This is a genomic window from Streptomyces sp. NPDC002265 (assembly GCF_040296125.1).
Taxonomy (GTDB): domain Bacteria; phylum Actinomycetota; class Actinomycetes; order Streptomycetales; family Streptomycetaceae; genus Streptomyces.
Map to the genome: position 1 here is coordinate 1 of NZ_JBEOWS010000012.1, position 57,671 is coordinate 57,671.

The window sequence follows — 57,671 nt, forward strand, 5'->3', positions numbered from 1 at the left end:
CGGATATGCCGGGGTCGTCGGCCGCAACCCGGTGCGCCAGTGCGCTCAGCCGCGGGGTGCGGCCGCCGGGACTGCCGGGCCGCAGCTCGTACGAGGCCTTGTCGCCGACGAGTTGCCGCCGCCCCGCGTTGTACGGCGCGGACAGCAGGTCGTCGAGCGGCACCTCGGCCGCGTCCCCGTACCAGGCCTCGCGGTCGGCCATGGCGAGCTTGCAGCCCTCGACCAGCAGATGGACGTACTCCTCGGAGCCGTACGGGGGCAGCTCGGGCGGGAGCAGGGCGAGCTGCTGGAGGAGGGCCGGGCCCTGGCTCCAGGGGCCGGCCTTGCACAGGGTCCAGCCGTTCCAGTCGTAGGTCACCGGTGTCTCGTAGGACGCGGACCAGCCCGCCAGGTCGGCGGCCGCGAGGGTGCCGGTGTGGTGCTCGCCGCTGGTGTCCAGGGTGGGCCGCCGCGCCTGCCGTACCAGCGCCTCGGCGACGAAACCGGTGCGCCACACCTCGCGCGCCGCCTCGATCTGCGCCTCCCGGCCGCCCGCCCCCGCGACCTCCGTGAGCAGCCGTTCCCAGGTGGCGGCGAGGGCGGGGTTGCGGAAGAGCTCACCGGGCCGCGGGGCCCGCCCGCCCGGGAGATAGACGTCCGCCGACGAGGTCCACTCGGTCTCGAACAGGTCCCGGACGGTCTCGACGGTCGCGCCGACCTTGTCCACGGGCGCGTGCCCGTCGCGGGCGTAGCCGATGGCGTACTTCAGGACGTCCGCCAGATGCCTGGTGCCGTGGTCGCGCAGCAACAGCATCCAGGCGTCGAACGCGCCGGGGACGGCGGCGGCCAGCGGCCCGGTTCCGGGGACGAGATCCAGGCCGAGTCCCCGGTAGTGCGCGACGGTGGCCGCGGCCGGTGCGACGCCCTGCCCGCACAGCACCCGCACCTCGCCGTCCGCGGGGGCGAGCAGGATCGGCACCTCGCCCGCGGGCCCGTTCAGGTGCGGCTCGACGACGTGCAGCACGAAGGCGCCGGCCACGGCGGCGTCGTAGGCGTTGCCGCCGTCCTCCAGCACGGCCATCGCGGACTGCGAGGCGAGCCAGTGGGTGGACGACACCATGCCGAAGGTGCCCTGAAGGGTGGGTCGGGTGGTGAACATGGGCCCCTCGTCTCGATGTCCGCGCGCGACGGCCGAGGCGGTCCGCACCGTGGGCCCGTACCCGGAGGACTCCGGGGAGCTCGGGCCGCGGCCGCCCCGTCCACTCCCCCGCGAGTCTATCGACGCGCCGCGCCGCCACCGGAGGTGCCGTCCGCCGCGTCCCCGGTGCCCGGCGGCCACCTGACCCGACCCGATCCGGCCACCCGTCCCGGCCTCGCCGACCCCCTTGGTCCCGCCGTCCGATCCGGGCCCGCCGCCGGCCCCGGTCCCGCCGTCCGATCCGGTCCGGTCCGGGCGCCCGCCCGGATCCCGTCGTCCCGGTGCTCGCCCCCCGGACCGTGTCGGCCTGTTCGGCACCTTCAACACCCTTGTCTGACAAGCCCGTTCGGGGAGCGGTCCGGCCGAGGGGTTCGGCGGCGCCGCCGTCCCGCGCCGCAGCCGGGGGACAAATCGCCGCACACGTCTCAGGAGTTACCGGTTGCTGTGACCGTTCGTGTACGCAGCGAGTTCACACTTCCACCCCACAGACAGACGTGTGACACTGGCGTCCCGTTCGCAGTGTGGACCCCCCTCCGCACCCACCCCCACGAGAAGTGCGCCTTGCGTTCACTGCCCCTGCCGCTCGCCCTCACCGCGCGTCTGTCGCCGGTCGTCGTGCTCGCCGCCGCCGGCTGGTCGCTGACGTCCGGACCGTTCGCGCCGACGCCGACGGCCGGGCAGGAGTCGGCCTCGACGACGCCCGGCTCGTCCGCCTCCGGCTCCTCCTCGACGGACGGATCCGGGTCGGGGTCCGGATCGGGTTCGGGGTCCGGTTCGGGTGCTGCCGTGAAGGCGTACGCCGCCGCCCCCACGCCGTGCACGAGCGTGGCCGTGAAGACGATCGAGTCGCTGGTGCCGGGGGCCAAGACGGACGGCAAGGAGATCCCCTCGACGGACACGAAGGCCCGCCGCACCTGCTCCTGGAACGCGCTGAAGGGGTTCGACTACCGGTGGCTCGACGTCTCCTTCGAGATCCTGGACTCGGAGCAGGCGGCGGAGAAGACGTACAAGGAGCGGATGACGGAGAAGAGCGGCGGCGGGGCCGTGCCCGGTCTCGGTGACGCCGCGTACTCGATCGTGAACCTCACCACCGAGGACAAGCAGCAGACACGCGAGGGCGAGGTGATCGTCCGCTCGTCGAACGCGCTGGTGGTCGTCACCTACAACGGCAGCGACTTCGAGACGAAGAAGGCGCCGGGCACGGACGAGATCAACAAGGGCGCGATCAAGGCGGCCAAGGACGCGATGACGACGCTGGCGGGCAGCGCGAAGAGCTGAGTCCCGGCCGCCCGCCCGCCGTGTGTCAGACCGTGTCCCGCTGCCGTCCGCTCAGCAGCATCAGGGCCACGTAGAGCACCATCGAGGTGCCGAGGCCGACCGCCCAGCCGTAGTCCGCGAGGGGTTCCAGCGCCGGGACGGGCCGCCCGTCGATCAGGGGCTTGAAGCTCGCGCCGCCGATCGCCAGGACACCGCCGACCGCGAAGGCGACGACGGCCCGCCAGTTCCAGCCGCCGTCGTACCAGTAGCGGCCGCCCGTGGTGTACAGGTCGGTGAGATCGAGCCGGCCGCGGCGCAGGATCCAGTAGTCGGCGATGAGGATGCCGGCGACCGTGCCGAGCAGCCCGCCGACCAGGCCGAGCCAGGTGAAGATGTAGCCCTGCGGGTCGGAGTACAGCTTCCAGGGGAAGATCAGCACGCCGAGCACGCAGGTGGCCAGGGCACCGGTGCGGAAGCTGATCCGGCGGGGCGCGATGTTGGAGAAGTCGAAGGCCGGGGAGACCAGGTTGGCCGCGATGTTCACGGACAGGGTCGCCACCAGTACCGTGACCAGCGCGTAGAGCAGGCCCACGACGTTGTCGGTCTTGGCGGCCAGCTGTACCGGGTCCCAGACCGCCTCGCCGTAGACGGCCTGCGAGCCGGAGGTGACCAGCACCGACAGGAACGCGAACAGGGTCATGGTCGTGGGCAGGCCGAGCGCCTGGCCCCAGGTCTGCGCCTTCTGGCTTCTGCCGTAGCGGGTGAAGTCGGGGATGTTCAGCGACAGCGTGGACCAGAAGCCGATCATGCCCATGAGCGAGGGGGCGAACAGCTTCCAGAAGTCGGCGCCCCAGCCCAGCTTCGACGGCTGGTCGAAGAGCGGGCCGAGGCCGCCCGCCTTGCTGCTCATCCACCACAGCATCACGAACGCGCCGACGAGCACGAAGGGCGCCGCCCAGTTCTCGAAGCGGCGGATCGTCTCCATGCCCCGGTAGATGACGGCGACCTGGATCGCCCAGAAGATCGCGAACGACAGCCACATGGTCCAGGGATGGCCGCCGAACTGCGAGGCGTCGGCCCAGCTGTCGCCGACGAGCTTCCCGGCGAGGAAGAAGATCGCCTCGCCGCCGATCCAGGTCTGGATGCCGAACCAGCCGCAGGCCACCAACGCTCGTACGACGGCGGGGAGGTTGGCGCCGCGCACCCCGAAGGAGGCGCGGGCGAAGACCGGGAAGGGGATGCCGTACTTCGGTCCCGCGTGCCCGGTCAGCAGCATCGGCACCAGCACGATCAGATTCGCCAGGGCGATGGTGAGCACCGCCTGCTTCCAGTCCATGCCGACCGCGATGAGACCGGAGGCGAGCGTCCAGGAGGCCGTGTTGTGGGCCATGCCGACCCACAGCGCGGAGAAGTTGTACGTGGTCCAGGTGCGCTTCTCGACGGGGACCGGCAGCAGGTCCTCGTTGGCGTACGGGCCACTGGGCGGCGGCGAGCCGGGGGCGAGTTCCACCCGGCCGTCGGGGAGGGTGACTTGGGAGGTCGGCGGTATGTCCGCGGAGGCGATGTCGGTCATGGGCAGGCCAATCGGGGAGACGGGACGGGAGAGGCCGTGCGGGTGATGCCGAGGGGGGTGCGCCCCGAAGACGAGCTCGCTCGGAGTGCCCTGGGCCCCCTTCCCGGAACGGCGGGAAGGGGGAGTTCACAAGAAGGGTCAGCCGTTGAGGGCCGGGATCACCCTCGATCCGTAGGCGTCGATCACGGCTTCCTGCGCGTCGTGCATGTCGTAGACGGCGAACTGGTCGACGCCCAGGGCGCGCAGCGCGTCCAGCTTCTCGATGTGCTTCTCGACCGGGCCGATCAGGCAGAACCGGTCGACGATCTCGTCGGGCACGAACTGGGTGTCGGGGTTGCCGGCGCGCCCGTGGTGCGCGTAGTCGTAGCCCTCGCGTGCCTTGATGTAGTCGGTGAGTTCGTCGGGGACGGCCGCCGAGTGCTCGCCGTACTTGGCGACCAGGTCGGCGACGTGGTTGCCGACCATCCCGCCGAACCAGCGGCACTCGTCGCGCGCGTGGGCGAGTGCCTCGGGCGAGTCGTCCTCGGTGACGTAGGCGGGGGCGGCGACGCAGATCTTCACCTCGGACGGGTCGCGCCCGGCGGCGACGGCCGCGTCCCGCACCGCCTTGACCATGTACTCGGTGAGGTAGAGGTCGGCGAGCTGGAGGATGAACCCGTCGGCCTCCTCACCGGTCATCTTCAGCGCCCTGGGGCCGTACGCGGCCATCCAGACCGGGAGTTCGGCGCCCGGCCTGATCCACGGGAACTTCACGACCGTACCGCCGAGGTCGGCCTCCTCGCCGCGGCCCAGCGCGCGGATGACCTTCATCGCCTCGCTTATACGGGCGAGGGTGTTGGGCTTGCGGCCCGCGACCCGCATCGCGGAGTCGCCGCGGCCGATGCCGCACACCGTGCGGTTGCCGAACATGTCGTTGAGGGTGGCGAAGGTGGAGGCGGTGACCTCCCAGGTGCGGGTGCCGGGGTTGGTGACCATCGGGCCGACCGTCAGCTTCGACGTGGCGGCGAGGATCTGGCTGTAGATGACGAACGGCTCCTGCCACAGCACGGCGGAGTCGAAGGTCCAGCCGTACGTGAAGCCGTTGCGCTCGGCACGCTTCATCAGGCTGATGACCCGCGAGGCGGGCGGGTCCGTCTGCAGGACGAGTCCGAAGTCCATGGGCGCCACTCCTAGTTGAGGTACTGACAGGTGGAGCGGGGCGTATAGACCCCGTGGCCGGCGTGCCCGGTGTACTCCCGCTCGTCGATGACGACCCGGCCGCGCGAGAGGACCGTCTCGACCCGGCCGGTCAGGCGCCTGCCCTCGTAGGCCGAGTAGTCGACGTTCATGTGGTGCGTCGCGGCGGAGACGACCTGCTCGGCGTGCGGGTCGTAGACGACCACGTCGGCGTCGGCGCCCGGGGCGATGGTGCCCTTCTTCGGGTACATGCCGAACATCCGGGCCGGGGTGGCGCAGGCGATCTCGATCCAGCGGCGGCGGGAGATGTGCCCGTCGACGACGGCCTGGTGGAGCAGGTCCATCCGGTTCTCCACGCCCGGCAGACCGTTGGGGATCTTGGAGAAGTCGCCTCGGCCGAGCTCCTTCTGGCCCTCGAAGCAGAACGGGCAGTGGTCGGTGGAGACCACCTGGAGGTCGTTGGTGCGCAGGCCCCTCCAGAGCGCCGCCTGGTGCTCCTTGGGGCGCAGGGGCGTGCTGCACACGTACTTGGCGCCCTCGAAGTCGGGCTCCGCGAGGTTGTCGGTGGACAGGAACAGGTACTGCGGGCAGGTCTCGCCGAAGACGTTCAGGCCCTCGTCACGGGCCCGGGCCAGCTCGGCGACGGCCTCCGTGGCCGAGACGTGCACGACGTACAGCGGGGCGCCCGCGACCTGCGCGAGCCGGATGGCGCGATGGGTGGCCTCGGCCTCCAGGAGCGCCTTGCGGACCTCGCCGTGGTAACGGGGGTCGGTCTCCCCGCGCGCCAGGGCCTGTTCGACCAGGACGTCGATGGCGATGCCGTTCTCGGCGTGCATCATGATCAGTCCGCCGTTCTCGGCGGAGCGCTGCATGGCGCGCAGGATCTGGCCGTCGTCGCTGTAGAAGACGCCGGGGTAGGCCATGAACTGCTTGAAGGAGGTGACGCCCTCCTCGACCAGCAGGTCCATCTCCTTGAGCGTCTCCGGGTTCACATCGGAGACGATCATGTGGAAGCCGTAGTCGATGGCGCAGTTGCCCTCGGCCTTGGCGTGCCAGGCGTCCAGGCCCTCGCGCAGGGAGTGCCCGACGCTCTGCACGGCGAAGTCGACGATCGTCGTGGTGCCGCCCCAGGCGGCGGCCCGGGTGCCGGTCTCGAAGGTGTCGGAGGCGAAGGTGCCGCCGAACGGCAGCTCCATGTGGGTGTGGGCGTCGACCCCGCCCGGGATCACGTACTTCCCGGTGGCGTCGATCACCCGCTCGGCCGTCCAGGCCTGGGCGGCCGGGGTGCCGGAGGCGGCGAGGGCGGCGATCCGGCCGTCCTCGATCAGTACGTCGGCGTGGATCTCGTCGGACGCGGTGATGACGAGGCCACCACGGATGACGGTACGGCTGCTCATGCTCCCTCTCCTGCCGTGTTCAACTCAGCTGTCGTACGGGTCGGTCGGTGCCGCCGGTCCGCTCCGCACCGGCCCGGCGGCACCGCTGCTTTCCTGCGGCTCGATCCGCCGGACAGGCCTTAGGGAGCGGTCAGCGGCTCGTACGCGTCGGGGCGACGGTCGCGGTAGAACTGCCAGCGGTCGCGCACCTCGCGCAGCGTCGCCAGGTCGAGGTCGCGGACGACGAGTTCGGTCTCCTTGTCGCCGGCCGGCTCGCCCACGAACCGGGCCTCGGGGTCGACGAAGTAGGACGTGCCGTAGAAGTCGTTGTCGCCGAGTTCCTCGACGCCGACCCGGTTGATGGCGCCGACGAAGTACTCGTTGGCGACGGCCGCGGCCGGCTGTTCCAGCTGCCACAGGTACCCGGACAGGCCGCGCGAGGTGGCCGACGGGTTGAAGACGATCTCGGCACCCGCGAGGCCCAGGGCGCGCCAGCCCTCCGGGAAGTGCCGGTCGTAGCAGATGTAGACGCCGATCCGGCCCACGGCGGTGTCGAAGACCGGCCAGCCGCTGTTGCCGGGCCGGAAGTAGAACTTCTCCCAGAAGCCGGGCACTTGCGGGATGTGGTGCTTGCGGTACTTGCCGAGGTACGTGCCGTCCGCGTCGATCACGGCGGCGGTGTTGTAGAGGACGCCGGGCTGCTCCTCCTCGTACATCGGCAGGATCAGGACGATGCCGAGTTCGCGGGCGAGTGCCTGGAAGCGCTGCACGATGGGGCCGTCGGGGATCCGCTCGGCGTACTCGTAGAACGCCTTGTCCTGGACCTGGCAGAAGTACGGTCCGTAGAACAGCTCCTGGAAGCAGAGGATCTGTGCTCCCTGCGCGGCCGCGTCCCGGGCCGCCTGTTCGTGCACCCGGATCATCGACTCCTTGTCGCCGGTCCAGGCGGTCTGGAAGAGGGCGGCGCGGATCACTCTGCTCATCGGGACCTCCGGTCGCTCGGGGTGCTGGGGCGGACGCCGGGGGTGCCGTCGTCCGCCCTTGGAGCGTAGGAAGTCCCTGCGACGGCTTTGAGTTGCACCGTGTCACGTCTGCGGGCGCGTGGCGTGCCACCGTGTCACACCTTCGTCGACCCATGTTTCACCGCCGTTTTCCCAGGTGGTCGCCTGTTTCAGCGCTGTTGCGCGTCGTGCGCCAGCAGCGCGATGTGCACCGAGGCCGCCTGCTCGAAGTCGTCGAGGTCCACGCCGAGCCGCGCCCGTATCGCCTCCAGCCGGCGGTACAGCGCGGGTCGGGAGACATGGTGGAGCTGGGCGGTGCGGGACTTGTTGCGGCCGGTGGCGAGATAGGTCCGCAGCACCGACAGCAGGTCCTCGTCGGCCTCGCGCAGCAGCCCGTCCAACTCCCGCTCCGCGAAGGACTGCACCTGGGGGTCGTCGCGCAACAGGCGGATCAGGCCGCGCAGGTGGACGTCGCGCAGCCGGACCACGGCAGGCAGGTCGAGGACGGAGGCCGAGTCGGCGACCGCCTCGGCCACGTGCCGGGCCTCGCGCAGTCCGGCGGGTACGTCGTCCCAGGCGGTGCGGCCGTCGGCCGCGGCGACGACCGTGCGGGCGGCGGACTCCGTACGCAGCCGGGCCGCGAAGTGCGCCGCGAGCACCTCGGCGTCCTGGTCGCGGGCCAGGCTCAGCAGGACGGCGGTGGATCTGCCGGTCAGCTCGGCGACCAGGCCCGGCATCCCCAGCAGGCGCAGGATCCGGTCGAGCCGGCCGGGGTCGCCGTCGCGCACGACCAGCGGGACGAAGGTGCGCCGGTTGACCGGCAGCCCGGCCGCCCGCGCCCGCGGCAGCAGCTGTCTGGCCGGTACGACCTCGCTGATCAGGTCGGTCAGCAGGCTCTGCGCGGACTGCTCCTCCCAGCTGTGGGCGGAACCGCCGCCGAGCATGCGGTGCAGCACGAGGGCCTCGGCGGCCCGGTCGGCGAGCAGCCGCCCGGTGGCGGCGTCACCGCGGTAGCCGCACAGCACGATGCCGCCCCACCGTTCCCCGCGCCCGCCGAGTTCGGCGCGGACCCAGCCGTCTCCCTCGCCGCGGCCGGCCTGGCGCGAGATGCGCTCCCAGTCGCGCAGCACGTCGTCCACGGCCGGCCGCTCGCCCGCGGTGGCCAGCACCCGGTGGGCGAGGTTGGTGACGACGACGGGACAGCCGCTGTGCTGGGCGATCTCGTCGAGCAAGGCTTGCAGTGGGGCGCCCGCAGTGATGAGGCCGGTCAGGGCGGTGCGGACGGCTTCGGAGAGGCTGACGGCGGCGAACTTGCGCCGCACCAGGCGGGACTGGACCTCCTCCGTCAGCTCGGCGAAGGGGAAGGGCCGGTGGAGCACCACCATGGGCAGTCCGCAGCGTTCGGCGGCGCGGCGCATGACGTCCGGCGGGGCCGGGAAGGCGCGGCCGAGTCCGAGGACGACGGCCGCGGCCTCGGCGCGGTGCAGGGAACGGATGTACTCCGCCTGGAGGTCCTCGTCGCCGGCCAGCAGCACCCCGGTGGTCAGGACCATCTCGCCGCCGCTGAGCATCACGCCGACGTCGGCGGCCTCGGCGACGTGCACCCAGCGCACGGGCCGGTCGAGCTGGCCCGCGCCGGCCACCACCTCGGGCTCCCCGGCGAGCACCCGCTCCAGGGTGAGGACCTGACGGACCGACAGGACGGGTTCCAGGACGGTGGTCATGGTGGTGTTCCCTTGCTGTGGTGTTACCGAATGCCGGTCACCGGCGAGCCGGTCACCCCCTGCCCGTGACCGGCTCGCGGCGACCGGACGTGCGTCACCGGGTGTCCGTCACGCGATGCCGCGCAGAGCGCTCTCCAGGATCGCGGCGCCCTCCTCGGCCTCCGCGACGGTCAGGGACATCGGCGGCGCGATCCGCAGGGCGCTGGTGTTGTGGCCGCCGCCCTTGCCGACGAGCAGTCCGCCCTCCCGGGCCGCTTCGAGCACGGCCGAGGCGGCCTGCGGATCGGCCTCGTCCGTACCGGGTCTGACCAGTTCGATGCCGATCATCAGGCCCCGGCCGCGCACCTCCCGCACCCACGGAAGCTGCGCGCCGACGGCCCGCAGCCGTTCGATGAGCAGTCCGCCGACCCGCCGGGCGTTGCCCTGGAGGTCGTGTTCGAGGAGGTAGCCGAGGTTGGCGAGGCCGGCCGCCATGGTGAGCTGGGTACCGCCGAACGTCGAGATGCTGTTGGCGTCCAGGCAGTTCATGATGTCGGCGCCGGCGATGACACCGCCGATGGAGGTGCCGTTGCCGATGCCCTTGGCGAAGGTGACGATGTCCGGCGGGCCGCTGCGGGCGTGCGCCTGCCAGCCCCAGAAGTTCTCGCCCGTACGGCCCCAGCCGGTCTGCACCTCGTCGGCGATCCACAGGACGCCCCGCTGCTTGAGCACCTCTCGGAAGGCCGCGTACAGGCCGTCGGGCGGCGAGGTGAAGCCGCCGACGCCCTGGATGGGCTCGGCGATCAGGGCGGCGGGCGGGCGGATGTGGCCCAGCAGGTCCGTGAGGTCGTCCACGCAGGCGGCGACGAAGGCGTCGTCGTCGAGATGCGCGAACGGTCCCCGGGTGCGCACCCCGCCGTGGACGTACAGCGTCTGGAGCGGGGACAGGGAGGTCGGGGACCAGCCGCGGTTGCCGGTGACGCCGACCGTGCTGAAGGACCGGCCGTGGTAGCTGTTGCGCATCGCCAGGACGGTGTTGCTGCGCCGGTAGGTGGTGGCGAGCAGCAGGGCTGTGTCGTTGGCCTCGGTGCCGGAGGTGGTGAAGAACACCCGGGCATTCGGGATCGCGCTCAACTTGGCGATCCGTTCGGCCAGTTCCACCATCGGCCGGTTGAGGTAGAGCGTGGAGGAGTGGATGATCCGGCCGGCCTGCTCACTGACCGCCTTGGTGACCTCGGGCAGCGCGTGCGCGGTCATCGTGGTCAGGATGCCGCCGAAGAAGTCCAGGTAGCGGTTGCCGTCGGCGTCCCAGACGTGCCGTCCCTCGCCGTGGGTGATCTCCAGCGGCTCCTCGTAGTAGAGCGCGAGCCAGTCCGGCAGGACGTTGCGGTGGCGTGCGTAGAGGTCGTTCACGGCTGGACCAGTCCCTCGTAGGCGTCGGGCCTGCGGTCCCGGTAGAAGGCCCACTGCTGCCGGACCTCCTCGATCAGGTCGAAGTCGAGGTCGCGGACGACCAGTTCCTCCTTGGTGTCGCTGGCGACATCGCCGACGAACTGGCCGCGCGGGCTGACGAAGTAACTCGTGCCGTAGAAGTCGTTGTCGCCGTACTCCTCCTGGCCGACGCGGTTGATCGCGGCGACGAAGTACTCGTTGGCGACGGCGGCCGCGGGCTGTTCCAGCTGCCAGAGGTAGGCGGACAGGCCGCGTGAGGTGGCCGACGGGTTGTAGACCAGCTGGGCGCCGTTCAGGCCGAGTTGGCGCCACCCCTCCGGGAAGTGGCGGTCGTAGCAGATGTAGACGCCGATCCTGCCGACCGCCGTGTCGAAGACCGGCCAGCCCGCGTTGCCGGGTTTGAAGTAGTACTTCTCCCAGAAGCCCTTGACCTGCGGGATGTGGTGCTTGCGGTACTTGCCCAGGAAGGTGCCGTCGGCGTCGATCACGGCCGCGGTGTTGTAGTAGAAGCCGGACTGCTCGATCTCGAAGACCGGTACGACGATCACCATGCCGGTCTCGCGGGCGAGTTCCTGCATACGACGCACGGTCGGCCCGTCCGGGACCGGTTCGGCCCAGCGGTAGTGCTCCGGTTCCTGCACCTGACAGAAGTAGGGGGCGTTGAAGACTTCCTGGAACCCGATGACCTGGGCACCCTGCCGGGCCGCCTCGCGCGCGTGTTCCTCGTGTTTCGCCACCATGGACTCGGTGTCGCCGGTCCAGGTGGCCTGAACCAGCGCGGCTCGAACGACGTTGGCCATGAGCTGCTCCTTCGACGGGACGTCAGAGCCTCTACGCCCGTAGACGCAGGCCGTAGAGGGACGAACGTAAGCCTCCAGGACGGGCTTGCCAAGACCATCGTCGTTAACCCGCTGAGTCGATCGCGTTTCACACTCCGGTGGGTGAGCCGCTGGGCCGTCCGGGTGGCCCGGACGGCGGATCCCGCCTCGGCCGGATGGCGGATCCCGCCTCGCGCGGGCGGTCGATCCTGTCGCCCCTGGACCGTTCGTCCCGCAGGCCTCAGACGGTGAACCCGGCCACCCGCAGCGCGTGCACCACGTCCCAGTGGCGTTCGTCCGAGACGCCCAGGGCCGCCTCCAGCAGCAGCGGTACGAGCCTCTGCGGGTCCGGCCCGACGCACCGGGCCGCCTCCTCGGGGGTACGGACGCGTACATACGCGTCCAGCAGCGCGCGCACCTCACGGCGGGCGCCCGCCCCGGCCAGCGCGAGCACGGCCTCGCCTATCTCGGCGGCCGGGCGGGCGACGCCCGGGCGCAGGATCTGCTCGCCGTCGCCGGTGCGGCCCGCCCCGGTCAGGGCGTCGGCGGCGGCGACCACCCGGCCGGCCGGCAGCGAGGCGGCCTCCCACAGCAGCGTCGCCCAGTCGGCGCCGAGCGCGGCCCGCTGGAGCTCGTCCGCGAGCAGCGGGAAGCGGTTGGCGGGCCAGTGCGCGATCTCCACCAGCAGGGCGTGCGCCTCGCCGCTGCGCCCCTCGGCCCGCAGCCGTACCAGCCGCCCCACCGTCTCGGCGGCCTCCCGCCCGGCCGCCGCGTCCGGCGACCCCGCGGCCGGCTTCGGCTCCGTCCGCCGCACCGCCTCGGTGACCCGCGCGAAACGCGCACCGCGCGGGGTACGGCCGGAGGCCTCCGGCCGGGGCGGTGCCACGTCCGGCGGTACGACCGCGGGGGCGGTCTCCTCCTCGACCATCCCGGCGAACCGGGCACTGCCGCGGCGCCGCTTGCGCTGCTTGGCGGGGACGGGGTCGGGGGCGGGGGCAGGCACCGGAACGGCGGGAGCGGGCTCCCGGGCGCCGGGCACGGGGGTGCCGGTCACGGGGGTGCCGTCCGCGGGGGCGTGGGCGCGGGTGCTGGTGTGATCCGTGGCCGTCGCGGACCCGGGCGCGGGTACGTGGGTGTGGCCCGCGGCCGCCGCGGACCGGAACGCGGGGGTGCCGTCCGCGGACACGGCCCCGGGAGCGGAGGGACCGCCCCCGGCCGCCGCGGACCCGGACCCGGAGGAGTCGTACGCGCCCGCCAGCGGCCCGGACCCGGACGAGTCGTACGCAGCCGCCGCGGACCCGGACAAGGAAGAGTCGTACGCAGCCGCCGCGGACCCGGACAAGGAAGAGTCGTACGCAGCCCCCGACCCGGACCCGGACGAGTCGTACGCAGCCGCCGCCGACCCGGACCCCGGCCCGGACGAGTCGTACGCGCCCGCCGCCGACCCGGACCCGGACCCGGACGCGTCGTACCGGGGGCGGCCGGCGGCGAAGCCGTCGTAGGTGCCGCCGGCGCTGCGTCCCGGGCCCATGGAGCCGCGGCCGCCGGGCTCACGGGGCTCACGGGGCTCCGGGCGGCCGGGCCGGCCGTCCGGTCCCCGCCGGTCCGACTGCGCCATGCGGGCGCGGAGTTCGGCGCACCGCGCGGAGACGCGCTCGTGGTCGTCGCGGGCCCAGGCGAGGTCGAGGCGGACCGTGTCGGCCTCCTCCGGGGTGGTGGCGGAGGCCAGCAACCGGCCGAGTTCGGACTGCCGTTCGGCGGTGAACCGCTGCTCGCGGAGCATCTCGTCGAGCCGGTCCCCGAGGGCCGCCCGGCCGCCGGGCCGGGCGTCGTGCGCGGCGAGCGCGGCGGCGTGCAGGGCACGGGCCCTTTCATGCTCCGGCCCGGCGGCCTCGGGTCCGTACGCGGCGGCCAGGTCGTGCAGCAGCGCCTCCACGACGTCCCAGGGCGGCACTTCACGCCCTTCGAGACAGGCCCGCATACCGTCGGGGTCACGCTCCCAGAAGACCGCGCACCAGCCGCCGCCCTGGTCCAGGCGGGCCAGCAGGCCGTCCAGGTACGTCGAGAACTCCCGCACCCGGACCGAGAGTTGATCCACCGTCATCGCCCAACTCCTGCCAGACCGGAACACTCCGCCTGGCAGGAAACACCACCTGTGTTACGGGACGGCTACGAGGAGTTTTCGGAGTGGCCGCAGCGATCTCAACGGTCCCGCGCCCCGGCGGTGACCCCGGCCCCCGAGACCCCCGGGATCCCCGAGGCCCCCAGTGCCTCCGCGACGCCGAGGGCGCCGAGCCCGCCGGTCCCGGCGAGCCCGTCGAGGGTCTCCAGGGCGTCGGCCGGGGCGCACCGCCCGACCAGTTCGTCCATCGACAGCCCGAGCGCGCGGGCCAGGGCGGCCACGGTGAAGAACGCCGGGGTCGGCGCGCGGCCGGTCTCGATCTTGCGGAGAGTCTCGGCGGAGATGCCCGCACTCGCCGCCACGGACGTCATGCTCCGGTCGCCGCGGGCCTCGCGCAGCAGCCTGCCGAGCCGCTCGCCGCGCTCTCGCTCTTCGGGGGTCAGCGGGGTACGTACCATGCCGTCATTCTAATACCGGTATAGTAATTGGCATGGTGGAGCTGAAAACCGATACATCGATCGACGCGATGCACCTGGCCGGCCAGGTCGTCGCCAGGGCACTCACGGCCGTGCAGGAGGCGGCGGAGGTGGGCGTCTCCCTGCTCGAACTCGACGCGCTGGCGCGTGAGGTGCTGCGCGAGGCGGGCGCGACCTCGCCCTTCCTCGGCTACCGGCCCTCCTTCGCGCCCACCCCGTTCCCCGGCGTGATCTGCGCGTCGGTGAACGACGCGATCGTGCACGGCATCCCGGACGGCTACCGGCTGCGCGACGGCGACCTGCTCTCCGTCGACTTCGGCGCCGAACTCGGCGGCTGGGTGGGCGACTCCGCGGTCAGCTTCACCGTGGGCACCCCGCGCCCGCAGGACACCAGGCTGATCGCGACCGCTGAGCAGGCGCTGGCCGCGGGCATCGAGGCGGCCGTGGTCGGCAACCGCATCGGGGACATCGCGCACGCGATCGGCTCGGTGTGCCGCGCCGCCGGATACGGCATCCCGGACGGCTTCGGCGGCCATGGCATCGGGCGCCGTATGCACGAGGACCCGGGCGTGCCGAACGAGGGCCGTCCCGGCCGCGGCCTGCCGCTGCGCCGCGGGATGGTCCTGGCGATCGAGCCCATGCTGGTGGCGAGCGGCCGGGACGGCTATCACGCGGCCGCCGACGGCTGGACCCTGCGCACGAACGACGGCTCCCGTGCGGCCCACGTCGAGCACACCGTGGCGATCACCGAGGCCGGCCCGCGCGTCCTGACCGCCCGCTGACCGCCGCCCGCCGGAACCCCGGCACACCGGCCCCCCACTCCCCCGCCGACGCCGGCCGGATCGCCGTACCGCGCACCGGACCGGCGCCGCCGCGGGCCGCATCCCGCCGCGCCGCGGCCCCGGAGGGGCGCCCGCGGTGCGCGGCGCCGAGCGGCGCGCCGTGCTGGAGGTGCTGCGAGGCAACGATCGTGCGATCGTGTTCTACGAGTACCAGGGCTGTGTGCGCACGGCCGAGCGCCCGCTGCGGCCGGCCTCCGACCTGGTGCCGGACGGGATCGAGTACACCTGGCCCGCCGTCGTGGTGGGCCGCCCGGCGGCAGCGTACGTGAGGGACGCGCCGCGGGCGTAGGCCGGCCGAGTCCGGGCACCCGCGTTCGGACATGCACGTCGATCAGCGAGCGCGTCCCGCGTGCTTCCCCCGGTCCACCGGATTTCCGCGCGGGCCGGAAGATCTTCTCGGGACGCCGGAACGGAACGCCATGACCAGCGGCTTCACGGGACCGGAAGGAAACGGCCCGGACCCCTTCGGAGATTTCCTCGCACGCTTCTTCGCCGGACCGCGCTCCGGTCCCCGGCAGATCGACATCGGCCGGCTGCTGAGTCAGCCGGCCCGGGAGCTGGTGCGCGGCGCCGCCCAGTACGCCGCCGAGCACGGCAGCCGGGACCTGGACACCCAGCATCTGCTGCGGGCCGCGCTGTCCGCCGAACCCACCCGGAGCCTGCTCAGCCGCTCCGGCGCCGACCCCGACTCCCTGGCGACGGAGATCGACCAGCGCTCCGGGCCGGTGCAGCAGGAGCCGGGCCAGGCCCTGACGCCGACCTCGCTGTCCCTGACCCCGGCCGTCAAGCGGGCCCTGCTGGACGCGCACGAGCTGGCCCGCTCCAGCGGCGCCGGTTACATCGGCCCCGAACACGTGCTCGGGGCACTGGCGGCGAACCCCGACTCGGCCGCCGGGCACATCCTGAACTCGGCCCACTTCGCCCCCACCGGCCTGCCGCCCGAGGAGCACGGCGCGACCCAGCAGCTTCCCGAGCGCCCCCGGCCCACGGCGACCCCGACCCTGGACAAGTACGGGCGTGACCTCACCGATCTGGCCCGGCAGGGCCGGATCGACCCGGTGATCGGACGGGACGACGAGATCGAGCAGACCATCGAGGTGCTCTCCCGGCGCGGCAAGAACAATCCGGTGCTCATCGGTGACGCGGGCGTCGGCAAGACGGCGGTCGTGGAGGGGCTCGCGCAGCGGATCTCCGAGGGGGACGTGCCGGACGGGCTCACCGGCCGCCGTGTGGTCGCCCTGGACCTGACCGGCGTGGTCGCCGGCACCCGCTTCCGCGGCGACTTCGAGGAGCGGATGAACAACATCGTCAACGAGATCCGCGCGCACTCCGACGAACTGATCGTCTTCATCGACGAGCTGCACACGGTCGTCGGCGCGGGCGGCGGTGGCGAGGGCGGCACGATGGACGCGGGCAACATCCTCAAGCCGGCCCTGGCCCGCGGCGAGCTGCACATCGTGGGCGCCACCACGCTGGAGGAGTACCGGCGGATCGAGAAGGACGCGGCGCTGGCCCGCCGCTTCCAGCCGATCATGGTGCCGGAGCCGACGGTGCTGGACGCGATCGAGATCCTGCGCGGGCTGCGTGACCGTTACGAGGCCCACCACCAGGTCCGCTACACCGACGAGGCGCTGGTGGCGGCCGTGGAGCTGTCCGACCGCTATCTCACCGACCGCAGGCTGCCCGACAAGGCCATCGACCTGATCGACCAGGCCGGTGCCCGGGTACGGCTCGGCGCCCGCACCAAGGGCACCGACGTACGGGCGATGGAGCGCGAGGTCGAGCAGCTCGTCCGGGACAAGGACCAGGCGGTCGCCGACGAGCAGTACGAGCAGGCCACCCAGATCCGGGACCGGATCGGCACGCTGCGGCAGCAGATCGCCGAGAGCAGCGGCGAGGACACGGCCGACGAGGGGCAGGACCTGGAGGTGACGGCCGAGGCCATCGCCGAGGTGGTGTCCCGGCGGACGGGCATCCCGGTCAGCCGACTCACCCAGGCGGAGAAGGAACGCCTCCTCGGGCTGGAGAAGCATCTGCACCAGCGGGTGATCGGCCAGGAGGAGGCGGTCGCCGCGGTCTCCGATGCGGTCATGCGCTCGCGCGCCGGGCTGTCCAGTCCCGACCGGCCGATCGGCAGCTTCCTGTTCCTCGGCCCGACCGGAGTCGGCAAGACGGAGCTGGCCCGCGCGCTCGCCGAGGCGCTGTTCGGCAGCGAGGAGCGGATGGTCCGGCTCGACATGAGCGAGTACCAGGAGCGGCACACGGTCAGCCGGCTGGTCGGCGCCCCGCCCGGCTACGTCGGTCACGAGGAGGCCGGCCAGCTCACCGAGGTGGTGCGCCGGCACCCGTACTCGCTGCTCCTGCTGGACGAGATCGAGAAGGCGCACCCGGATGTCTTCAACATCCTGCTCCAGGTGCTGGACGACGGCCGGCTCACCGATTCCCAGGGCCGCACGGTCGACTTCACCAACACGGTGATCGTGATGACGAGCAACCTCGGCTCGGAGGCCATCGTCCGGCGCGGCGCGGGCATCGGGTTCGGGTCGGGCGGGGCCGGGGCCGACGAGGAGGCGCGCCGCGAGCAGATCCTGCGGCCGCTGCGTGAGCACTTCCGGCCGGAGTTCATCAACCGCATCGACGAGATCGTCGTCTTCCAGCAGCTCACCACCGACCAGCTGCGGAAGATCACCGACCTGCTGCTGGAGAAGACCCGCAGGCTGCTGCACGCGCAGGACATGGAGGTCGAGTTCACCGACGCGGCCGTCGACTGGCTGGCGAGCCGCGGCTACCAGCCCGAGTACGGCGCCCGGCCGCTGCGCCGCACCATCCAGCGCGAGGTCGACAACCAGCTGTCCCGGCTGCTCCTGGACGGCCGGATCGCACCGGGCAGCGAGGTGACGGTGGACGAGGCGGACGGCCGGCTCACCTTCCGCACCGAGACCATGCCGCCCACCCCCGCGTCCTGAACACCCGGGACGCGAAGGCGGGTCGGACAAGGCCTGCCTGGTGGGCCGGAGGCCTAGTGGACCGGGTCCACGACCATCGCGGAGCCGCCGCCGCGCCGTACGGTCTCGGTGGCGGCCCGCCACTGGCCGTTCGGCAGGCGTTGGACGCCGGTCGCGGCGCCGATCTCCGGGTTGAGCTTGAAGCTGTGCCCGATGGCCTCCAGCCGGGTCCTCAACGCGCTGTCGTAGAGGGCCGGTTCGAGTTCGGTCTGGGCGGCGTTGCGCTGGCTGGCGCGGGGGGCGGCGATCGCGTCGACGAGGGGCAGGCCGCGGTCGAGGAACTCGGTGAGGGTCTGGAGCACGGTGGTGATGATGGACGCGCCACCGGGTGAACCGAGCGCCACGACGGGCCTGTTGTGCCGGTCGAGCACGATCGTCGGGGAGATGGAGGAGCGCGGCCGCTTGCCCGGACCCGGCAGGTTCGGGTCGTGCACGGCCGGGTTGGCCGGGGCGAAGGAGAAGTCCGTCAGTTCGTTGTTGAGCAGGAAGCCCCGGCCGGGGACGGTGATGCCGCTGCCGCCGGTCTGCTCGATGGTGAGGGTGTAGGCGACGACGTTGCCCCACTTGTCGGCGACCGTGAGATGCGTGGTGTTCTCGCCCTCGTACGTCGTCGGGGCCGCGGTGCCTGGGCCGGCGCAGGCCGCCGGGTGCCGCGGGTCGCCGGGTGCCAGGGGGCTGGTGAGGACGGCGGTGTCCTTGATGAGGCACGCGCGCGAGTCGGCGTAGCGCTGCGAGAGCAGTTCCTTGGTCGGTACGTCCTCGAAGGCGGGGTCGCCGACCCAGCGCCCGCGGTCGGCGAACGCGATCCGGCTCGCCTCGATGAAGTGGTGCAGGTACTGGACCTCGCTCGCCCTGGACAGGTCGGTGCGCTCCAGGATGTTCAGGGCCTCGCCGACCGTGGTGCCGCCGGAGGAGGAGGGCGCTATGGAGTACACGCCGAGCCCACGGTACGAAGTCCGGGTGGGCGCCTGGAGTTTGGCGCGGTAGGCGGCGAGGTCCTTGGCCGACAGGCGGCCGGGCCGGGCGTTCCAGCCGGAACCGGGGTCCACGGGCGGCTTGTTGACGGTGTTCAGGACGTCCTTGCCGAGGTCGCCGCGGTAGAGCGCGTCGACGCCCTTGCGGCCCAGTTCCTCGTAGGTGCGGGCGAGGTCGGGGTTCTTGAACGTGGAACCGACCACGGGCAGTTTGCCGCCGGGCAGGAACAGCCGTGCGGTGTCGGGGAAGTAGCGGAACCGGGTCTCGTTGCCGGCGGTCTGGGTGCGGAAGGTGTCGTCGACCGTGAAGCCGTCGCGGGCGATGCGCTCGGCGGGCTGGAGGACCGTGCCGAGCTTTCTTGTGCCCCACTTGTCCAGTGCCGTCGCCCAGGTGGCGGGCGTGCCGGGGGTGCCGACGCTCAGTCCGCTGGTGACGGCGTCGGCGAAGGCGAGCGGTGTGCCGTTCTCCGTGAAGAGGCCGGAGTCGGCGCTCAGCGGGGCGGTCTCGCGGCCGTCGATGGTGTGCACGGTGCGGGACTTGGCGTCGTAGTAGACGAAGTAACCGCCTCCGCCGATGCCGGAGGAGTAGGGCTCGGTGACGCCGAGTGCGGCCGCGGTGGCGACGGCCGCGTCGACCGCGTTGCCGCCCTTCTTCAGCACCGCGATGCCGGCGGCCGAGGCGTCCGCGTCGACGCTGGCCACGGCGCCGCCGTAGCCGACGGCGACCGGGACCTTGGCCGTCGTGGCACCCCCGGCGGGCGCGTTCTCGGCCGTCGTGGCGCTCCCGGTGGCGGGCGGTGCCGCCGCGCCCACCGACACCACGGCGGCCGAGACCGCAAGGACCGCCAGTTTCCGCGTGACAAGGCGACGCATCCGCACCTCCAGCGAGTGGACCGTTCGCGCAGCGTAGCCACAATTGTCCCGGCCTCAACAGTCTCATTTCGGCTGCTCCGGCGCGAACGGTACGCATCGAACACCGGTACGTACCAACCGCTCGGGCCGCCGGCGAGCCCGCTAGCATGCGCGCACATGACAGACGACCTGCTCCTCATCGTCCCCGGCGTGGCGGCGGCCGGCCTCGGCGTCGCCCTCGGGTGGCTGACCCGTACCCAGCTCTGGAAGCGAAGGCTGCGGCGCAAGCAGGCCTTCTTCGGACTGCCCGACAACTCCGAGTCGTTGCTCGTGGTCAACCGCGAGGCGGGCGGCCCCGAGCTGACCGTGCTGCGCCACGACGTGTTCGCGCTGCTCGAACTGGCCGCGCTCATCAAGGACTGCAACGCCAACGCCCAGATCGTCGCGCACGACGCGGCCCAGCAGGGGTTCGGGGAGCGCACCGAGTTCTGCGTGGGCGGTCCCGCCTCCAACCGCCGGATGGCCGCCCATCTGAGCTCGCTGCTGCCGGGGGTGCGGGTCGACGTCGACGCCGAGCCCGGTCCCGAGCGCGGCGCCTTCCGGATAGGCGAGGAGAAGTACCTGCTGGATTCGGGCAAGAGCGAGTACGTACTGCTCGCGCGGCTCACCGCGGGCCAACGCCGGGAGGCCCGCCCGGTGTTCCTCTTCTGCGGCCAGCGCGCCATCACCAACCAGGCCGCGGCCCGCTATCTGGCACGCAACCACGAGCGGCTGGCCCGCAAGCACGGCGGCGCCTCCTTCGCCCTGCTGCTGCGGGTGGTCAACTCCCAGGCGTACGGCCCCGACGTCGTCGAGCTCGTCGCCGACGTGACCCGTGCCGCCCAGACCCCGCCGCCCGCCCCGGACCCCGCCCTCGAGCCCAAGCCGGACCCCAAGCCGCGGACGAGGTCCCCCCGGAGCACGCCTCGCGCCTCCTGAGTCCGCCTCGCGAGTCCGCGAGTCCACCCCGCGCCAGAAATCTTTACTCATGCGTAACTTACCGACGGGTTACCTCCAGTAAGGAAAGGCGGTTACCGTCGGGTCACTTTGCTGTGTCGCGCGTGAGGAGTGACCCATGGGCCGAACGGGCGCGGAGCGCTTACGAGCAGGAGGGCGGCAGTCGCCGGGCGGCCGTCCGCGCACGGCCCTGCGTACGATCACCGTGGGTGCCCTGTCGGCGACCCTGATCGCCGGCGGCGTCCTCGGGCTCGTCCCCGCCGCTCAGGCGGCCGACGGCCGCGTCCGCTACGTCGACATCACCGGCGACGGCGGCATCGTCCTGAAGGCGAACGTCGTCACCCCCGCGGGCTCCGACGGCACCCGCCGCTATCCGCTGATCGTGCTGCCCACGAGCTGGGGCCTTCCCCAGATCGAGTACCTGGCCCAGGCGCAGCGGCTCGCCGACTCCGGCTACGTCGTCCTCACCTACAACGTACGCGGCTTCTGGCAGTCCGGCGGCGAGATAGAGGTGGCCGGTCCCTCCGACACCGCCGACGCGTCCCGGGTGATCGACTGGGCCCTCGCCCACACCCCCGCCGACGCCGGGCACATCGGCATGGCGGGCGTCTCCTACGGCGCCGGCATCAGCCTGCTCGCCGCCGCGCACGATCCGCGGATCAAGGCCGTCGCCGCGCTCAGCGGCTGGGCCGACCTGATCGACTCGATCTACTCCGGCCGCACCCAGCACGTCCAGGCCACCGCCCTGCTGGACGTCGCCGGCGCGACCACCGGCCGCGAGAGCGCCGAGGCCCGGCAGGTCTTCGACGACTTCTACTCCTCGAACCTGGCCCGCGAACAGGACCTCCTCGCCTGGGGCAGGCAGCGCTCGCCCGCCACCTACCTGGACCGGCTCAACGCCAACGGCCCGGCCGTCATGCTCGCCAACGCCTGGGGCGACACCATCTTCCCGGCCAACCAGTACGCCGACTTCTACGAGAAGCTGACCGGACCCAAGCGGCTGGAGTTCCGCCCGGGCGACCACGCCACCGCCGAACTCACCGGACTGTTCGGCCTGCCCAACGACGTGTGGACCGACACCGGACGCTGGTTCGACCACTACCTCAAGGGCGCCGACAACGGCATCGACCGCGAACAGCCCGTCGAGCTCAAGTCCCGTTCCACCGGCGGCTACGAGGGCTATCCGGACTGGAAGTCGGTGGGCGCCGCCAACCGCAAGTTCGCCCTGGCCGGCACCACCACGATCCACACGAACGTCGACTCCGGGGCGGACGGCGGGATCGTCCTGCTGTCGAGCCTGCTCGACCAGGTCGCCCGGGTCCCCCCGATGGCGTGGATCCCCCTGCTGCCCCGCCGTTGGGCGGCCGTCTGGCAGTCGGAGAGGTACGCCACCGCCCAGCGGGTGCGCGGCACCGCCCGGCTGCACACCACGCTCACCCCGACCAGGGAGAGCGGCACCCTCGTCGCGTACCTGTACGACGTGGGGCCGCTCGGCCTGGGCAGGCTGGTCAGCAACGCGCCGTACACCTTCCACGGGCGCACCCCGGGCCGGCCGTTCGGCCTCGACCTGGACCTGTTCTCCACGGCCTACGACGTCCCGGCAGGACACCGGCTCGCCCTGGTCGTCGACACGGTCGACCCGCTCTACATCGAGCACAACCCGTCCGGCGCGCAACTGACCTTCTCCTCGCCGGCGGACGACCCGTCGTACGTGTCGGTACCGCTGCGCGAGCAGTGATCTCCGGCCGCGGCCGGGCGGGTATGGCTCTGCGCGCTGCCGCCCCCTACGGTCGGGGAGCCGTGGGGGGTTCCCCACCCGGCAGCGGTGTCCCGGGGCCGGCCGCGGTCAGCTCCACGGCCCGTGTCTTGGGACTGCGCCGCTCCCACCGGGACACCCGGCCGGCGAACCAGGAGAGCAGCATGCACATTCCGATGTAGATCGGCGAGATCACCATCACCACCGGGATGAACGGCAAATCGTAGTCGAGGTTCGAGGCGATGAGTTTTCCGGCGTGGAGAAACTCCTCGTAGGTGATGAGGTAGCCGAGGGAGGTGTCCTTCAGCGCCACCACCAACTGGCTGATGATGGCGGGCAGCATGGCCCGCACCGCCTGGGGCACCAGGACATGGACCATGACCTGTGTCTTGCGCATCCCGAGCGCGAACGCGGCTTCCCGCTGGCCGCGCTCCACGGCGTTGACGCCCGAACGGAACACCTCGGCGAGCACCGAGCCGTTGTAGAGCGTCAGTCCGGCGACGAGGGCGGTCAGCGGCTGCGCCCGCAGCGCCACGAAGATGAAGAAGATCATCACCAGTACGGGCATGGCCCGGAAGAACTCCACGACGACCGTGGCGAGCACGCGCAGCGACCGGTGCTCCGACAGCCGGCCGGCCGCCAGCACCCCGCCGAGCACCAGCGAGAACGCGGCCGCCAGGGCGAAGGCCCTGAGCGTGTTGCCGAGACCGCGCAGCAGCATCTCCTGGATCCCCTTGTAGGCGAAGGGCATCCACTTCGTGTACGTGAACTGCTCGGTGTCGAAGAGGAGATACAGGATCCAGGCCAGCAGGCCGAGGATGACGGCGGCGGCCACGACCGAGTAGATCCGGTGCCGCCGCCGGGTCCGGGGTCCCGGTACGTCGTAGAGGGCGGTGGCGGTGGCGGGTGTCAACGGGCGACTCCCCACTTCTTCTCCAGCGCGTTGAAGAGCGCGCTGATGGCGAACGTGATGATCAGGTAGCCGACGGCGATCCAGACGAACGTCCAGACGATGTTGTAGCCGAGCTCGCTGAGCGTCTTGTAGGTGCCGAGCAGCTCGGTGACGCTGAACGCGCCCGCGATCGCGGAGTTCTTGGCGAGCGCGATGAGGGTGGAGCCGACCGGTGGGATCACCGAGCGGAACGCCTGCGGCAGGACGACCAGGTTCAGGGTCTGCGTGAAGCTCATCCCGAGGCTGCGGGCCGCCTCGCCCTGTCCCGTGGGCACGGTGTTGATGCCGGATCTCAGCGCCTCGCAGATGAACGCCGAGGTGTAGCAGCCCAGGGCCAGGACGGCGAACACCTCGAAGGGCAGGACGACGCCGAACCGGGGCAGTCCCAGCAGTACCGCGAAGAACAGCAGGGTCAGCGGGGTGTTGCGCAGCACGGTCACCCACGCCGTGCCGAAGACCCGCAGCGAGCGCACCGGCGCGACCCGGAAGGAGGCCATGACGAAGCCGAGGAGCAGGGCCAGCACCGAGGAGTAGACGGTGAGTTCGAGGGTGCCGAGGAAACCCTCGGCGTAGAGGGAGAAGTTGTCGATCAGAACGTTCATGTACCGGCCTGGTAGCGGTCGATCGGGGGCGGGGTCGGCGCGGGCACTCCGGACAGGCCGAGCGTGGCCTCGTACGCCTTCTTCCAGTCGCCGTTCCTCTCACGGGCCTCCAACGCGTCGTCGAGGGCGAGGCGCAGGGCGTTGTCGCCGTGCGGGACGCCGATGCCGTAGGGCTCCTCGGAGAAGGGCCTGCCGACCACCTTGAGTTCGTCGGGCGCCTTCGCCGCGTAGCCGATGAGGATCGCGTCGTCGGTGGTGACGGCGTCGACCTGGTAGGTGAGCAGGTTGTCGACGCAGACGGAGTAGGTGTCGTAGGCGACGAGGACCGCCTTCGGATAGTTCTCCTTGATGCGCTGGTACGGGGTCGAACCGGCAGCCGAGCAGACGCGCTTGCCGTCGAGGTCCTGCGGGCCGTGGATGTCCTTCTCGTCGGCGCGCACCAGCAGCGACTGCCCGGCCAGGTAGTAGGGCCCGGCGAAGCCGACGAGTTTCTTGCGGTTGTCGTTGATGGTGTAGGTGCCGACGTAGTAATCGATCTGGCCGTTCTGCAGAGCGGTCTCGCGGTTCGCGGAGGCGATCGTCCTGAAGTGGATCCTGGCGGGGTCGAAGCCGAGGGAGGCCGCCGTCATCTTGGCGATCTCGATGTCGAAGCCGGAGTAGGTGCCGGTCGCCGGGTCCTTCTCGCCGAGGTAGGGCTGGTCCTCCTTGACGCCGACGACGAGGTACCCGCGCTTCTTCGCCCGGTTCCAGGTCGGGGAGTCGGGCAGCCGGAAGTCCTCCGCCACCGCGTAGTGCGGAAGCCGCTCGGGCGCGGGCCCCTTGCCCGGCGGGCTGCCCTCCTTGCCGCAGGCGGCGAGGAGGAGGGCCGTCAGCACGGCCAGGACGGCGGACACACGTGTGCTGCGGAATGTGGTGCGGAACATGCGACGCGCTCCCCGCTCAGTGCTTGAGGATCTTGGACAGGAAGTCCTTGGCGCGGTCGGTGCGCGGGGCGGTGAAGAACTCCTCCGGGGGGCGGTCCTCGACGATGCGGCCGTCGGCCATGAACACCACGCGGTTGGCGGCCGAGCGGGCGAAGCCCATCTCGTGGGTGACGACGACCATGGTCATGCCGTCCCGGGCGAGCTGCCGCATGACCTCCAGCACCTCGTTGATCATCTCGGGGTCGAGGGCCGAGGTCGGCTCGTCGAACAGCAGGGCCTTGGGCGTCATGGCCAGGGCGCGGGCGATGGCCACCCGCTGCTGCTGGCCGCCGGAGAGCTGGGCGGGGTACTTGGGCGCCTGGGCGGCGAGGCCGACGCGGTCGAGGAGTTCGAGCGAGCGCCTGTCGGCCGCCTCCCGGCCGCGCTTGCGGACCTTGATCTGTGCCAGGGAGACGTTCTGGAGGACGGTCTTGTGGGCGAAGAGGTTGAACGACTGGAAGACCATGCCGACGTCGGCGCGCAGCCGGGCGAGGGCCCTGCCCTCCTCGGGCAGCGGCCTGCCGTCCAGCCTGATCGTCCCGGACTCGACCGGCTCCAGCCGGTTGATCGCCCGGCACAGGGTCGACTTGCCCGACCCGGACGGGCCGATGACGACGACCACTTCCCCCTTGCCGACGGTGAGGTGGATGTCGCGCAGAACGTGCAGCTCCCCGAAGTGCTTGTTGACGCCGTGCAGCTCGATCAACGGATCGACAGCCATGCCCACCGGTACTCACCCTCAGCCGTTTCATGGTCGCCGCAAACTATCCAGCCGACGATCAAGCCCCGGCACGACACGCACCTTTCCGGCATAAGCCGTATTTACGGTGCTCGACCGCTCACGGCTGTGCACGGCCCGGCCCTTCCCGCCCTCCGCCCGGAGAGCGGGCGGGAAAGGCCGGGCAGGATCTACGCCTCGGCCACCTCCGCGTACAGCTGGGACAGTTCGGGCACCCCGCTCGCGGCCCACTCGTGCCCGGCGGTCACCACGTCGAACTCCCGGCCGGAGGCGAGCCGTATGACCGGCTGCCCGCCCGGCCACACCTCCCAGACGGCGCCCGGCACGGTGCGCACGATGACGGTGCCCAGATACAGCCCCGCGTCGTTGCCCAGCCAGGGCAGCACTTCGTCGTCGTCGCGCCAGCGTGGCACCAGTTGGTCGAGCGCCTCCAACGAGGCGGCGGAATCGTCGAGTTGGACGCCCTCCTGGGACGCCTGCGAGCGCAGCAGCTCACACTCGGACAGAAGTTCGGCGACCCCCTCGGGGTCGGCGGAGAACGTCGCACCGTCGCTCTTCTTGCGCCGGTTGCCCAGGAAAGGGATGTTCATACGTCCAGCGTGTCATTCGCACCCGCGTGCGCACCACAGGCGCGCGCGACCGCTCGTCCCGGTACTTTTCACCACGCCTGCGTGCATGGCGCGTTGACCATGGTCGGCGGTGTCCCTAACTTCACCGTGCGTATGCGTGCGACCGGTGATCGGGAGGAGTCCGTACGTGCACCGAGGTGTCCGGGGTGTCCCGCTGGCGCTCGCCCTGTTCACGACGTCCCTGGTCCCGGCGTCCACCGCCCGGGCCACCGCCTTGCCGTCGTCCGCCCCGCTGCCGCTGGAGCGGTTCTTCGACAACGTTGCCGTCAGTCACGACGCGCGGCCCGGCGAGGCAGACTTCGACGGCTCGGGCGCCTCGCTGTCGGCCCGGGACCTGCGGGCCGCGGGCTGGCTGCCCGGCCGCACCCTCACCGTGCAGGGGGCGGCGCTGATCTGGCCGCGCCGGCGGCCCGGCGAGCCGGACAACGTACGGGCCGACGGACAGCAGGTGCGCCTGCGGGGGCGCGGCGACGCCGTCGCCTTCCTGGTGGCCGGCACGCGCGGCGGCACGGTCGCCGGTTCCGGCACGGTCACCTACGCGGACGGCCGCCGCTCCCCGTACCTGCTCACCGCCCCGGACTGGCGCAGCGGCCCGCTCGCCACCAAGGCGGTGGCGCTCCCGCACGTCAACGGACCCGGCGGCCGACGCACCGGCAGGGCCCGGCTGTACGTCGTGACGGTCCCGCTGCTTCCCGGCCGCGCGGTCGCCTCCGTACAGCTGCCGCGCGCGGCCGGGCTGCATGTGTTCGCCCTGTCGGTACGGGCGGCGGCGAGGGGCTGGAGCGGCACCTGGGCCACGGCCACCTCCGGTGTGACGGCCGTGGGGCCGTGGACCGACCGCACGCTGCGGCTCGTGGTGCACACCTCGGTGGGCGGGCGGCGGGTGCGGCTGCGCTTCGACAACACCTTCGCCTCCGCCCCGGTCCGCATCGGTACGGCGACGGTGGCGGTGCGGGCGGCGGGCGCGGCCGCCCGGGGCAGGCCGGTGCGGCTCGCCTTCCGGGGGGCACGGGGCGTCGTCGTCCCGGCGGGGGCGCAGGCGGTCAGCGATCCGCTGGGGTTCCGGGTGCCCGCCGACGCCGATCTGCTGGTGAGCTTCCACCTCCCGGGCACGGTGCGGACGGCGCCCGGGCACCGGCTCGCGGTCCAGCAGTCGTACCTGAGCGCACCGGGCGACCACGCGGCCGACCGCCGGGCGGCGGCATACACCCCGGCGCTGACGTCCTGGCCGCTGCTGACCGGGGTGGACGTGCTCGGCGGGCCGGGGTCCGTGGTCGCCCTGGGCGACTCGATCACCGACGGGGACCGCTCCACCCCGGACACCGACCGGCGCTGGCCCGACGTGCTCGCCGCCCGTCTGCTGCGGCAGCGCACGGCGCCCCGCTACGGCGTCCTGAACGCGGGCATCGCGGGCAACCGGGTGGTCACCGACCGCTACCCGGGCGACGGCGTCTTCGCCGGAGGGTCCGGGGTGAGCGCGCTGCACCGCCTCGACCGGGACGTGTTCGCCCAGACGTCGGTACGCACCGCGATCGTGTTCGAGGGCGTGAACGACCTGGGGGCGGGCACCACGGCGTCCCGGCTCATCGCCGGGCTGCGGGAGATCGCGGACCGGGCGCACGACCGGGGCGTGCGGGTGCTGGCGGCGACCGTCCTGCCGTGCGGGGGACACTCCCGCTGCACACCGGCCGTCGACGCCGAGCGGGCCGAGGTCAACACCTGGATCCGGGACTCCGGGGTGTTCGACGGGGTCCTCGACTTCGACGCCGTCCTGCGCGACCCCGCCCGCTCCACCCGTATGCTGCCCGGCTACGACAGCGGGGACCACCTGCACCCCGGTGACGCCGGACTGGCCGCCCTGGCGGATTCGGTGGACCTGGCCCTGCTCTGAAGAGCTCCGAACGAGGAGTGGGGCCCGTCGGGGACCGGCTACACGTCGAGGTCCACGACCACCGGCGCATGGTCCGAGGCGCCCTTGCCCTTGCGCTCCTCCCGGTCCACGTACGCGTCCTTGACCGCCTTCGAGAACGGCTCGTTGCCGTACACCAGGTCGATGCGCATCCCGCGGTTCTTGGGGAAGCCGAGCTGGCGGTAGTCCCAGTACGTGTACGGGTGCGCGTACTTCAGCGGCCGCGGCACCACGTCGGACAGGCCCGTCCCGCGCAGCTCGGCCAGGGCGGCGCGCTCGGCGGGCGTGACATGGGTGAGGCCCTCGAAGACAGCCACGTCGTACACGTCGTCGTCCGTCGGAGCCACGTTGTAGTCGCCGAGGACGGCGAACGGGCGCGCACCGCCCGCGTCGCCCGCGACGGCCGCCTTCAGGGCCTCGAACCACTGGAGCTTGTAGGCGTAGTGCGGGTGGTCGACCTCGCGTCCGTTGGGCACGTACACCGACCAGACGCGGACCGGGCCGCAGGTCGCGGAGACCGCCCGGGGCTCCTCCACGCCCTCGTAGCCGGGGTCGCCGGGCAGGCCCTTGACCACGTCCTCGAGGCCGACGCGGGAGATCACCGCCACGCCGTTCCACCGGCCGGTGGCGTTCACCGCGGCCTCGTAGCCCAGCTCGCGCAGCTGGTCGAACGGGAACTGCGCCTCGGCGAGCTTGGCCTCCTGGAGGCACAGCACGTCCGTGCCGCTGCTCTCCAGCCAGGCCAGCAGCCTCGGCAGACGGGCGGTGATCGAGTTCACGTTCCAGGTGGCGATGCGCATGCACCACAACCTACCGGGCGGGTACGACAACGGCCCCGATCCCCGCTCCCCCGCTACAGCTGCGCCGACGACCCCGAGGCCAGCCGCAGGTGCTCCGCGCCGCCGAGGGCGCCGATCTGCCGGTCGTAGATCGGGCGGGCGAGGTCGGTGAGCAGGGCGTCGTGGATGTCGTAGGCGCGCTGCGGCTTCACCTCGCGGACGTAGTCGATGACCTCGGAGATCTTGTTCCACGGAGCCATCACCGGCAGCATCAGGGTCTCCACCGGGCGGTCGGGGACGGTGAGCGCGTCGCCCGGGTGGAAGAGCCGGCCGCCGTCGACGAGGTAGCCGACGTTCGTGATCCGCGGGATGTCCGGGTGGATCACCGCGTGCAGCTCGCCGTGCACCTGGACGTCGAAACCGGCCGCGGTGAAGGAGTCGCCGTGGCCGACGGTGTGCACCCGCCCGGGGAAGGCGGCCGAGAGCTGGTCCGCGACGGACGCGAGGGTCCAGATCTCGACGGCCGGGTCCGCCTCCAGGACGGCCCGCAGCCGCGCCTCGTCGAAGTGGTCGGGGTGCTCGTGGGTGACGAGGATCGCGTCCGCGCCGAGCGCGGCGTCCTCCTCGCTGAACATCCCGGGGTCCAGGACGAGCGTCCGGCCGTCCTTCTCCAGCCGGACACAGGAATGCGCCTTCTTCGTGAGCTTCATGAGTCCCATCCTGCCCCCGCCGGCCCGGCGGCGGGGGCGGACCACGACGCCCGGGGCGCGTCCCCGGTCCGGGGGTCACTCGGCGAGCGTGGTCTCCTCGCGGATGACCTGCTGGGCCACCCGGAACGCGCTGTTCGCCGCCGGCACCCCGCAGTAGACGGCCGCCTGGAGCAGCACTTCCCTGATCTCGTCCGGGGTGAGGCCGTTGCGCAGCGCGGCCCGGGTGTGGAACGCGAGCTCCTCCAGGTGGCCCCCCGCGACCAGCGCGGTGAGGGTGACACAGCTGCGCGAGCGCCGGTCGAGTCCGGGCCGGTCCCAGATCTCGCCCCACGCGTAGCGGGTGACGAAGTCCTCGAAGTCGCCGGAGAAGTCGTCGGCCTGCGACAGCACCCGGTCGACATGGGCGTCGCCGAGCACCTCCCGGCGCACCTTCAGCCCGGTCTCGTACCGGTCCGTCTCGCCCCAGGACTGCGCCGGTACGACGGCCGGGGCGATCGCGGCGATGGGCGCCGCGGGCTGGAGCAGGGCGGGGACCGGGCCGGCCGGGACCGGCGGAAGGGCGACCTGGCCGGTGGCCGAGTCGAAGCCGGGATCCCAGGCGGTCGAGAAGTGGTTGACGAGCAGGTCGGTGACGGCGGCCGGCTGCTCCACCGGGACCAGGTGGGAGGCGCCGGGGACGACCGCGAGACGGGCGTCCGGGATACCGGCCACCAGGGTGCGGGCCTCGGCGGGGCCGGTGACCTGGTCCTCCGAGCCGACCAGGACGAGGGTCGGCACACCGACGCGGGCCAGTTCGTCCCGCACGTCGAACACGGCGAGCGCCTCGCAGGCTGCGATGTAGCAGCCGGGGTCGGTGGTGCGCACCATCTGCACCGCCCACTCGGTGATCGCGGGCTGGGCGGCCGCGAACCCGCCGGTGAACCAGCGGTCCGGGGAGGAGCGGGCGATGGGGTCGAGCCCGTTCGTGCGCACGACCACCCCGCGCCGGCGGAACTCGTCGGCCGTGCCGAACCGGGGCGAGGCGGCGATCAGCACGAGCGAGGCGAGCCGCTCGGGGTACCGCAGGGCCAGCTCGACACCGATCGCGCCGCCGAGGGAGCATCCCGCGTATCCGAAGCGCTGCACGCCGAGCGCGTCGAGCGTGGCCAGCAGCCGGTCGGTCAGATCGGACACCGCGCCCGCCGGGTGCGCGGGCGCGCCGCCGTGGCCGGGCAGGTCGAACCGGAAGACGCGCCACTGTCTGGTCAGTTCCGGGACCTGACGGTCCCACATGTGCCAGGTGGTGCCCAGGGAGGGACCCAGGATCAGGACGGGGGCGTCTTCCGGGCCGTCGAAGCGGTATTGCAGGCTGTTCGGTGGTGTCTCGCTCACCCTTCTGACCCTCTCATGTATCACAGAAGCACCTATACCAGGGCCCACAGGGAGGCGCGCCGTGTCGTCCCGCAAAGACCGAAACTCGCAGGAAACGGTCCCGGTGCGAACGGAGTTCCGCACCGGACCGAGGGTCGCGACCGGCTGGACGGGGCTGTCACGAGGAGCGCTGTCGCGAGGAGCCCGGAACCGTCCGTGACGGTGCGGCCGGTCAGAGCTCGTCGCTGCCGCCCAGGCCGGTCAGGGCGCCGACCGGGTCGAGGTCGGGGGTGCCACGGGGCCACCAGTCGTCGGCGCCGGGGTCCGACTCGTAGGCGTACCACAAGCCGTCGCGCCCGAAGCGGAGTTGGACCCGGCCCTGGGGGTGGGTGAGGCGGTTGCGGGCGGGGCGGAAGGCGGGCAGGTCGGCGGCGAGCAGCAGGGGGCGGGCGCGGTCGAAGCGTCCGGCGGGCGGGTCCCAGGGCTCTTCGAGGACGGCGAGCCCTTCGGGTCCGCCCTGCCGCCAGGCGGCCACCGCGCGGGCCAGCTCGGCCGGGGTGCGGCCGGCGGCGGAGGCGAGCGAGGAGTAGAGGGTGCGGGTGCCGGCGGTGAGTCCGGAACCGGGGCGGGCCGCGGCCAGCCGGACCGCGTCCTGCCACAGCGTCAGTTCACCCGCCTCGTCGTGTCCGGTGCTCAGCAGGGCGTGGGCGCGGGCGGCGGCGTCGGTGGCCAGCTGGTCGAGCGCGAACGGGTCGGGACCGCCCGGCACCGAGGGGTAGACGGGCGGCTGTCCGGGATGCGCAGGCAGGGGCGACGGGGGCGGAAGGGGCGGGAGCCGGCGCTCCGCCAGGGCGTCGGTGGCCCGCACTCCGGGGAGCGGCTCGGGTTCTCTGTCCTGGGCGGCGCGGGCCGCCCGGGCCGCGCTCAGCCGGGACAGCGCGTCGACCAGCTCGCGCTCGCTGCGGCCGCGCAGCAGGAGCAGTACGAAGGGGTCGGCGTCCAGCAGACGGGCCGTCTGGAAGCAGAGGGCCGCCGCGTGTTTGCAGGGGTGGCCGCGGTCGGGACAGCTGCACTGCGGTTCCAGGTCGCCGGCGCCGGGCAGGAGCGGGACCCCGCATTCGGCGAGGGACTGGGGCATCTCGCCGTCGAGCAGCGCGGCGATGTGCCCCGGCCGGTCGGCGGCCACGTCCAGGAAGTGCTCCCAGTCGGTGTCGTCGAGGGTGCGCAGGCGCACCTGGACGCGGTACGGGCGGGGGCGGCTGCCCTGCACGTAGGCCAGGACGAGTCCGGGGGTCACCGTGATCGCGTCCACGTGCCCCTGTGCCGCGTAGGCCCTGCCGCGCGCCAGCCGCTTGGCGTCCAGCGCGCCCTCCTCCAGCGCGGCGACCCAGGCGTTCCCCCACCAGCTCTCGACGAACCGGCCGTCCCCGCCGTCGCCCTCGCCGGTCAGGGGCGGAAAGGCGGGGAAGGTGCGGCGCAGGTCGCCGTCCCGACGGGGGGAGGCCATGGACCGCGGGACACGGGGAGCGGCGCCGGGCGCGGCTGGGGAGGACGCGAGGGGTGCGGGAGGCACGGGAGGTGCGGGCGGAACCAGGGGTGCCGTGGTGTCCGCGGCGATGGAGTCCGAGGGGTCGGCGGTTGAGGGGGCGAGGTCCGAAGGGTCGGCGGCAGAGGAGGCGGCGCCCGAGGGAGCGGCAGCCGAGGGAGCGGCAGCCGACGGGTCGGCAGACGAGGGGGCGACGTGCCCGGGGCCGGGCGGCACGCGACCGACCGTCGGGGCGTCGAGCCCGGGGGCAGCCGAGGACCAGGTGTCGGACTCCGCCGGTGTCGTCGCGTCGGACGGCATCCGGAAGGCGTCGGCGAGCAGCGCCCTCAGCGCCCGGGCCCTGGCGCCGGGTGTGTCGGCGCGTGCGGGGGCCGGGCGCCGGGCGGAGCCGCGCTCGGGCCGGGGCGGGGCGTCGGCACGCGGTTCCCCGGTGTCCGTGCGGGCCTGCCGCGCCTCGGCACGGGCGGCCCGCAGGGCCTCTCGGGCGGCATCCCCGGGGCGCGCGCGGCGCGGTTCGGGCGCGCCCTCCTCGGCCGCGCCCTCCTCGGCCGCGGCAGGAGCGCCCGACGAGACGGCGGAGGGCGGGGTGGGCGTGCCCGTCGCGCCCTCCACCGCGAGGCTCCCGGCAGGGGCGGCGGCCCCGGTCTTCCCGGGACGCACGGACACGACAGGGCCGTCCCCGGCCGTACCCATGGACGCACCACCGGCCTCGACCCGGTCCCTGCCGGTTCCGGAACCGGGGCTGGTCCTGGAGCCGGGGCTGGTGCTGGTGCCCCTGCCGGTATCGCTGCCGGTGCCGTTGCCGTTGCCGGTATCGCTGTCGGTGCCGTTGCCGGTGTCAGTGCCGGCATCGTTGCTGGTGCTGCCCGTGCCCGTGCGGGTGTCGCTGCTGGTGCTGCCAGTGCTGGAGCCGGTGTCGCTGCCAGTGCCGAGCTCGCCGTCGGCGTGGGCGCCAGGGTCCGCTTCCGTCTGCGCGTCCGAGTCGGCGTCGGCGCCCGCACCTGCGCCCGGGTCCGCGGTGCGGCTCGCCGCCACGGCTCTGCGTAGTGCCGCGCGGGCCGCGTCGGCCGGTCCGGTCCGGCCGTTCCCGGGCTTCTCGGCGGCGGGGCGCCGCCCGCCCGGCTCCCCGGAGGCCGCAGGTTCCGTACGGACCGCGTGGCCCTGCGGGACCCGGCCGTCCTGCGGGTCCCTCCTGGCCACTGCCCCGGTCGCGGCCGCCGCTTCCTCGCCGGCCGCCCCGACGCCCCCGCCTGCACGCTCGCGCGCCGCCCGCAGGGCACGGCGTGCCGCGTCGGCCGGACGTTCCCCGACAGCTGAGCCCTCCTCGGCAGCCAGGCCCTCCTCGACAACCGGCCGCGCTGCCTCGTCCGGGGAACGGACCGCGTGCGCCGGCGTCTGCGTCGACGGCGTCTGCGCCACGGGGGTCGCCTCGTCCGACGGTTCCTCCGCCGATGTCCCCGGCACCGGTGTCTCCTCCGTACCCGTCACGATCACGCCTCCCTGCGCAGCGACACCAGGTCGGTCAGCTCGCGGTGCGTCAGTTCGGTGAGGGCCGACTCGCCGGAGCCGAGGATCGCGTCGGCGAGGGCGCGCTTGGACTCCAGCATCTGTGCGATGCGGTCCTCGACCGTGCCCTCGGTGATGAGGCGGTGGACCTGGACCGGCTGGGTCTGGCCGATGCGGTAGGCGCGGTCGGTGGCCTGTTCCTCGACGGCCGGGTTCCACCAGCGGTCGAAGTGCACGACATGGCCCGCGCGGGTGAGGTTGAGGCCGGTGCCGGCGGCCTTCAGGGACAGGACGAGCACAGGGGTCGCACCGCTCTGGAAGCGGTCCACCATGCGCTCGCGCTCCGGCACGGCCGTCCCGCCGTGCAGGAGGTCCACGGGGATCGCGCGGGCGGCGAGGTGGGCCGTGATCAGCCGGGCCATGCCGACGTACTGGGTGAACACCAGCGCAGAGCCGTCCTCGGCCAGCAGGGTGTCCAACAGCTCGTCGAGCAGGGCGAGTTTGCCGGAGCGGGCGGCGAGCCGGTCGGACGGTGCGGCCGCCTCCTTGAGATAGAGCGCGGGGTGGTCGCAGATCTGCTTCAGCGCGCCCAGCAGTTTCAGGACCAGCCCCCGGCGGGCGATCCCCTCGGCGGTCTCGATGGCGAGCAGCGACTCGCGCACCACCGCCTCGTAGAGCGCGGCCTGTTCCCGGGTGAGCGGGACGGGGTGGTCGGTCTCCGTCTTGGGCGGCAGTTCGGGGACGATGCCGGGGTCGGACTTCTTGCGGCGCAGCAGGAAGGGGCGGACCAGCCGGGCCAGCCTGGCCACCGCCTCCTCGTCCTCGCCGTTCTCCACGGCGCGGGCGTGCCGGGCCCGGAAGGACTTCAGCGGGCCGAGGAGTCCCGGTGTGGTCCAGTCGAGCAGGGCCCAGAGTTCGGAGAGGTTGTTCTCGACGGGGGTGCCGGTGAGCGCCACGCGGGCGGGGGACACGATGGTGCGCAGCGCCTTCGCCGTGGCCGAGTAGGGGTTCTTGACGTGCTGTGCCTCGTCCGCGACGACCATGCCCCAGCGCTGCCCGGCCAGCGTCGGCGCGGCCGAGCGCATCGTGCCGTACGTGGTGAGGACGAATCCGCCGGTCAGGTCGTCGAGGGTGCGGTCCGGGCCGTGGTAGCGGCGGACGGGAACGCCGGGGGCGAACCGGGTGATCTCCCGCTGCCAGTTGCCGAGCAGCGAGGCCGGACACACCACCAGGGTCGGTTCGCTGCGGGCGCGCTTGAGATGCAGGGCGATGAGGGTGATCGTCTTGCCGAGTCCCATGTCGTCGGCGAGGCAGCCGCCGAGGCCGAGGGAGGTCATCAGGTCGAGCCAGGCCAGGCCGCGCAGTTGGTAGTCGCGCAGGGTGGCGGCCAGGCCCGGGGGCGGCTCGGCGGGCCGCACACCGGCGGTCAGCCGGTCGCGCAGGGCGGCCAGGGCGCCGACCGGGACGGCCTCGACCGTCTCCCCGTCGACCTCCGCGCTGCCGGTGAGCGCGACGGACAGGGCGTCGACCGGGTCGAGGAGGCCCAGTTCACGGCGGCGCGCCTTGCGGACGAGCGCCGGGTCGACCAGGACCCACCGGTCGCGCAGCCGTACGACCGGGCGGTGGGCCTCGGCGAGGGTGTCCATCTCGGCCTCGCTGAGCGGGTCGCCGCCGAGCGCCAGCTGCCAGCTGAACCGCAGCAGGTCCTCGCCCTCGAAGAAGCCGGTGCCGTCGGTCGCCGAGCCGGGCGCGGACCGCACGACCGCCGTGGCGGTGAGGTCCTGGGCCAGGTCGCGCGGCCAGTGCACGGCGACTCCGGCGGCCGCGAGCCGGCCGGCCGCGGCGCCGAGCAGGTCGCCCACCTCCTCCTCGGTGAGGGCCAGGACGTCGGGCGTGTCCTGCTCGGCCAGCCGGTCCAGCGGGGGCCAGACGCGTGCGGCGCGCCGCACGGCGAGCGCGGCGTCGACGCGGGCGCGGGGTCCGAAGGCGGCGTCCGCCTCGCCCGCCCACAGGGCCGCCGCGTCGGCCACGAGGGTGGGGTCGGCGAGGCTGTGCACCTGGAGGACGGCCGCGCCCGCGCTGCGCACCCGCTCGCCGGTGTCGAACAGGTCGTACGCCGACAGGTCCAGGCGCAGTGAGATCCGTACGCCCGCGTCCATGCCGGCGGCGACCTCGGCGGCCCAGTCGGCGGCGCCGGGCAGTCGCTGCGGGCGGCGGTCGGCGAAGGGCCTGCCGCAGGCGTACGGCGCGGCGGGGGTGCGCGGGAGGGTGTCCGCGACCGCGTCCAGGAAGGAGCGCATCAGCGCCTCGGGCTGTGGCAGCCGCAGCGGTCCGGGGCCGGTCAGCGGCACGGCGTGTCCCTCGTACGGGAGGGCAGCGGCGACCGCGCGCAGATGGGCGATGTCGTCGGGGTCCAGGGGGCCGGCCCGCCAGGCGTCGTGGCCCGTGCGGGTGAGTCCGGGCAGCAGCCGGCCGCGGGCGGTGAGCCGCAGCGCGTGCAGGGCGGCGGCGCCCCAGCAGGCGGTGGCGGGGTGGGCCGCCGGGTCGCGGCGGGCCCGCACGAGCAGGGGCAGGGCCCGGTCCAGCGACAGCGACAGCGCGGGAGCCTGCCTGCGGCGGACCGAGGCGCCATGGCGTCGTACGACGGTGAGTTCCGTGCGTTCGGCGGACTCGGCGGTGTCCGCGGGCAGCGGTGCGTCCGCGGGGTCCCAGAAGACGACACGTCCGTCGCGCGGGAGCGGGGCGGGCAGGAAGACGGCCGCGAGCCGCAGGGGAACGCTCTCGTGCTCCCGCGCGCGCCCGGCCGCCTCGGCCGTCCCGCTCGTGCCCGCTGTTCCGCTCGTACCCACTGTCCACCTCCCGCCCGTGGTTCGGATCAACCGTCTTCGACTCTACGGGCGGGGTCTGACAATCGGCTCCGGCGGCCGTCCGGGGACGGCCCGTGCGGTCAGGGGACCGCGCGCGAGACGACGTAGATCATGGGGTACTTGGGGTTGGAGGTGTTCACCACCACGTCCTGCGTCGGCTGCGGGTTCTTCTGCCGGTGGACGAAGCCCCAGTACGGGCCGGGGCGGGCGCCGGGTCCGCCGAAGTCCCAGCCGGTGATGTTCCGGTCGCGGGCACCGATGACGATGTCGTCCCGCTTCAGCTGGTCCCGGTCGGCTCCCAGCTCCGCGAGGAAGGCGTCCAGGCCGGCCTGCGTGGTCTGGAACTGCACGTAGAGACGGCTGGTCTTCCAGTTGTTGGTCTCGTAGTAGGCGACCTGGTTCGACGGGTGCGGGACCGGCACCTGGTAGAGGCGGCGCTGCACCTTGGAGGGCCAGCCCGCGGTCAGGCCGGTCGCCGAGTACTTCTTCTCCTTGTCCTTGCCGCTGTCGCGGCTCTGGTTGGCGGAGATCACGAGATAGCCGGCCGGGACGCCGATGAGCAGCACGATGATCAGCAGGGTGAGCGCCCGGCGGCGGTTGCGGTGCCGGCGGTTCTCGGCCGGTCGGGGCTGCTCGTCCGGGGGCGTGGCCTGGCGGGGCAGTGCGGTGGTGGTCATGCGGTGTCCTGGGTGCGGCGGGCCTCGGAGTACTTCTCGTAGCGTTCGTGGCGTTCCACCCGGCGTCTCTTGGCGCGGCGGAAGCGGCGGGCGACCAGGCGGGCGAGGTCGGCGGCGCCGACCATGCCGGCCTCGGGGCCGAGCTGGGCGCGCGCGATGCGGGCCTCGGGACGGTAGCCGCGGCCGGTGAGCTGGCGCCGGAAGGCGTCGCGGGCCGGGCCGATCAGCAGGTCGTCGGCCGCGGAGACACCGCCGCCGATCACGAAGCAGGACGGGTCGAGCGCCGCTGCCAGGTTGGCGATGCCGACGCCGAGCCACTGGCCGATGTCCTGGAGCAGCTCGATGCACATGGCGTCGCCGTCACGCGCCAGCTCGGTGATCATCGGGCCGGTGATGTCGCCGATGTTGCCCTTGACGTGCTCGATGATCCCGTACGCCACCGGGGAGTCGGCCGCGGCCAGCTCCCGGGCCTCCCGGACCAGCGCGTTGCCGGAGCTGTACTGCTCCCAGCAGCCGCGGTTGCCGCACGCGCAGCGGTGGCCGCCGGGCACCACCTGCATATGGCCGAACTCGCCCGCGACACCGAACTTGCCGCGCTTGACCTGCCCGCCCTCCAGGATCGCGCCGCCGATACCGGTGCCGAGGGTGATCATGACGAGGTGGTCCTCGCCGCGTCCCGCGCCGAAGCGCCACTCCGCCCAGGCGGCGGTGTTGGCGTCGTTGTCGACGAGCACGGGCACCGACAGACGGCCGGAGAGGCGGTCGCGCAGCGGCTCGTTGCGCCAGGACAGGTGGGGCGCGAACAGGATGCGGTTGCGGTCGGCGTCGACCCAGCCGGCCGCGCCGATGCCGACCGCGTGCACGTCGTGCCGGTCCGACAGGTCCAGGACCAGCTCGACGATGGTGTCCTCGACGACCTTCGGGCTCTTGGACTTGTCCGGGGTCTCCGCGCGGAGCTTCTCCAGGATGTTGCCGTCGGCGTCGACGACGCCCGCCATCACCTTCGTACCGCCGATGTCGATGCCGACCGTGGGCACACGGGGTGCGGTGAGGTGCGAGCGGCGCTCACGGGTGCCCACGGTACGCAGCACGGGGGCTCGGCGGGAGCCGATGGGGGCGCTGAGGTCGCGGTAGGTGCTCATCAGGCCCGATTGTGCCTCACCGCTCCGGCCGGTGGGTCCGGGTGACAGGGACCTGTGTGCGGCGCGTCCGCCCGCGCGGCGGCCGCCGCCCGCGGCGGCTCCGGGGGTGCGCGCGTGCCCCGGCGACGCCCCGCGCTCCCGCGCCCGGCGCGGCTCGTGCCGCAGGTCGTCCCGCTCGTCACCGCCCGCCGCCGGGCCGGCCGGCTCCGCCGCGGTGGCGTCCTCGTGGGGGCGGTCGCCGGCTGTCGGGCCGCGCCTCGAGAGGTACGGAACGGTCGCCCACGAGGCCGGTGTGACGAGGGTTGCGGGTGATGAAGACAACACCGGAAGGCTCGCCCCGCTGCCGGCTCCGCGCACCCCGTCGTCGAACGTCTGCACGCCCGGTGATCGGCGGGCATACGGCGGCCACTTTGTCCGGACATTGCGACGAATGGGGGCGCGGAAACGGGGGCGGGAACGGGGGGCGGAAACGGCGGGCCCGGAGGGCGGGCGGCGGACCCGAACAGTTACGGGATGGGCGGGAGCGGCGGGCTCAGGGGCGTACGAGCAGCTGGAACTCGAACGCGTAGCGGCTCGGCCGGTAGAGGTGGTCGCCGAACTCGACCGCGCGGCCGGTGTCGTCGAAGGTCGTGCGCTGCATGGTGAGCAGCGGGGCGCCCTCGGACTCGGTGAGGCGCTCGGCCTCCGCGGCGGTGGCGGCGCGCGCGCCGATGGACTGGCGGGCGCTGTGCAGGGTGAGCCCGGCGGAGCGCATCATCCGGTACAGGCCGGTGGCCTCCAGCCGGGCGGTGTCCAGGTCGAGCAGTCCGGGCGGCAGGTGGTTGCACAGGTACGCCATCGGCTCCCCGTGCGCGAGCCGCAGCCGCTCCACCCGGTGCACGTCGCTGCCCTCGGGCACCGCGAGCGCCGCGGCGACCCCGGCGGTGGCCGGGACGACGGTGTTGACGAGGACCCGGGTCGCCGGACGCTGACCGGCCGCCTCCAGGTCGTCGTAGAGGCTGCTGAGCTCCAGGGGGCGCTTGACCTGGCTGTGGACGACCTGCGTACCGACGCCCCGGCGGCGCACCAGCAGGCCCTTGTCGACGAGCGACTGGATGGCCTGGCGGACGGTCGGACGGGACAGACCGAGCCGTGCCGCGAGCTCGATCTCGTTGCCGAGGAGACTGCCGGGGGTGAGCGTGCCCCGCTCGATCGCCGCCTCCAGCTGCTGGGAGAGCTGGAAGTACAACGGCACGGGGGAACTGCGGTCCACGCTCAGCTCCAGCCGCACGGCGGGGCCCACTTCTGGTTTCGGCACGGTGCGAGCGTAGCCCCGTGGCCGGTTGACGGGAAGTTGTGTAGTTCGGTTGTCCGGACATGCGCCTTGACAGTGCATTGACAGCGCACGGGGTCACCCTCCAGGTTGTTCCCATGCGCATCGGTGTCATCGGTACAGGTCGGATCGGCGCGATCCATGCGAACACGCTCAGCCGTCATCGCGAGGTCGGTTCACTGATCCTCACGGACGTGAACCCCGCGAGAGCACAGGAGTTGGCGAACAGACTCGGCGAGACGGCGGCGCCGGGAGTGGACGAGATCTTCACCTGGGGTGTGGACGCCGTGGTGATCACGGCGACCACGTCGGCCCACGCCGAACTGATCGGCCGGGCGGCACGTTCGGGGCTGCCGGTCTTCTGCGAGCAGCCCATCTCCCTCGATCTGCCCAACACACTGCACGCCCTCGCCGAGGTCGAAGCTGCCGGAACGATCCTTCAGATGGGTTACCAGCGCCGCTTCGACGCGGGGTACACGGGGGCCCGCGAGGCGATCCTCTCCGGCCGGCTCGGCCGGCTGCACACCATCCGGGCCGTGACCTCCGACCAGTCCCCGCCCGCGGCGGCATGGCTGCCGCAGTCCGGCGGGCTGTACCGGGACGCGCTGATCCACGACTTCGACGTCCTGCGCTGGCTGACCGGCCGCGAGGTCGTGGACGTCTACGCCACCGGGTCCGACGCCGGCCCCGCGATGTTCCGTGCGGCCGGCGACATCGACACGGCCGCGGTGGTCCTCACGCTCGACGACGGCACCCTCGCGACGGCGACCGCGACCCGCCTGAACGGCGCCGGCTACGACGTCCGCATGGAACTGGCCGGGGAGCTGGACCAGATCGTGGTCGGCCTGGACGACCGTACGCCGATCGCGTCCACGGAACCGACCGGTCCGCCGGCCGCGGACCGGCCGTGGACGGGCTTCCTGGAACGCTTCAAGCCCGCCTACGAGGCCGAGCTGTGCGCGTTCGTCGAGGTGGTGCGCGGTGAGCTCGCCAGCCCGTGCGACGGCCGCGAGGCCCTTCAGGCGCTCAGGATCGCGGAGGCCTGCGAGGTGTCCCGGCGCGAGCGCAGGGCGGTCGGCCTCGCGGAGATCCCGGGCGGAGTGATGTCGACGTTACGGTGAGCGGGTGCCCACCGGGTGAACGGGCCCGCCGGGCGAGGTCCGGGGCCGCGAAGGGCCGGAGCGGCGGGAAGACGCAGGGACGGGTCGGCCGGAGGTCCGGTTGCGTGGGGGGCCTGGACCTCCGGCCGGTCGCGCCGTTCCTGCGCGTCAACCGTTGACGGGCGGCCTGCTCAGCAGCCGTAGTTGATCAGGTTGAACGTGACGTAGTGGTCCGCGGTGTAGTAGTCCTCGTCGGTCTTCTTCCCGGTCACGATGCGACGCGCGCCGCGCGTCGACGACCCGGGGGTCTTCACCGTGTACTCGTGGTAGTAACCGGTCGCCTGCGAGGGCAGCACGCCCTCCCGGTTCTGGAAGACCGCCCCGTCCTGCGAGTACGGGAACGGGCCGCCCCGGTCGATGAGGGCGAGGGTGTCGTACGCCTGGGACGGCAGCCTGGAGTAGCAGACGCTGCCGACCGCGGCGTTCGCCGTCGTGGCGGAGACGGTTCCGCCGACGAGCAGGGCGGAGAGGACGGCGGCCGAAGCGCCGATGCGGGTGATGCGTGGGGGGAATCTCATGCCCTCATGATGACGCGCGTAGAGAGTGGCATGTCAATGACAAGACTGCGGATTTTGCCGTCAACTCCCATGAGTTTTCAGGGAGTTAACTTGAGTTCGCCCTTCGTCGCGCGCCCGTTCGTGTCACGCCGAAGCGCGGCCTCCCGAGGTACGGCCGGGGACCGCGCTGCACCGCCGGGACGGTCCCCTCCGGCGCCCGCGGCCCGTCCGCCTCACCCGGCGTGGGTCGAGAACAGACCGCCCGTCGGGCCCTGCTTGTCGCCGCCCTGGGCCTTCTTCAGGGCGTTGGCGAGGCCCTCGATGGTGAGCGACTGGAGGATGACGCGACCGTGGCCCTCCAGGGTGGCCAGGGACAGGCCCTCACCGCCGAAGACCGCGTTCATCAGGCCCTGCCGGTTGAGGCCGCCGACACGCTGGACTCCGTAGCGGATGCCCTCCTCGAACGCGACGACGCAGCCGGTGTCGACCTCGATACGGCCGCCGAAGTCGGAAGGGTCCAGGTCGATGAAGTTGCCGGCACCGGCGATGATCACCGTGCCCCGGCCGGTGAACTTCTCCAGGACGAAGCCCTCGCCGCCGCTCATGCCGGTGCGGCCGCTCTGGAAGGCGATGCCGAAGTCGACGGTGGACTCGGCGGCCACGAAGGCGTCCTTCTCCGCGAACCACGCGCGGCTGCCGTCGAGCTCCAGGGCGCGCATCTCGCCGGGCAGCACACCGGCGAAGCCGACCGTGCCCTCGCCGCCCTGGGCGGTGAAGTACTGGAACGCCAGCGACTCGCCCGCGAGGGCGCGCTGGCCGACCTGCATGGCCGTCCCCATGGCCTGGCGCAGCATGCCGCCCATGCCGCCGCCCCCGCCGGACTGCTGGGCGCCGCCGCCCGACGGACCGGAGAGCCGGGTCTCCATGGTCACGTTCGTGGTCTTGAAGAGGAACTTCCCCGCCTCGCAGTACACGGTCTGGCCGGGGCGCAGGCTGACGACCGCCATCTGCATGGCGTTGCCGACGATTTCTTGCTGAAGAGTCACGACGGGAGAACGCGGGAGACGGACGGAAGAGTTCCGGCCACCGCCGCACCCGGCCGACGTCACACCCGGCCGGCACCGCACCCAGCCCGCACCGCACCGCACCGCACCCGGTCGGCATCGCACCCGGTCGGCCGCCCACCGAGGGCGCCTCGTCGGCCCGGGACACGGCGCCCGCCGTATTCGGGGGTCCGCGCGGCCTTCGGCGATAAGGTGCCGGAGACGTTGCAGTTTGCACCTGCCGAGGTGTCCCTGCCCGCAGCACACCATCCACGGTGAGGGACGATGATCGTATCGGTGGTGTCGATGCCGGAAGGTGTCGTCACCCGCACAGGACTGCCGGAAGCCCGTGAACGCCTCCGGGCCTCCGGTCTCGTGATCGTGACCGTCGAGCAGGAGGACGACGACCCGCCGTGCGCCGAGCAGCCGCTGTCCCGGCTGCTCGGCGTGGAGGACGAGGCCTGGGAGTGGTTCGGTGAACCGCAGGACGAGGTGCGGGCCGAGTACCACGGCGACTTCGCCGCGTGCGTCGTACCGGTGGTCCACAGCGGCCGCCGGATCTCCTACGTGCAGGTACTGGTCGACCCCCGGCACCTCGTCATCTTCCACCGAGGGCCCGTCGACGCGGTCGGCACCTTCCTCGAACGGCTGGCGGTGGACTCGCCCGCCGAGTCCTTCGTCGCGCTGTTCCTGTTTCTCCAGGGTGTGCTGGAGACCTTTCGGCGGGCCGTCACGGACTCCCATCTGGAGGTCGAGGACCTCGAGGAGGCGATGTTCGCGGAACGGCGGCCCGAGCAGGTCCGGCTGCTGGCCCGGCAGCGTCGGCACGCGGCGCAACTGCATCGCGCGTTCCTGCCCTACGCCGCGCTCGCGCAGGAGGTCCTGGTCCGCCGCCGGATGACGAGCCACGGCCTCTCGGACGAACGGCGAGCGCTGAACAGCTTGCACGAGCACACCGTCCAGCTGGTGCTCCTGGAGATCGAGTCGCTGCGGGACGCCGCCCGGCGGGCCGCGGGCAGTTATGCCTCGCTCATCGCCGACCAGCAGAACGTCGTGATCAACCGTCTCACCGTCGTGTCGATGATCTTCCTGCCGCTGTCCTTCCTGACCGGGTTCTTCGGGATGAACTTCGCCTTCCTGACCAACAGGATGGAGAGCGAGGACTCGTTCCTGTGGCTCGGCCTCGGGCTTCAGCTGCTCGCCGTGGTCATGGCCATGTACTACGTGCTGTACCGCACGCACTGGCGGCAGCTGCGCGTCACCCATGCCCGCGACACGCTGGACGACCTGGACTCGCTCGACTCCCAGTCCTGACCGCGGCCGAGGCGACTCACCCGCGCCGGTCGCCCCGGTCCTCAACCGCCCCGGTTGCCTCGGCCGCCTCGGTCGCCTCAGCCGCCGAGTTCCTGGTACCGCGCGGTGAGCGCGGCCGTGCCCTCCGGTGTCAGGGAGCCGAACAGCCGCAGCCGGGAGATGCCGCCGTCCGGGAAGATGTCCACGCGCGCGTGCGTGCCGACGGCGGGGTCCGGCAGGACGAAGCGGTGGCCGGTGTCGGGCTGGAGCCGGGTGCGGGGCAGGATCTCGGTCCAGTCGCCGTCGTCGCCGTCCCGCACCGACACCGACGCCCAGCCCGCCGCGTTCCCCTTCAGGTACGCCGTGTCGATCTCGATCGCGCGGATCGCGGACCGGGCGGCCAGCCGGTAGCGGATCCAGTCGTTGCCGGTGTCACGGCGGCGGCGGGTCTCCCAGCCGTCGTCCATCCGGCGGGAACGGCCCGGCCCGATGGTGTTCGCCGCCGGGGAGTAGAACAGGTCCGACGCGTCCTCGGCGCGGCCGCCGTTCTCCAGGGCGACCACGTCGAAGGTGCCGAGCACCGCCAGCCACGCGGGGTCGGGTACGACCTCCCCGTACACCCGCAGGCGCGCGATGCCGCCGTCGGGGTGCTGGTTGACGCGCAGGTGGGTGAGGCGCTGTTCGACCAGGACGGCGAAGCCGTTCGCCGCGTGGCCGCCGACCTCGGTGCGCGGGACGAGCGTCGTCCACTTCACGTCGTCGCCGAGGATCTCCTCCGGGGACGGGGAGCCCGGCACGGACGTGCCCTCGACCGACACCGCCCGGGGGTGGTTGCCGCGGAAGTGGGCCGTGTCGACGACGATCCCCCGGACGACGCCTGGCGCGCCGAGGCGGACCAGCGCCCAGTCGTGGTCCTCGGCGGCCGGCCAGGGGTGCTCGGCCGAGACACCGCGCCGCCTGCGCGTCTCCCAGCCGTCCATGACCTTGCCCTTGTGTCCGAAGTGCTCGGGGACGAACTCGGCGCGGCCGGGCAGCAGCAGGTTCTCCCGCTGGGCGAAGAACTCGTCGTTGGCGGCCACGACGGCGCCCCCGAGCCGCCGGTCGGCGAGGTCGGTGTGGTGGGTGAAGGGGAAGTCGGCGGTGCGGTAGTCCGCGTACGGGTCACCGCCGCCGTAGGGGTTCGCGTCGCCGGTGAAGCGGGCCAGGGGGAGTTCGTGCTGCGCCGTCACGGTGATCAGGTGTTCCTCTCGGGAGCCGGCCGCCGCGGGGACGGGAGGGATCAGGGGGTGCGGGTCAGCAGTCGGCCCTTCGGGGCGGTGAACACGCCGTCCGCGAAGACGCGTTCACCGCGCAGCCAGGTGGACTTCACGACCCCGTGGAGGGTCTTGCCCGCGTACGCCGTGACGCGGTTGCGGTGCTGGAGCGCCGCCGGGTCCACGGTGAACGTCTCCTCGGGCGCGAGGACGGCGAAGTCGGCGTCGTGGCCGGGCACGACGGCGCCCTTGCGGTCGTCCAGTCCGACCAGCCGTGCCGTGCGGGCGGACATCCAGCGCACGACGTCCTCCAGGCCGTGTCCGCGTGCGCGTGCCTCGGTCCAGACGGCCGGCAGACTCAGCTGGAGGCCGGAGATTCCGCCCCAGGCGGTGGCGAAGTCGTCGGTCTTCAGGTCGGCCGTCGACGGCGAATGGTCGGTGACCACGCAGTCGACGGTGCCGTCCGCCAGCGCCTGCCAGAGCAGGTCCTGGTTGGCGGCCTCGCGGATCGGCGGGCAGCACTTGAACGCGCTGGCGCCGTCGGGGACCTCCTCGGCGGTCAGGGTCAGGTAGTGCGGGCAGGTCTCTACGCTGACCCGCACCCCTTCGGCCTTGGCGGCGGCGATCAGCGGCAGCGCGTCGCCGGAGGACAGGTGCAGGACGTGCACGCGCGCGTCCAGCCGCCTGGCCTCCGCGAGGAGCGCGGCGACGGCTGTGTCCTCCGCCTCGCGCGGACGGGAGGCGAGGAAGTCGGCGTACCTGGGGCCGCCGCGCTGCGGGGCGGCGTCCAGCTGGTGCGGGTCCTCGGCGTGCACGATCAGCAGGCCGCCGAACCCGGCGATCTCGGCGAGCGAGCGCCCGAGCCGGTCCCGGTCGAGGTGCGGGAACTCGTCCACGCCCGACGGGGACAGGAACGCCTTGAACCCGAAGACGCCGGCGTCGTGCAGCGGGCGCAGGTCCCCGACGTTGCCGGGCAGGGCGCCGCCCCAGAAGCCGACGTCCACGTGCGCCTTGTCGGCGGCGACCCGCTGTTTCGTACGGAGGTGCTCGACCGTCGTCGTCGGCGGGAGGGAGTTGAGCGGCATGTCGACGAGGGTGGTGATGCCGCCGGCCGCCGCCGCGCGTGTGGCGGTCCAGAAGCCCTCCCACTCGGTGCGGCCCGGGTCGTTGACGTGTACGTGGGTGTCGACCAGTCCGGGCAGCAGGACGTCGTCGCCGAGGTCCTCCAGCCGGGCCCCGGACGGCACCTCGGCGTCGTACGGCAGCACGGCCGTGATCTTCCCGGCGCGGACCGCGACCGAGGCGGCGCGTGTCCCTTCCGGAGCGACGACACGCCTTGAGCGCAGCACCAGTTCGGCGTCGGACACCTGGACCCTCTCTCTGCCGCTGTTCGGTTCCGCCGTTCCCTTCCGCGCCCTTCCGAGACACGGCATTTACTTCCACGTAACGGAATTCAACGTTCTGTTGAAGGAGTCTTCACTCCCGCCTCCGCGCCGTCAAGAGCACCCCCGCCCGCGGCGGACCGAACGCCGCCGCTCCCCCGGTTTTCCCTACATTTCCGCATACCAGAGCGATCTTTCCGATCAGCAGAATGTAGTTCCGCCTCCACGGGTGGCCGACCTGCTGCCGGGTAGGCTGCTGATCTCCTGCCACGCCGAAAGGAACGCGCCGTGCCGACGTCCAGCGCCAGCACCACCGACTCCGCCAAGTCCGCCAGTGGTGGGGTCCAGTCCCTGGAGCGCGCCTTCGACCTGCTGGAGCGGATGGCGGACGCGGGCGGCGAGGTCGGGCTGAGCGAGCTCTCGGTGAGCAGCGGACTGCCGCTGCCGACCATCCACCGTCTCATGCGCACCCTGGTGGTCTGCGGTTACGTACGCCAGCAGGCCAACCGCCGGTACGCGCTCGGCCCGCGGCTGATCCGTCTCGGCGAGTCCGCCTCACGGCTGCTCGGCACCTGGGCCCGCCCCTACCTGGCCCGACTGGTGGACGAGACCGGCGAGACGGCGAACATGGCGCTGCTCGACGGGGACGAGATCGTGTACGTGGCGCAGGTGCCGTCCAGGCACTCGATGCGCATGTTCACCGAGGTCGGCCGGCGGGTCCTGCCGCACTCCACGGGTGTCGGCAAGGCTCTGCTGGCCGACTTCCCCGACCATGAGGTGCGGGCCCTGCTCGGCCGTACCGGCATGCCCGCGGCGACGGAGAAGACGATCGTCACGCCCGAGGGCTTCCTCGCGGCACTGGAGGACGTACGGCGGGCCGGGTACGCCGTCGACGACAACGAGCAGGAGATCGGCGTGCGCTGCCTCGCGGTCTGCGTGCCGGACTCCCCCACCGCCGCCGCCATCTCCATCTCCGGCCCGGCGGGCCGGGTCACCGAGGCGGCCACGGAGCGGATCGTGCTGGTCCTCCAGCAGGTCGCCCGGGAACTGTCGGAGGCGCTGGCCGGCTCGGGCGCCGCCAACGCGTAGTCCGCCGCCCTCGTGCTCCCGTCGAACGTCAGCGCCGCGGGGGCTCGCCGAAGAGCTCGACCGCCGTACGGACGTCCGCCAGGCCCGGGGCCAGCGCGCTGACCGAGCCGATGGCGCCCGCGATCAGCAGCAACGAGCGGCGCAGCCGCGGAATCTCCGGGGTACCCCCGGCCGCCATGGCGTTCAGCGCGGCGAGTTCGTCCTCGGCGATGTCCCGGTCGGAGAACTCGGCCGGATGGGCGGCGAGTTCGCGACGCAGCCGGGACACCGCGGAGCGCAGCCCCGCCACCCGCGGATCCTCGTCGCTCCCGGTCACAGCCTTCTGCTCCACACTCCGCAACACAGTCCTCCCCCTCACCCGCGGCCCGCACCCCACACCCGCGCCCCACCGTCCCCACCGCCCCCGGCGCGCACCCCGTGCCCGGCGCCCGGTCGGGGCGGGCGCCCAGTTAACGCCACCGGGACCCGCGTCCGCCAGTCCGATGCACCGTCAACTTCCTTTGTACGCAAGGGAGATCGAATCGACCGCAGCACGCCGCCGCGGCGGATGACCGGCCCGGCATCCCCCCGCCTCGCCGGGCACACGGAAGCGCCGTCCCTGCCTCCACCCGCGTCCTGCGGTATGCAGGGTCCATGACGACACCACAGACGACGCCCCGCCCGCCGGCGGTCGCGGGCCTGCTGCTCGCCGCGGGCGGCGGACGGCGGCTGGGCGGACGCCCCAAGGCCCTGCTCACGCATCGCGGGCGGCCGCTGGTGGAGCACGCGGTGGAGGTGCTGCGGTCGGCCGGGTGCCGGCCGGTCCACGTGGTCCTGGGGGCACAGGCGGACACCGTACGGCGGCGGGCGGAGCTCGGCGGCTGCGTACTGGTGGACAACCCGGAGTGGGAGCAGGGCATGGGCACCTCGCTGCGGGCCGGGCTGGCCTCGCTCACCGGAACGGACGCAGCGGCGGTGCTGGTCTCGCTCGTCGACCAGCCCGGCATCGGCCCGGAGGCGGTACGGCGGGTCCTGGCCGCCCACCGGGGCGGCGCGTCCCTGGTCGCGGCCGCCTACGCGGGCGTGCGCGGCCATCCCGTCCTGTTCGGGGCCGCCCACTGGGCGGGCGTCGCCGCGGCCGCGACCGGGGACCAGGGGGCCCGCGCCTATCTGCGGGAGCACGCGGCGGCGCTGACGCTCGTCGAGTGCGGGGACGTGGCCCGGCCGTACGACATCGACACGGAAGCCGACCTGGTCCACCTCGAGTGAGCGAGGTGGCACCGCGCACCTCCCGCCTCGACGCCGAACGCCTCGGCATCAACAGAACATTGAACTTCCGCGATGAGGAAACTAACATCCATTGATCAAAAGCGTCCGGCCGCGCCCCGACGCCGTCCGCCTCGCCCGGTTCGACCGGCACCCGGTGCCACGCCCGCTGAAGGAAGTGACAGCTCATGTCCACACCAGCGCCGTCCCCGCTGGCCATCGTCGACGCCGCACCGCTGCCCCGGCAGGAGGAGGTCCTCACCGACGCCGCGCTCGCCTTCGTCGCCGAGCTGCACCGGCGTTTCACGCCGCGCCGGGACGAGCTCCTCGCCCGCCGGGCGGAGCGCCGCGCCGAGATCGCCCGCACCGCCACGCTCGGCTTCCTCCCGGAGACCGCCGCGATCCGCGCGGACGACTCCTGGCGGGTGGCCCCGGCCCCCGCGGCCCTGGACGACCGGCGGGTGGAGATCACCGGCCCGACCGACCGCAGGATGACGGTCAACGCGCTCAACTCCGGTGCCCGGGTGTGGCTCGCGGACTTCGAGGACGCCTCCGCGCCGACCTGGGAGAACGTCGTACTCGGCCAGCTCAACCTGAGCGACGCCTACGCCCGGACCATCGACTTCACCGACGAGCACACCGGAAAGTCGTACGCACTCAAGGCCGCCGGGGAGCTCGCCACCGTCGTCATGCGGCCGCGGGGCTGGCATCTGAACGAGCGTCACCTCGTCGACGCCGAAGGCACCCCGGTCCCCGGCGCGTTCGTCGACTTCGGGCTGTACTTCTTCCACAACGCCCGGCGGCTGCTCGACCTCGGCAAGGGCCCCTACTTCTACCTCCCGAAGACCGAGTCCCACCTCGAGGCCCGGCTCTGGAACGACGTGTTCGTCTTCGCACAGGACCACCTCGGCATCCCGCAGGGCACCGTCCGCGCCACCGTCCTCATCGAGACGATCACCGCGGCCTACGAGATGGAGGAGATCCTCTACGAGCTCCGCGACCACGCCTCCGGGTTGAACGCCGGCCGCTGGGACTACCTGTTCTCCATCATCAAGAACTTCCGGGACGGCGGGCCCCGGTTCGTGCTGCCTGACCGCAACGCCGTGACGATGACGGCCCCGTTCATGCGGGCGTACACCGAACTCCTCGTGCGCACCTGCCACAAGCGCGGCGCGCACGCGATCGGCGGCATGGCGGCGTTCATCCCGTCGCGGCGTGACGAGGAGGTCAACAAGGTCGCCTTCGAGAAGGTCAGGGCCGACAAGGACCGTGAGGCGGCCGACGGTTTCGACGGGTCCTGGGTGGCCCACCCGGACCTGGTGCCGATCGCCCTGGCCTCCTTCGACGCCGTGCTCGGCGACCGCCCGAACCAGAAGGACCGGCTGCGCGAGGACGTCCACGTCGAGGCGGCCGACCTGATCGCCGTCGACTCCCTCGACGCCCGGCCGACGTACGCCGGGCTGGTCAACGCCGTCCAGGTCGGCATCCGTTACATCGAGGCCTGGCTGCGCGGCCTCGGCGCGGTCGCCATCTTCAACCTCATGGAGGACGCGGCCACCGCCGAGATCTCCCGCTCGCAGATCTGGCAGTGGATCAACGCGGGCGTGGAGTTCGAGAACGGTGAGAAGGCGACACCGGAACTGACCCGCAAGGTCGCGGCGGAGGAACTGGCCGCCGTCCGCGCCGAGACCGGCGAGGAGGCCTTCGCCGCCGGCCACTGGCAGCAGGCGCACGACCTGCTGCTGAGGGTCGCCCTCGACGAGGACTACGCCGACTTCCTGACCCTGCCCGCCTACGAGCAGCTCCAGGGCTGAGCGCGGCGCGTCCTCACCTGTCCGAGTGGCCCAGGGACCGGCCCGGGGCCACTCGGTCGCGTACCGCCTTCTTGACCTCGGTGGGTTCCGGGAACCCCTGCTCGCGCCGGTCCCACACCACCTCGTCGTTCACCCGCACCACGAAGACCCCGCCCGTGCCCGGCTTCAGCGCCAGCTCGGTCAGGTCGGCCTCGAAGGTGGTCAGCAGCTCCTGCGCCAGCCAGGCGGCCCGTGGCAGCCAGCGGCACCGGGTGCAGTACTCGATCTCCACCCGCTGGACGTCCGTCATTGCAGATGCACCGACCAATCCTGTTCGGCGGCCGGCTTGCCGTGCAGGTCGGGGACCCGCTTGAGCCAGTTCGGCCGGCCCTGCTGCGTTCGCGCCGCCCGCCGGGCCTCCTCGGCGGCGAGCTCCTCCCGGCTGGGGAAGTCGGTGGGCAGCCAGGACCCGGAGGCCCGCACCCGGGCGTGGAGATGATCCACGTACGCCGTCCGGGCGTCGTCGGGCGTGGCGAACTCCGGGTCGTCGGCCAGCCAGGCGTCGGGGACCTCGGCGACGATCCGGCGCAGCAGTTCCCCGGTCACCCTGGGGGCCAGCTCGGCGTCGGCCGCCCGGGTGTCCGGCGCGTACCCGCCGAGGGCGTGGTGGCGGAAGTCGTACGCCTTGTGCGGCGCCGCCGAGTCCCAGCGGTGGTGGAAGACGAGCGCGGCCCCGTGGTCGATCAGCCACAGCCGCGGCGGGACCGTGCCGAACGTGGGCCAGATCATCAGGTTGGAGCTGTGCACCGTGCGGTCGACGTTCACCGTCAGGGCGTCGAGCCAGACGATCCGGCCCGCCTCCACCGGGTCGACGTCGAAGGCGGCGGCCACATCGGGCGTGAAGTCCTTCGCGCCCGGCAGATAGTCCATGCCGAGGTTGACGCCCCCGCTGGCGTTCAGCAGGTCCCGCACCTCCTGGTGCGGTTCGTCCGCGCCGAGCTGCGGGTCGAAGCGCACCAGGACCAGTTCGGGGAAGCGCAGCCCGAGGGCACGGGCCAGTTCGCCCACGATCACCTCGGCGACCAGCGCCTTGCGGCCCTGCGCGGCGCCGGTGAACTTCACGACGTAGGTGCCGAGGTCGTCGGCCTCGACGACGCCGGGGACGGAGCCCCCGGAGTGCAGGGGTGTGAGGTAGCGGGTCGCAGTGACCTCTCTCAGCATGTTCTCGGGCCACCCGACCTTTCGCCCTCGCGATCCACGGCGGACTCTCCGACGTGCGCACTCCGGAAAGTCTGCCACCCTGCGCGGCGCCCGTGCGGCCGGTCAGCCGGCGGTGCCCGCCTGCTCGGCGAGGGTGTACGCCACGAGCGCGTTCGCATGGCCGTGTCCCAGGCCGTGCTCGGTCTTGAGCCAGGCGACCAGTTCCATGTGCCTGGTCAGCGGCGAGGAGCGGATCAGGTCCTGCCACTCGGCCACCGGACGGCCGTACTTCTTCTCGATCGAGGGAAAGTAGCTGGCGGGGCCCTTCACAGGTGCGCTCATGTCGGTCGCTTCCCGTCTGTTCGGTCGTGTGCGCTGCCGCGTGTGTGCTGTCGTGTGCGCTGTCGTGTGCGCTGTCGTCTGTATGACCCGCGGGCGGCGGAGAAGCGATCGCCCCACCGGCGTGACCCGCATCACATATGACCAGGCCGTCTCGTCCTCCGCCCGGCGGGTGGGGCCGGCCCCGCGGCCGCCGGTCAGCCGGACAGCGGGTTGGGCAGCGGCAGATAGCGGGCGTCGGCGCCGTCCGCGCCGGTCCAGCGCAGCAGCAGGTTGGTCTTGCCGGGCAGGGTGGGCGAGGCGAGCAGGGCGTCGATCTCGGGGAGGTCGCGCCGGGCGAGTTCACGGCGGGCGGCGGGCCAGGGGTCGAAGCCCGGCCGGCGCTCGGCCAGCGCACCGGCGATCTCGGTGAGGTGGTTGACGACCAGGCAGTACACCAGCCGCTCCCAGCCTGCCTCCCGGGACACGTCCGGCAGCAGCTTGACGCCCTCGGCGTCCCGGAACAGCGCCTGCACCGGAGTGCCGTCCGCGTCGACCGCGACCAGCGTGTTCTGGAGATGCGCCTCCAGTACGACGCCGTGGTCGGCGAAGGCCGCGAGGGACGGGGGGACGACCGCGCCCAGATAGGCCTCCCACCAGGCCCCCGGGTCCTTCGTGCCGTCCAGCGGGCTGCCCGCGAACCCCTCGGCCAGGCCCGCGGCGAGCAGCGGTGTTGCGCCGGGGAGCAGGTGGTCGCGCAGTCCGTCGCGGACCAGGACGGCCAGTTCCTCGAAGGCGAAGCCGGCGGTGCGGTAGCCGCGGTCGCCGAGCCAGGCCGCGGGCCCCTCGGCCGACGCGAGGGCGTGCGCGGCGGCCGTGTCGCTCCGGCGCAGTCTCAGCAGGTCGTGGCGCCACAGCCGGCGGATGTCGTTGGTGATGCGGACGTCCAGGCTGAACTTCAGGAAGAGGTCGCGCTCCGGGCTGTACGTCGTGCGGATCGCGGCCGTGGGCCAGACCTCGCAGGCGGTCGTGCCCAGCCGGATCAGCCGCCCGTCGGCGAAGGCGGGGGCGAGGTCGTCGCCGACCAGGTCCAGCTGCCAGGGGTGGGCGGGCAGCAGTCGGTAGCCGGGCGGGGCCTCGCCGAGGGTGTCCAGGGCCGCGGTGTCGCCCTCCTCGACGACCTGGTCCTCGCGCACCCCGAGCAGGGCGAGCGGGAAGCGGGCGTGCGCCTCGGGGGCGTACGGCAGCCAGCCGGCGACCGGGCCGCCGCCGCGCGCCTTCGGGGCCGGGTGGTACGGGTGGCCGGTGACCAGGGACTGCTCGGAGCGCAGGTAGGGGTCGTCGGGCGGGGTGGCGGCGGCGCGGGCGGTGAGCAGCGCGGCCACCGCGTCCCTGCTGTCGATCATCTCGGCGGGCAGTTCGTGGTTGGACAGCCCGGTGTGCCGGCGCAGCTCCTCGGCGACGAGTTTGACCAGTTCCGGATGGTCGAGGCGGTGCCAGGCGCCCGCCGCGTACACCTCGGGTTCGGCGGGCCGCCGGGTCCCGAGCACCCGTAGCAGCCGGTCCCCGCCGGGCAGGCGGTACACCGGACGCCGGCCGGGATCGGCGGGGTCGCCCAGCGGGCGGGCCACCTCGCGCAGCAGACAGTTGAGCAGGGGCGCGGCCGCGTAGGCGTCGGCCGGGTCGGTACGGCCGCCGGTCGACACGCCGGTCCGCGGGGCGGCGGGCGACACGCCGAGCCGCGGGGCGCCGGGCGGGACCGCGGCGCCACCGGCGGACGGGGCCGCGCCGTCACCGGCGGTCGGGCCGGGGCCGCCGCCGCCGGGCGGGGCGGCGTCGTCGTCGGCGGGCGGGGCGGCGTCGTCGTCGGCGGGCACGGCGGTGGCGCCGCCGGGCGGGGCGGCGTCGTCGTCGGCGGGCGGGGGCAGGAGGTCCACGCGATCCACTCGTTCCCTACGGTCCGTTCGGACGGAGATGATCAGTATCTCTGCTGTCACCACCCGCCTTGACCGACCAGTCCCACCCCACTCGTACCCGAGGAGCCCGACCGTGTACCGATCTTCCAGCGCCGAGGACGCGATCGCCGCCGAACTGGCCGATGTGCGTCCCGGCCTCGTGGCGCGGTTCACGACCGAGCTGCCCGGCGCCCGCGCGGCCGTCCTGACCCGGCTGTGGCGCGCGCTCGCCCATGAACCGCTGCCGTGGATCGTGCGCCGTGAACCCGGCGGCGACGGGCTCACCCTGCGGCTGTCCGACGGCCGCAGGCTGCACGGTCCGGTCCCGGATCCGTACGCCACCGCCGCGTACGTCACCTCGGTGGAGCTGGACGGGGTGGCGTACGACCGTCCGCAGCGGCTGCTCACCGCGCTCGCCGTGCCGAACGGCGCGGCCTTCGCGGCCGAACTCGACGACAGTGTCGCGTCGTTGGCGCTGTCCCGGGCCGGACAGCCGGACCGCCCCGCCACGCGTTCGCCCGGCGGACGGACCGCGGACGAGACGCGGGCGGACGAGTGGCCGCCGGACGAGTGGCCGAGGGACGAGTGGGAGTGGGAGCAGCGGGTGGTCGACGGGCATCCGTACCACCCCAACTGCCGTTCCCGGCCGGGTTTCTCGGCCGCCGAGCAGCTCGCGTACGGGCCGGAGCACCGGCCCCTGGTGCGGCTGGGCCTGGTGCCGGTGGAGGCGGACGAGTGCCTGGTGACGGGCGAGTGGCCGCAGTGGCTGCGGGACGGGCGGCGGACGGTGCTGCCGGTGCACCCCTGGCAGGCGGCGCATGTGCTCAAGCGGGCGGGCGACACCGGGCTGGACGCGCATCCGCTGATGTCGCTGCGCACCCTGGCCGTGCCCGGCGGTCCGCACGTCAAGACCGCGCTCACCGCCCGGCTGACGTCCTCGGTGCGGGACATCTCGGTCGGGTCCGTCTCGATGTCCGCGACCCTGTCGGAGTTCGGGCAGGCGCTCGCGGCGCGCACGGACGGCCTGTTGCACGTCACCCGCACGCTGGGCGCGGCCACCGCCCACTCCCCGGACCTGGCGGCCGTGCTGCGGGAGTCGCCTGGTGTGTACGGGGCACCGGGCGAGCACGTGGTGCCGGTGGCCGCCCTCGCGACGACCGGTCTGCCCCGGTCGCCGGGCTGGCTCGCGGACTTCACGCGGCTCGCGCTGACCGTCGGGCTGCGGCTGCTGGAACTCGGCGTCGCCCTGGAGGCGCACGGCCAGAACCTGCTGGTGGTGCTGTCTCCGACGGGCGCGCCGCTGCGTCTGGTCTACCGCGACCTCGCCGACATCCGGGTCGGACCGCTGCGGCTGGCCGAACACGGTGTCCCGGTTCCCGCGTTGGCCGGGCGGACCGTCACGGACGATGTCACCACCCTGCGGCGCAAGCTGTTCGGCTCGCTGGTGGCGGGCTCGCTGGCCGCGACGGCCGGATCGGCGCCGGCGCTGCGCGGGGCGCTGGAGGCGGCCGTACCGGACCTGCCGCGCACCGCGGACCTGGTGGCGCTGCTCGAAGAACCGCTGCCCGTCAAGGCGTTGACACTGATGAGGCTGTCGCCGGGGGTGGCCGGGGACCAGTGGGCACAGCTGCCCAACCCGCTGGGCGCGGGGCCGGGGCGGCGCGGGGCGGACCCCGCTTTGTGGCGGGACCCGTCCGGTCAATAGGATCCGCCGATGATCAGAACACAACGGCTGGCGGTAGGGATCTGCGCCCTGCTCGCCGCGTTCACGGTCGGGATAGCGTTCCCTGCCGGAGCGGTCGCCGACGAGACCACCGCCGACGCACCGAAGGTCGACCTCGTTCTCGATGTGAGCGGGTCGATGCGGGCCAACGACATCGACGGCAAGTCGCGGATGGCCGCGGCGAAGCAGGCGTTCAACGAAGTGCTGGACGCGACGCCCGAGGAGGTCCAGCTCGGCATCCGCACGCTGGGCGCCAACTACCCCGGCGACGACCGCAAGACGGGCTGCAAGGACACCGCGCAGCTCTACCCGGTCGGCCCGCTGAACCGGACCGACGCCAAGACGGCGGTGGCGACCCTCTCGCCCACCGGCTGGACGCCGATCGGACCCGCCCTGCTGAAGGCCGCCGACGACCTCGACGGCGGAACCGGCTCCAAGCGGATCGTACTGATCAGCGACGGCGAGGACACCTGCGCCCCGCTCGACCCGTGCGAGGTGGCCCGCGAGATCGCGGCCAAGGGCGTCGGCCTCACCATCGACACGCTCGGCCTGGTGCCGAACACCAAGCTGCGCGCGCAGCTGAGCTGCATCGCCGAGGCGACCGGCGGCACCTACACCTCGGTCGAGCACGCCGACGAACTGACCGACAAGGTCAACCAGTTGGTGGACCGGGCGGCCGATCCGGTGGTGACGCCGGTGGCCACCCAGGGCGCGGACTCCTGCTCCCAGGCACCGACCCTGAAGTCCGGCCTGTACACCGACCGTGAGGAGTTCGGCCAGGAGCGCTGGTACCGGGTGGACGTCAACCCGGGCCAGGAGCTGCGGGCTTCGGTGAGCGTGGCGGACGACCGGGCCGTCAACCCCGACTACGGGGTGCTGCTGCGCGCGGTCACCGTGCACCAGCGGGAGATCGTACGGGGCGAGGCGGACGGCAACGGCCGTACGGACGTCGTCTCGACCGGCCTGCGTTACCCGAAGGCGGAGAGCGACGACGAGAACGCGCCCGCCGAGACGGTGTGCCTCCAGGTCACCAACTCCTTCTCCGCCGCCGCCGGGGTCAAGGCCACGCCCGGTCTGCCGCTCGAGCTGACGGTCGACGTGGTCGACGGCCCGTCCCAGGCGAGCGACGTGGCCTCCTTCGGCCTCGGCCGCGGCTGGTGGCTGCTCGGCGCCCTGATCCTGGCCGGCTTCCTCGCCGGTGTGCTGTGGGGCTGGCTGTCCCGCTGGCGCGTCGCGGTCTGGAGGACCAACTGATGCGAATCACACGAACGCTGAGCCTGGCGCTGCTGACCCTCGGACTGGCCGCGGGCCCCGCGGCGGCCGACTCCTCGCCCTCCGCGAGCCCGTCCGACGACGCCAAGGCGCCCACCACGGCGGGTACTTCGTTCCGCACGGCGACCGAGATCGAGCAGGGCGTGACGGCCACGGCGAGCGGTTCCGCCGGTGACTACCTCTACTGGTCGTTCCCGGCGGACGCCGGAC

At 72.9% G+C, this 57,671-nt stretch carries 47 protein-coding genes and 1 pseudogene (1 of these 48 running past the window's edge); 15 read left to right on the forward strand and 33 right to left on the reverse strand.

Annotation, left to right across the window (positions count from 1 at the left end; genetic code table 11):
• The coding region (locus tag ABT085_RS03790; protein WP_351601525.1) for a gamma-glutamyltransferase at positions 1–1,138 on the reverse strand (1,138 nt) is incomplete at its 3' end.
• A gap of 600 nt (positions 1,139–1,738) precedes the next feature.
• Here ABT085_RS03790 and ABT085_RS03795 point away from each other — a divergent pair.
• Positions 1,739–2,455 carry a hypothetical protein gene (locus ABT085_RS03795; RefSeq protein WP_351601528.1) on the forward strand — a complete coding sequence of 239 codons (717 nt, stop codon included), beginning with the start codon at positions 1,739–1,741 and terminating at the stop codon, positions 2,453–2,455.
• 25 nt (positions 2,456–2,480) lie between these two features.
• Here the strand turns inward: ABT085_RS03795 and ABT085_RS03800 are convergent, their stop codons facing one another.
• The 9 genes and pseudogenes from ABT085_RS03800 to ABT085_RS03840 all read right to left on the reverse strand — a co-directional run.
• Positions 2,481–4,007, reverse strand: coding sequence for an NCS1 family nucleobase:cation symporter-1 (locus tag ABT085_RS03800; protein ID WP_351601531.1), 1,527 nt, complete (start codon positions 4,005–4,007; stop codon positions 2,481–2,483).
• Positions 4,008–4,145: 138 nt separating this feature from the next.
• Positions 4,146–5,165 (reverse strand): TIGR03842 family LLM class F420-dependent oxidoreductase, encoded by a 1,020-nt coding sequence (locus ABT085_RS03805; protein ID WP_351601534.1) that lies wholly within the window; start codon positions 5,163–5,165, stop codon positions 4,146–4,148.
• 11 nt (positions 5,166–5,176) lie between these two features.
• Positions 5,177–6,580, reverse strand: coding sequence for a dihydropyrimidinase (gene hydA / locus ABT085_RS03810; RefSeq protein WP_351601537.1), 1,404 nt, complete (start codon positions 6,578–6,580; stop codon positions 5,177–5,179).
• Between the two features lie 119 nt (positions 6,581–6,699).
• On the reverse strand, positions 6,700–7,542 hold the full coding sequence (locus tag ABT085_RS03815) for a nitrilase-related carbon-nitrogen hydrolase (protein WP_351601540.1): 843 nt from the start codon (positions 7,540–7,542) through the stop codon (positions 6,700–6,702).
• Positions 7,543–7,730: 188 nt separating this feature from the next.
• On the reverse strand, positions 7,731–9,284 hold the full coding sequence (locus ABT085_RS03820; protein ID WP_351601543.1) for a PucR family transcriptional regulator: 1,554 nt from the start codon (positions 9,282–9,284) through the stop codon (positions 7,731–7,733).
• 108 nt (positions 9,285–9,392) lie between these two features.
• On the reverse strand, positions 9,393–10,676 hold the full coding sequence (locus tag ABT085_RS03825; protein ID WP_351601551.1) for an aspartate aminotransferase family protein: 1,284 nt from the start codon (positions 10,674–10,676) through the stop codon (positions 9,393–9,395).
• The gene (locus ABT085_RS03830; RefSeq protein WP_152893441.1) at positions 10,673–11,515 is read right to left on the reverse strand and encodes a nitrilase-related carbon-nitrogen hydrolase; all 843 of its coding nucleotides are present in this window, start codon (positions 11,513–11,515) and stop codon (positions 10,673–10,675) included. Before ABT085_RS03830 ends, ABT085_RS03825 begins: the two co-directional genes overlap by 4 nt.
• A 259-nt stretch (positions 11,516–11,774) precedes the next feature.
• A complete protein-coding gene (locus tag ABT085_RS03835; RefSeq protein ID WP_351601554.1) occupies positions 11,775–13,637 on the reverse strand; it encodes a hypothetical protein in 1,863 nt (620 codons plus the stop codon).
• A gap of 233 nt (positions 13,638–13,870) precedes the next feature.
• A pseudogene (locus ABT085_RS03840) lies at positions 13,871–14,113 on the reverse strand (helix-turn-helix domain-containing protein); the annotation flags it as partial.
• Between the two features lie 32 nt (positions 14,114–14,145).
• Here ABT085_RS03840 and map point away from each other — a divergent pair.
• From map to ABT085_RS03855, 3 genes are all read left to right on the forward strand, one after another.
• On the forward strand, positions 14,146–14,913 hold the full coding sequence (gene map / locus ABT085_RS03845; RefSeq protein WP_351601557.1) for a type I methionyl aminopeptidase: 768 nt from the start codon (positions 14,146–14,148) through the stop codon (positions 14,911–14,913).
• A 136-nt stretch (positions 14,914–15,049) separates the two neighbouring features.
• Positions 15,050–15,262 (forward strand): hypothetical protein, encoded by a 213-nt coding sequence (locus ABT085_RS03850; RefSeq protein ID WP_351601560.1) that lies wholly within the window; start codon positions 15,050–15,052, stop codon positions 15,260–15,262.
• 130 nt (positions 15,263–15,392) lie between these two features.
• Positions 15,393–17,939: an ATP-dependent Clp protease ATP-binding subunit gene (locus tag ABT085_RS03855; protein WP_351601563.1), complete on the forward strand. Its 2,547-nt coding sequence runs from the start codon at positions 15,393–15,395 to the stop codon at positions 17,937–17,939.
• A gap of 53 nt (positions 17,940–17,992) precedes the next feature.
• Here the strand turns inward: ABT085_RS03855 and ggt are convergent, their stop codons facing one another.
• Complete coding sequence (gene ggt / locus ABT085_RS03860) at positions 17,993–19,825, reverse strand: gamma-glutamyltransferase (protein WP_351601566.1); 1,833 nt, start codon at positions 19,823–19,825, stop codon at positions 17,993–17,995.
• A 156-nt stretch (positions 19,826–19,981) separates the two neighbouring features.
• Between ggt and ABT085_RS03865 the strand changes: the two genes are divergently transcribed.
• Together ABT085_RS03865 and ABT085_RS03870 are read left to right on the forward strand one after the other, a co-directional pair.
• Positions 19,982–20,782 carry a hypothetical protein gene (locus ABT085_RS03865; protein WP_351601569.1) on the forward strand — a complete coding sequence of 267 codons (801 nt, stop codon included), beginning with the start codon at positions 19,982–19,984 and terminating at the stop codon, positions 20,780–20,782.
• A gap of 136 nt (positions 20,783–20,918) precedes the next feature.
• Positions 20,919–22,538 (forward strand): CocE/NonD family hydrolase, encoded by a 1,620-nt coding sequence (locus ABT085_RS03870; protein WP_351601572.1) that lies wholly within the window; start codon positions 20,919–20,921, stop codon positions 22,536–22,538.
• A gap of 46 nt (positions 22,539–22,584) precedes the next feature.
• Here the strand turns inward: ABT085_RS03870 and ABT085_RS03875 are convergent, their stop codons facing one another.
• The 5 genes from ABT085_RS03875 to ABT085_RS03895 all read right to left on the reverse strand — a co-directional run bounded on the left by ABT085_RS03875 (position 22,585) and on the right by ABT085_RS03895 (position 26,401).
• Entirely contained in the window at positions 22,585–23,469 is an 885-nt protein-coding gene (locus ABT085_RS03875) for an amino acid ABC transporter permease (protein WP_351601574.1), read from the reverse strand.
• The gene (locus ABT085_RS03880; RefSeq protein WP_351601577.1) at positions 23,466–24,110 is read right to left on the reverse strand and encodes an amino acid ABC transporter permease; all 645 of its coding nucleotides are present in this window, start codon (positions 24,108–24,110) and stop codon (positions 23,466–23,468) included. The genes ABT085_RS03875 and ABT085_RS03880 overlap by 4 nt, the downstream gene beginning before the upstream one ends.
• Positions 24,107–25,033 carry a glutamate ABC transporter substrate-binding protein gene (locus ABT085_RS03885; protein WP_351601580.1) on the reverse strand — a complete coding sequence of 309 codons (927 nt, stop codon included), beginning with the start codon at positions 25,031–25,033 and terminating at the stop codon, positions 24,107–24,109. Before ABT085_RS03885 ends, ABT085_RS03880 begins: the two co-directional genes overlap by 4 nt.
• A 16-nt stretch (positions 25,034–25,049) precedes the next feature.
• The gene (locus ABT085_RS03890) at positions 25,050–25,793 is read right to left on the reverse strand and encodes an amino acid ABC transporter ATP-binding protein (RefSeq protein WP_351601583.1); all 744 of its coding nucleotides are present in this window, start codon (positions 25,791–25,793) and stop codon (positions 25,050–25,052) included.
• Between the two features lie 188 nt (positions 25,794–25,981).
• Positions 25,982–26,401, reverse strand: a complete 420-nt coding sequence (locus ABT085_RS03895) for a DUF6278 family protein (protein WP_351601586.1) — start codon at positions 26,399–26,401, stop codon at positions 25,982–25,984.
• Positions 26,402–26,567: 166 nt separating this feature from the next.
• On the opposite strand from ABT085_RS03895, the gene ABT085_RS03900 reads away from it, so the two are divergent.
• The gene (locus ABT085_RS03900; RefSeq protein WP_351601589.1) at positions 26,568–28,331 is read left to right on the forward strand and encodes an SGNH/GDSL hydrolase family protein; all 1,764 of its coding nucleotides are present in this window, start codon (positions 26,568–26,570) and stop codon (positions 28,329–28,331) included.
• Positions 28,332–28,369: 38 nt separating this feature from the next.
• On the opposite strand, the gene ABT085_RS03905 is transcribed toward ABT085_RS03900, so the two are convergent.
• The 8 genes from ABT085_RS03905 to ABT085_RS03940 all read right to left on the reverse strand — a co-directional run bounded on the left by ABT085_RS03905 (position 28,370) and on the right by ABT085_RS03940 (position 40,196).
• Positions 28,370–29,149 carry an exodeoxyribonuclease III gene (locus ABT085_RS03905; RefSeq protein ID WP_351601592.1) on the reverse strand — a complete coding sequence of 260 codons (780 nt, stop codon included), beginning with the start codon at positions 29,147–29,149 and terminating at the stop codon, positions 28,370–28,372.
• A gap of 53 nt (positions 29,150–29,202) precedes the next feature.
• Positions 29,203–29,838: an MBL fold metallo-hydrolase gene (locus tag ABT085_RS03910; protein ID WP_351601595.1), complete on the reverse strand. Its 636-nt coding sequence runs from the start codon at positions 29,836–29,838 to the stop codon at positions 29,203–29,205.
• A gap of 75 nt (positions 29,839–29,913) precedes the next feature.
• Complete coding sequence (gene pcaDC / locus ABT085_RS03915) at positions 29,914–31,209, reverse strand: bifunctional 3-oxoadipate enol-lactonase/4-carboxymuconolactone decarboxylase PcaDC (RefSeq protein ID WP_351601597.1); 1,296 nt, start codon at positions 31,207–31,209, stop codon at positions 29,914–29,916.
• 211 nt (positions 31,210–31,420) lie between these two features.
• On the reverse strand, positions 31,421–33,427 hold the full coding sequence (locus ABT085_RS03920; protein ID WP_351601661.1) for an SWIM zinc finger family protein: 2,007 nt from the start codon (positions 33,425–33,427) through the stop codon (positions 31,421–31,423).
• Positions 33,428–34,224: 797 nt separating this feature from the next.
• Positions 34,225–37,089 (reverse strand): SCO1167/SCO6262 family helicase, encoded by a 2,865-nt coding sequence (locus ABT085_RS03925; RefSeq protein ID WP_502982619.1) that lies wholly within the window; start codon positions 37,087–37,089, stop codon positions 34,225–34,227.
• Positions 37,090–37,187: 98 nt separating this feature from the next.
• Positions 37,188–37,784: a sugar kinase gene (locus tag ABT085_RS03930; protein ID WP_351601600.1), complete on the reverse strand. Its 597-nt coding sequence runs from the start codon at positions 37,782–37,784 to the stop codon at positions 37,188–37,190.
• On the reverse strand, positions 37,781–38,926 hold the full coding sequence (locus tag ABT085_RS03935) for an ROK family glucokinase (RefSeq protein ID WP_351601603.1): 1,146 nt from the start codon (positions 38,924–38,926) through the stop codon (positions 37,781–37,783). The genes ABT085_RS03930 and ABT085_RS03935 overlap by 4 nt, the downstream gene beginning before the upstream one ends.
• A gap of 532 nt (positions 38,927–39,458) precedes the next feature.
• Positions 39,459–40,196 (reverse strand): GntR family transcriptional regulator, encoded by a 738-nt coding sequence (locus ABT085_RS03940; RefSeq protein WP_351601666.1) that lies wholly within the window; start codon positions 40,194–40,196, stop codon positions 39,459–39,461.
• Positions 40,197–40,336: 140 nt separating this feature from the next.
• On the opposite strand from ABT085_RS03940, the gene ABT085_RS03945 reads away from it, so the two are divergent.
• On the forward strand, positions 40,337–41,359 hold the full coding sequence (locus ABT085_RS03945; RefSeq protein WP_351601606.1) for a Gfo/Idh/MocA family protein: 1,023 nt from the start codon (positions 40,337–40,339) through the stop codon (positions 41,357–41,359).
• 170 nt (positions 41,360–41,529) lie between these two features.
• Here the strand turns inward: ABT085_RS03945 and ABT085_RS03950 are convergent, their stop codons facing one another.
• Positions 41,530–41,916, reverse strand: a complete 387-nt coding sequence (locus ABT085_RS03950; RefSeq protein ID WP_351601609.1) for a guanyl-specific ribonuclease — start codon at positions 41,914–41,916, stop codon at positions 41,530–41,532.
• Positions 41,917–42,128: 212 nt separating this feature from the next.
• Complete coding sequence (locus ABT085_RS03955) at positions 42,129–42,941, reverse strand: AIM24 family protein (protein ID WP_351601612.1); 813 nt, start codon at positions 42,939–42,941, stop codon at positions 42,129–42,131.
• 282 nt (positions 42,942–43,223) lie between these two features.
• On the opposite strand from ABT085_RS03955, the gene ABT085_RS03960 reads away from it, so the two are divergent.
• Positions 43,224–44,252, forward strand: coding sequence for a magnesium transporter CorA family protein (locus tag ABT085_RS03960; RefSeq protein WP_351601615.1), 1,029 nt, complete (start codon positions 43,224–43,226; stop codon positions 44,250–44,252).
• Between the two features lie 77 nt (positions 44,253–44,329).
• On the opposite strand, the gene alc is transcribed toward ABT085_RS03960, so the two are convergent.
• Positions 44,330–45,469 carry an allantoicase gene (gene alc / locus ABT085_RS03965; RefSeq protein ID WP_502982620.1) on the reverse strand — a complete coding sequence of 380 codons (1,140 nt, stop codon included), beginning with the start codon at positions 45,467–45,469 and terminating at the stop codon, positions 44,330–44,332.
• 41 nt (positions 45,470–45,510) lie between these two features.
• Positions 45,511–46,851, reverse strand: coding sequence for an allantoinase AllB (gene allB / locus ABT085_RS03970; protein WP_351601621.1), 1,341 nt, complete (start codon positions 46,849–46,851; stop codon positions 45,511–45,513).
• Positions 46,852–47,154: 303 nt separating this feature from the next.
• Here allB and ABT085_RS03975 point away from each other — a divergent pair, with 303 nt between their 5' ends.
• On the forward strand, positions 47,155–47,955 hold the full coding sequence (locus tag ABT085_RS03975; RefSeq protein WP_351601624.1) for an IclR family transcriptional regulator: 801 nt from the start codon (positions 47,155–47,157) through the stop codon (positions 47,953–47,955).
• A gap of 28 nt (positions 47,956–47,983) precedes the next feature.
• Here the strand turns inward: ABT085_RS03975 and ABT085_RS03980 are convergent, their stop codons facing one another.
• Positions 47,984–48,298 (reverse strand): DUF5955 family protein, encoded by a 315-nt coding sequence (locus ABT085_RS03980; RefSeq protein ID WP_351601627.1) that lies wholly within the window; start codon positions 48,296–48,298, stop codon positions 47,984–47,986.
• 290 nt (positions 48,299–48,588) lie between these two features.
• Between ABT085_RS03980 and ABT085_RS03985 the strand changes: the two genes are divergently transcribed.
• Positions 48,589–49,203, forward strand: coding sequence for a nucleotidyltransferase family protein (locus tag ABT085_RS03985; RefSeq protein WP_351601630.1), 615 nt, complete (start codon positions 48,589–48,591; stop codon positions 49,201–49,203).
• Between the two features lie 185 nt (positions 49,204–49,388).
• Positions 49,389–51,014 carry a malate synthase A gene (gene aceB, locus ABT085_RS03990; RefSeq protein ID WP_351601633.1) on the forward strand — a complete coding sequence of 542 codons (1,626 nt, stop codon included), beginning with the start codon at positions 49,389–49,391 and terminating at the stop codon, positions 51,012–51,014.
• 13 nt (positions 51,015–51,027) lie between these two features.
• Here the strand turns inward: aceB and ABT085_RS03995 are convergent, their stop codons facing one another.
• The 4 genes from ABT085_RS03995 to ABT085_RS04010 all read right to left on the reverse strand — a co-directional run bounded on the left by ABT085_RS03995 (position 51,028) and on the right by ABT085_RS04010 (position 54,244).
• Positions 51,028–51,303: an Rdx family protein gene (locus tag ABT085_RS03995; protein ID WP_351601636.1), complete on the reverse strand. Its 276-nt coding sequence runs from the start codon at positions 51,301–51,303 to the stop codon at positions 51,028–51,030.
• Positions 51,300–52,214, reverse strand: a complete 915-nt coding sequence (locus tag ABT085_RS04000; protein WP_351601639.1) for a HipA family kinase — start codon at positions 52,212–52,214, stop codon at positions 51,300–51,302. Before ABT085_RS04000 ends, ABT085_RS03995 begins: the two co-directional genes overlap by 4 nt.
• A 102-nt stretch (positions 52,215–52,316) precedes the next feature.
• Positions 52,317–52,535 carry a DUF4287 domain-containing protein gene (locus tag ABT085_RS04005; RefSeq protein ID WP_351601642.1) on the reverse strand — a complete coding sequence of 73 codons (219 nt, stop codon included), beginning with the start codon at positions 52,533–52,535 and terminating at the stop codon, positions 52,317–52,319.
• 194 nt (positions 52,536–52,729) lie between these two features.
• A complete protein-coding gene (locus tag ABT085_RS04010; RefSeq protein ID WP_351601669.1) occupies positions 52,730–54,244 on the reverse strand; it encodes an IucA/IucC family protein in 1,515 nt (504 codons plus the stop codon).
• A gap of 316 nt (positions 54,245–54,560) precedes the next feature.
• Between ABT085_RS04010 and ABT085_RS04015 the strand changes: the two genes are divergently transcribed.
• The 3 genes in view from ABT085_RS04015 to ABT085_RS04025 are tightly spaced (at most 9 nt apart) and all read left to right on the forward strand, a layout consistent with a single transcriptional unit that may run on beyond the window.
• On the forward strand, positions 54,561–56,171 hold the full coding sequence (locus ABT085_RS04015; RefSeq protein WP_351601645.1) for an IucA/IucC family protein: 1,611 nt from the start codon (positions 54,561–54,563) through the stop codon (positions 56,169–56,171).
• A 9-nt stretch (positions 56,172–56,180) separates the two neighbouring features.
• Positions 56,181–57,443, forward strand: a complete 1,263-nt coding sequence (locus tag ABT085_RS04020; RefSeq protein WP_351601648.1) for a VWA domain-containing protein — start codon at positions 56,181–56,183, stop codon at positions 57,441–57,443.
• Positions 57,443–57,671 carry the beginning of a hypothetical protein gene (locus ABT085_RS04025; RefSeq protein WP_351601651.1) on the forward strand. It continues 587 nt past the right edge of the window, so 229 of the gene's 816 nt are visible here — the first part of the coding sequence; it begins with the start codon at positions 57,443–57,445; its stop codon lies off the right edge, out of view. The genes ABT085_RS04020 and ABT085_RS04025 overlap by 1 nt, the downstream gene beginning before the upstream one ends.

Coding starts and splice junctions, on each gene's coding strand:
- ABT085_RS03800 (WP_351601531.1), bottom strand. CDS start 4,007: ATGACCGACATCGCCTCCGCGGACATACCGCCGACCTCCCAAGTCACC.
- ABT085_RS03805 (WP_351601534.1), bottom strand. CDS start 5,165: ATGGACTTCGGACTCGTCCTGCAGACGGACCCGCCCGCCTCGCGGGTC.
- hydA (WP_351601537.1), bottom strand. CDS start 6,580: ATGAGCAGCCGTACCGTCATCCGTGGTGGCCTCGTCATCACCGCGTCC.
- ABT085_RS03815 (WP_351601540.1), bottom strand. CDS start 7,542: ATGAGCAGAGTGATCCGCGCCGCCCTCTTCCAGACCGCCTGGACCGGC.
- ABT085_RS03820 (WP_351601543.1), bottom strand. CDS start 9,284: ATGACCACCGTCCTGGAACCCGTCCTGTCGGTCCGTCAGGTCCTCACC.
- ABT085_RS03830 (WP_152893441.1), bottom strand. CDS start 11,515: ATGGCCAACGTCGTTCGAGCCGCGCTGGTTCAGGCCACCTGGACCGGC.
- ABT085_RS03835 (WP_351601554.1), bottom strand. CDS start 13,637: ATGACGGTGGATCAACTCTCGGTCCGGGTGCGGGAGTTCTCGACGTAC.
- map (WP_351601557.1), top strand. CDS start 14,146: ATGGTGGAGCTGAAAACCGATACATCGATCGACGCGATGCACCTGGCC.
- ABT085_RS03855 (WP_351601563.1), top strand. CDS start 15,393: ATGACCAGCGGCTTCACGGGACCGGAAGGAAACGGCCCGGACCCCTTC.
- ggt (WP_351601566.1), bottom strand. CDS start 19,825: ATGCGTCGCCTTGTCACGCGGAAACTGGCGGTCCTTGCGGTCTCGGCC.
- ABT085_RS03865 (WP_351601569.1), top strand. CDS start 19,982: ATGACAGACGACCTGCTCCTCATCGTCCCCGGCGTGGCGGCGGCCGGC.
- ABT085_RS03870 (WP_351601572.1), top strand. CDS start 20,919: ATGGGCCGAACGGGCGCGGAGCGCTTACGAGCAGGAGGGCGGCAGTCG.
- ABT085_RS03880 (WP_351601577.1), bottom strand. CDS start 24,110: ATGAACGTTCTGATCGACAACTTCTCCCTCTACGCCGAGGGTTTCCTC.
- ABT085_RS03885 (WP_351601580.1), bottom strand. CDS start 25,033: ATGTTCCGCACCACATTCCGCAGCACACGTGTGTCCGCCGTCCTGGCC.
- ABT085_RS03890 (WP_351601583.1), bottom strand. CDS start 25,793: ATGGCTGTCGATCCGTTGATCGAGCTGCACGGCGTCAACAAGCACTTC.
- ABT085_RS03895 (WP_351601586.1), bottom strand. CDS start 26,401: ATGAACATCCCTTTCCTGGGCAACCGGCGCAAGAAGAGCGACGGTGCG.
- ABT085_RS03905 (WP_351601592.1), bottom strand. CDS start 29,149: ATGCGCATCGCCACCTGGAACGTGAACTCGATCACCGCCCGTCTGCCG.
- ABT085_RS03910 (WP_351601595.1), bottom strand. CDS start 29,838: ATGAAGCTCACGAAGAAGGCGCATTCCTGTGTCCGGCTGGAGAAGGAC.
- ABT085_RS03920 (WP_351601661.1), bottom strand. CDS start 33,427: ATGGGTACGGCCGGGGACGGCCCTGTCGTGTCCGTGCGTCCCGGGAAG.
- ABT085_RS03930 (WP_351601600.1), bottom strand. CDS start 37,784: ATGACCACCACCGCACTGCCCCGCCAGGCCACGCCCCCGGACGAGCAG.
- ABT085_RS03935 (WP_351601603.1), bottom strand. CDS start 38,926: ATGAGCACCTACCGCGACCTCAGCGCCCCCATCGGCTCCCGCCGAGCC.
- ABT085_RS03945 (WP_351601606.1), top strand. CDS start 40,337: ATGCGCATCGGTGTCATCGGTACAGGTCGGATCGGCGCGATCCATGCG.
- ABT085_RS03950 (WP_351601609.1), bottom strand. CDS start 41,916: ATGAGATTCCCCCCACGCATCACCCGCATCGGCGCTTCGGCCGCCGTC.
- ABT085_RS03960 (WP_351601615.1), top strand. CDS start 43,224: ATGATCGTATCGGTGGTGTCGATGCCGGAAGGTGTCGTCACCCGCACA.
- ABT085_RS03985 (WP_351601630.1), top strand. CDS start 48,589: ATGACGACACCACAGACGACGCCCCGCCCGCCGGCGGTCGCGGGCCTG.
- aceB (WP_351601633.1), top strand. CDS start 49,389: ATGTCCACACCAGCGCCGTCCCCGCTGGCCATCGTCGACGCCGCACCG.
- ABT085_RS03995 (WP_351601636.1), bottom strand. CDS start 51,303: ATGACGGACGTCCAGCGGGTGGAGATCGAGTACTGCACCCGGTGCCGC.
- ABT085_RS04000 (WP_351601639.1), bottom strand. CDS start 52,214: ATGCTGAGAGAGGTCACTGCGACCCGCTACCTCACACCCCTGCACTCC.
- ABT085_RS04005 (WP_351601642.1), bottom strand. CDS start 52,535: ATGAGCGCACCTGTGAAGGGCCCCGCCAGCTACTTTCCCTCGATCGAG.
- ABT085_RS04020 (WP_351601648.1), top strand. CDS start 56,181: ATGATCAGAACACAACGGCTGGCGGTAGGGATCTGCGCCCTGCTCGCC.